Source organism: Acidisoma sp. 7E03 (genome assembly GCF_054665075.1).
Genome location: NZ_BAAFHE010000012.1, coordinates 54,758 through 109,868, shown reverse-complemented (window position 1 = coordinate 109,868; position 55,111 = coordinate 54,758). Strand labels below are relative to the sequence as shown.

Annotated in this window: 53 protein-coding genes (2 of these 53 cut by a window edge); 21 read left to right on the top strand and 32 right to left on the bottom strand. The window is 65.7% G+C overall.

Features of this window, described 5'->3' with window-relative positions:
- From ACYQ6W_RS18235 to ACYQ6W_RS18215, 5 genes are all read right to left on the bottom strand, one after another.
- Nucleotides 1-529: the 5' portion of a succinate dehydrogenase iron-sulfur subunit gene (locus tag ACYQ6W_RS18235; protein WP_459677303.1), read on the bottom strand. Its footprint begins 254 nt before the window's first position; only the first 529 of its 783 coding nucleotides appear in the window; its start codon is at nucleotides 527-529; its stop codon lies beyond the left edge, outside the window.
- A gap of 24 nt (nucleotides 530-553) precedes the next feature.
- Nucleotides 554-2,365: a succinate dehydrogenase flavoprotein subunit gene (gene sdhA / locus ACYQ6W_RS18230; protein ID WP_459677301.1), complete on the bottom strand. Its 1,812-nt coding sequence runs from the start codon at nucleotides 2,363-2,365 to the stop codon at nucleotides 554-556.
- A 12-nt stretch (nucleotides 2,366-2,377) separates the two neighbouring features.
- Nucleotides 2,378-2,779: a succinate dehydrogenase, hydrophobic membrane anchor protein gene (gene sdhD / locus ACYQ6W_RS18225; RefSeq protein WP_459677300.1), complete on the bottom strand. Its 402-nt coding sequence runs from the start codon at nucleotides 2,777-2,779 to the stop codon at nucleotides 2,378-2,380.
- 12 nt (nucleotides 2,780-2,791) lie between these two features.
- A complete protein-coding gene (sdhC, locus tag ACYQ6W_RS18220) occupies nucleotides 2,792-3,226 on the bottom strand; it encodes a succinate dehydrogenase, cytochrome b556 subunit (RefSeq protein ID WP_459677298.1) in 435 nt (144 codons plus the stop codon).
- 224 nt (nucleotides 3,227-3,450) lie between these two features.
- Entirely contained in the window at nucleotides 3,451-3,855 is a 405-nt protein-coding gene (locus ACYQ6W_RS18215; RefSeq protein ID WP_459677296.1) for a ketosteroid isomerase-related protein, read from the bottom strand.
- Nucleotides 3,856-3,950: 95 nt separating this feature from the next.
- Here ACYQ6W_RS18215 and ACYQ6W_RS18210 point away from each other — a divergent pair, with 95 nt between their 5' ends.
- The 5 genes from ACYQ6W_RS18210 (at nucleotide 3,951) to ACYQ6W_RS18190 (ending at nucleotide 11,267) form a co-directional block, all read left to right on the top strand.
- Nucleotides 3,951-4,832 carry a glycine--tRNA ligase subunit alpha gene (locus tag ACYQ6W_RS18210; protein ID WP_459677294.1) on the top strand — a complete coding sequence of 294 codons (882 nt, stop codon included), beginning with the start codon at nucleotides 3,951-3,953 and terminating at the stop codon, nucleotides 4,830-4,832.
- A gap of 5 nt (nucleotides 4,833-4,837) precedes the next feature.
- On the top strand, nucleotides 4,838-6,907 hold the full coding sequence (glyS, locus tag ACYQ6W_RS18205; protein WP_459677292.1) for a glycine--tRNA ligase subunit beta: 2,070 nt from the start codon (nucleotides 4,838-4,840) through the stop codon (nucleotides 6,905-6,907).
- Nucleotides 6,908-9,589, top strand: a complete 2,682-nt coding sequence (gene ppdK, locus ACYQ6W_RS18200; protein WP_459677290.1) for a pyruvate, phosphate dikinase — start codon at nucleotides 6,908-6,910, stop codon at nucleotides 9,587-9,589.
- Between the two features lie 119 nt (nucleotides 9,590-9,708).
- The gene (locus tag ACYQ6W_RS18195; protein ID WP_459677288.1) at nucleotides 9,709-10,578 is read left to right on the top strand and encodes a glycosyltransferase family 2 protein; all 870 of its coding nucleotides are present in this window, start codon (nucleotides 9,709-9,711) and stop codon (nucleotides 10,576-10,578) included.
- Entirely contained in the window at nucleotides 10,575-11,267 is a 693-nt protein-coding gene (locus ACYQ6W_RS18190) for a TVP38/TMEM64 family protein (RefSeq protein ID WP_459677286.1), read from the top strand. Before ACYQ6W_RS18195 ends, ACYQ6W_RS18190 begins: the two co-directional genes overlap by 4 nt.
- On the opposite strand, the gene gluQRS is transcribed toward ACYQ6W_RS18190, so the two are convergent.
- A complete protein-coding gene (gene gluQRS / locus ACYQ6W_RS18185) occupies nucleotides 11,264-12,130 on the bottom strand; it encodes a tRNA glutamyl-Q(34) synthetase GluQRS (protein ID WP_459677284.1) in 867 nt (288 codons plus the stop codon). The genes ACYQ6W_RS18190 and gluQRS overlap by 4 nt on opposite strands.
- Nucleotides 12,131-12,180: 50 nt before the next feature.
- Here gluQRS and ACYQ6W_RS18180 point away from each other — a divergent pair, with 50 nt between their 5' ends.
- Nucleotides 12,181-12,852, top strand: coding sequence for an alpha/beta hydrolase (locus ACYQ6W_RS18180; protein WP_459677283.1), 672 nt, complete (start codon nucleotides 12,181-12,183; stop codon nucleotides 12,850-12,852).
- Nucleotides 12,853-13,146: 294 nt separating this feature from the next.
- On the top strand, nucleotides 13,147-13,659 hold the full coding sequence (locus ACYQ6W_RS18175; protein ID WP_459677344.1) for an HNH endonuclease: 513 nt from the start codon (nucleotides 13,147-13,149) through the stop codon (nucleotides 13,657-13,659).
- An 18-nt stretch (nucleotides 13,660-13,677) separates the two neighbouring features.
- Here ACYQ6W_RS18175 and ACYQ6W_RS18170 read toward each other — a convergent pair whose 3' ends face one another.
- Complete coding sequence (locus ACYQ6W_RS18170) at nucleotides 13,678-15,183, bottom strand: trypsin-like peptidase domain-containing protein (RefSeq protein WP_459677281.1); 1,506 nt, start codon at nucleotides 15,181-15,183, stop codon at nucleotides 13,678-13,680.
- Between the two features lie 162 nt (nucleotides 15,184-15,345).
- Between ACYQ6W_RS18170 and ACYQ6W_RS18165 the strand changes: the two genes are divergently transcribed.
- The 9 genes from ACYQ6W_RS18165 (at nucleotide 15,346) to ACYQ6W_RS18125 (ending at nucleotide 24,380) form a co-directional block, all read left to right on the top strand.
- Nucleotides 15,346-16,440 (top strand): Mrp/NBP35 family ATP-binding protein, encoded by a 1,095-nt coding sequence (locus tag ACYQ6W_RS18165; protein WP_459677279.1) that lies wholly within the window; start codon nucleotides 15,346-15,348, stop codon nucleotides 16,438-16,440.
- A 554-nt stretch (nucleotides 16,441-16,994) separates the two neighbouring features.
- Entirely contained in the window at nucleotides 16,995-17,561 is a 567-nt protein-coding gene (locus ACYQ6W_RS18160; protein WP_459677277.1) for a hypothetical protein, read from the top strand.
- Nucleotides 17,562-17,616: 55 nt separating this feature from the next.
- Nucleotides 17,617-18,147 carry a Fur family transcriptional regulator gene (locus ACYQ6W_RS18155; protein ID WP_459677275.1) on the top strand — a complete coding sequence of 177 codons (531 nt, stop codon included), beginning with the start codon at nucleotides 17,617-17,619 and terminating at the stop codon, nucleotides 18,145-18,147.
- Nucleotides 18,148-18,183: 36 nt separating this feature from the next.
- The gene (gene ileS, locus ACYQ6W_RS18150; RefSeq protein ID WP_459677274.1) at nucleotides 18,184-20,997 is read left to right on the top strand and encodes an isoleucine--tRNA ligase; all 2,814 of its coding nucleotides are present in this window, start codon (nucleotides 18,184-18,186) and stop codon (nucleotides 20,995-20,997) included.
- Between the two features lie 4 nt (nucleotides 20,998-21,001).
- Nucleotides 21,002-21,511, top strand: coding sequence for a signal peptidase II (gene lspA, locus ACYQ6W_RS18145; protein ID WP_459677272.1), 510 nt, complete (start codon nucleotides 21,002-21,004; stop codon nucleotides 21,509-21,511).
- A gap of 24 nt (nucleotides 21,512-21,535) precedes the next feature.
- Nucleotides 21,536-22,093: a DUF3035 domain-containing protein gene (locus tag ACYQ6W_RS18140; protein WP_459677270.1), complete on the top strand. Its 558-nt coding sequence runs from the start codon at nucleotides 21,536-21,538 to the stop codon at nucleotides 22,091-22,093.
- Between the two features lie 32 nt (nucleotides 22,094-22,125).
- On the top strand, nucleotides 22,126-22,893 hold the full coding sequence (locus ACYQ6W_RS18135; RefSeq protein ID WP_459677268.1) for an SDR family NAD(P)-dependent oxidoreductase: 768 nt from the start codon (nucleotides 22,126-22,128) through the stop codon (nucleotides 22,891-22,893).
- Nucleotides 22,894-22,920: 27 nt separating this feature from the next.
- A complete protein-coding gene (locus tag ACYQ6W_RS18130) occupies nucleotides 22,921-23,946 on the top strand; it encodes an aldo/keto reductase (protein WP_459677266.1) in 1,026 nt (341 codons plus the stop codon).
- Complete coding sequence (locus ACYQ6W_RS18125; protein WP_459677264.1) at nucleotides 23,946-24,380, top strand: secondary thiamine-phosphate synthase enzyme YjbQ; 435 nt, start codon at nucleotides 23,946-23,948, stop codon at nucleotides 24,378-24,380. Before ACYQ6W_RS18130 ends, ACYQ6W_RS18125 begins: the two co-directional genes overlap by 1 nt.
- 8 nt (nucleotides 24,381-24,388) lie before the next feature.
- On the opposite strand, the gene ACYQ6W_RS18120 is transcribed toward ACYQ6W_RS18125, so the two are convergent.
- The 5 genes from ACYQ6W_RS18120 to rpsF form a co-directional block, all read right to left on the bottom strand.
- Nucleotides 24,389-24,877 carry a hypothetical protein gene (locus ACYQ6W_RS18120; protein WP_459677263.1) on the bottom strand — a complete coding sequence of 163 codons (489 nt, stop codon included), beginning with the start codon at nucleotides 24,875-24,877 and terminating at the stop codon, nucleotides 24,389-24,391.
- Nucleotides 24,878-24,910: 33 nt separating this feature from the next.
- Nucleotides 24,911-26,209: a class I SAM-dependent methyltransferase gene (locus ACYQ6W_RS18115; RefSeq protein WP_459677261.1), complete on the bottom strand. Its 1,299-nt coding sequence runs from the start codon at nucleotides 26,207-26,209 to the stop codon at nucleotides 24,911-24,913.
- A 189-nt stretch (nucleotides 26,210-26,398) separates the two neighbouring features.
- The gene (rplI, locus tag ACYQ6W_RS18110) at nucleotides 26,399-26,968 is read right to left on the bottom strand and encodes a 50S ribosomal protein L9 (protein WP_459677260.1); all 570 of its coding nucleotides are present in this window, start codon (nucleotides 26,966-26,968) and stop codon (nucleotides 26,399-26,401) included.
- 12 nt (nucleotides 26,969-26,980) lie between these two features.
- Nucleotides 26,981-27,256, bottom strand: a complete 276-nt coding sequence (gene rpsR, locus ACYQ6W_RS18105) for a 30S ribosomal protein S18 (protein ID WP_459677258.1) — start codon at nucleotides 27,254-27,256, stop codon at nucleotides 26,981-26,983.
- A gap of 2 nt (nucleotides 27,257-27,258) precedes the next feature.
- Entirely contained in the window at nucleotides 27,259-27,735 is a 477-nt protein-coding gene (gene rpsF / locus ACYQ6W_RS18100) for a 30S ribosomal protein S6 (protein WP_459677257.1), read from the bottom strand.
- Nucleotides 27,736-28,146: 411 nt separating this feature from the next.
- Between rpsF and ACYQ6W_RS18095 the strand changes: the two genes are divergently transcribed.
- Nucleotides 28,147-30,051: a potassium transporter Kup gene (locus ACYQ6W_RS18095; protein WP_459677255.1), complete on the top strand. Its 1,905-nt coding sequence runs from the start codon at nucleotides 28,147-28,149 to the stop codon at nucleotides 30,049-30,051.
- A 9-nt stretch (nucleotides 30,052-30,060) separates the two neighbouring features.
- On the opposite strand, the gene ACYQ6W_RS18090 is transcribed toward ACYQ6W_RS18095, so the two are convergent.
- The 5 genes from ACYQ6W_RS18090 to ACYQ6W_RS18070 form a co-directional block, all read right to left on the bottom strand.
- Nucleotides 30,061-31,695, bottom strand: a complete 1,635-nt coding sequence (locus tag ACYQ6W_RS18090; RefSeq protein WP_459677254.1) for an ABC transporter ATP-binding protein — start codon at nucleotides 31,693-31,695, stop codon at nucleotides 30,061-30,063.
- Nucleotides 31,692-32,732, bottom strand: a complete 1,041-nt coding sequence (locus ACYQ6W_RS18085; protein ID WP_459677253.1) for an ABC transporter permease — start codon at nucleotides 32,730-32,732, stop codon at nucleotides 31,692-31,694. Before ACYQ6W_RS18085 ends, ACYQ6W_RS18090 begins: the two co-directional genes overlap by 4 nt.
- 7 nt (nucleotides 32,733-32,739) lie before the next feature.
- Entirely contained in the window at nucleotides 32,740-33,801 is a 1,062-nt protein-coding gene (locus tag ACYQ6W_RS18080) for a microcin C ABC transporter permease YejB (RefSeq protein WP_459677252.1), read from the bottom strand.
- A 35-nt stretch (nucleotides 33,802-33,836) separates the two neighbouring features.
- Nucleotides 33,837-35,687: an extracellular solute-binding protein gene (locus ACYQ6W_RS18075; protein ID WP_459677250.1), complete on the bottom strand. Its 1,851-nt coding sequence runs from the start codon at nucleotides 35,685-35,687 to the stop codon at nucleotides 33,837-33,839.
- Nucleotides 35,688-35,785: 98 nt separating this feature from the next.
- Nucleotides 35,786-36,568, bottom strand: coding sequence for an inositol monophosphatase family protein (locus ACYQ6W_RS18070; RefSeq protein ID WP_459677248.1), 783 nt, complete (start codon nucleotides 36,566-36,568; stop codon nucleotides 35,786-35,788).
- 224 nt (nucleotides 36,569-36,792) lie between these two features.
- Between ACYQ6W_RS18070 and ACYQ6W_RS18065 the strand changes: the two genes are divergently transcribed.
- Both ACYQ6W_RS18065 and ACYQ6W_RS18060 read left to right on the top strand, forming a co-directional pair.
- A complete protein-coding gene (locus ACYQ6W_RS18065) occupies nucleotides 36,793-37,521 on the top strand; it encodes a 3-deoxy-manno-octulosonate cytidylyltransferase (RefSeq protein ID WP_459677247.1) in 729 nt (242 codons plus the stop codon).
- A complete protein-coding gene (locus ACYQ6W_RS18060; RefSeq protein WP_459677245.1) occupies nucleotides 37,518-38,375 on the top strand; it encodes a prephenate dehydratase in 858 nt (285 codons plus the stop codon). Before ACYQ6W_RS18065 ends, ACYQ6W_RS18060 begins: the two co-directional genes overlap by 4 nt.
- Here the strand turns inward: ACYQ6W_RS18060 and ACYQ6W_RS18055 are convergent.
- From ACYQ6W_RS18055 to ACYQ6W_RS18020, 8 genes are all read right to left on the bottom strand, one after another.
- Entirely contained in the window at nucleotides 38,372-39,493 is a 1,122-nt protein-coding gene (locus ACYQ6W_RS18055; protein WP_459677243.1) for an acyltransferase family protein, read from the bottom strand. The two genes, ACYQ6W_RS18060 and ACYQ6W_RS18055, sit on opposite strands and share 4 nt — an antisense overlap.
- A gap of 102 nt (nucleotides 39,494-39,595) precedes the next feature.
- A complete protein-coding gene (locus tag ACYQ6W_RS18050; protein WP_459677242.1) occupies nucleotides 39,596-40,891 on the bottom strand; it encodes an amidase in 1,296 nt (431 codons plus the stop codon).
- A gap of 46 nt (nucleotides 40,892-40,937) precedes the next feature.
- Nucleotides 40,938-42,044: an ABC transporter ATP-binding protein gene (locus ACYQ6W_RS18045; protein ID WP_459677240.1), complete on the bottom strand. Its 1,107-nt coding sequence runs from the start codon at nucleotides 42,042-42,044 to the stop codon at nucleotides 40,938-40,940.
- Nucleotides 42,037-43,104: an ABC transporter ATP-binding protein gene (locus ACYQ6W_RS18040; RefSeq protein ID WP_459677238.1), complete on the bottom strand. Its 1,068-nt coding sequence runs from the start codon at nucleotides 43,102-43,104 to the stop codon at nucleotides 42,037-42,039. The genes ACYQ6W_RS18045 and ACYQ6W_RS18040 overlap by 8 nt, the downstream gene beginning before the upstream one ends.
- Nucleotides 43,101-43,388, bottom strand: coding sequence for a hypothetical protein (locus tag ACYQ6W_RS18035; protein ID WP_459677237.1), 288 nt, complete (start codon nucleotides 43,386-43,388; stop codon nucleotides 43,101-43,103). The genes ACYQ6W_RS18040 and ACYQ6W_RS18035 overlap by 4 nt, the downstream gene beginning before the upstream one ends.
- Nucleotides 43,388-44,218 (bottom strand): carbohydrate ABC transporter permease, encoded by an 831-nt coding sequence (locus ACYQ6W_RS18030; RefSeq protein WP_459677235.1) that lies wholly within the window; start codon nucleotides 44,216-44,218, stop codon nucleotides 43,388-43,390. The genes ACYQ6W_RS18035 and ACYQ6W_RS18030 overlap by 1 nt, the downstream gene beginning before the upstream one ends.
- Nucleotides 44,215-45,174 carry a carbohydrate ABC transporter permease gene (locus tag ACYQ6W_RS18025; protein WP_459677233.1) on the bottom strand — a complete coding sequence of 320 codons (960 nt, stop codon included), beginning with the start codon at nucleotides 45,172-45,174 and terminating at the stop codon, nucleotides 44,215-44,217. The genes ACYQ6W_RS18030 and ACYQ6W_RS18025 overlap by 4 nt, the downstream gene beginning before the upstream one ends.
- 14 nt (nucleotides 45,175-45,188) lie before the next feature.
- On the bottom strand, nucleotides 45,189-46,646 hold the full coding sequence (locus tag ACYQ6W_RS18020) for an extracellular solute-binding protein (protein ID WP_459677231.1): 1,458 nt from the start codon (nucleotides 46,644-46,646) through the stop codon (nucleotides 45,189-45,191).
- Nucleotides 46,647-47,609: 963 nt separating this feature from the next.
- Here ACYQ6W_RS18020 and ACYQ6W_RS18015 point away from each other — a divergent pair.
- Both ACYQ6W_RS18015 and ACYQ6W_RS18010 read left to right on the top strand, forming a co-directional pair.
- Nucleotides 47,610-49,397, top strand: coding sequence for a glycosyltransferase family 2 protein (locus ACYQ6W_RS18015; protein WP_459677229.1), 1,788 nt, complete (start codon nucleotides 47,610-47,612; stop codon nucleotides 49,395-49,397).
- A complete protein-coding gene (locus ACYQ6W_RS18010; protein WP_459677228.1) occupies nucleotides 49,394-50,056 on the top strand; it encodes a glycosyltransferase in 663 nt (220 codons plus the stop codon). The genes ACYQ6W_RS18015 and ACYQ6W_RS18010 overlap by 4 nt, the downstream gene beginning before the upstream one ends.
- 98 nt (nucleotides 50,057-50,154) lie before the next feature.
- On the opposite strand, the gene ACYQ6W_RS18005 is transcribed toward ACYQ6W_RS18010, so the two are convergent.
- The 7 genes in view from ACYQ6W_RS18005 to ACYQ6W_RS17975 are tightly spaced (at most 8 nt apart) and all read right to left on the bottom strand, a layout consistent with a single transcriptional unit that may run on beyond the window.
- Nucleotides 50,155-50,574, bottom strand: coding sequence for a hypothetical protein (locus ACYQ6W_RS18005; protein ID WP_459677226.1), 420 nt, complete (start codon nucleotides 50,572-50,574; stop codon nucleotides 50,155-50,157).
- A gap of 8 nt (nucleotides 50,575-50,582) precedes the next feature.
- Nucleotides 50,583-52,154 carry a hypothetical protein gene (locus ACYQ6W_RS18000; RefSeq protein WP_459677225.1) on the bottom strand — a complete coding sequence of 524 codons (1,572 nt, stop codon included), beginning with the start codon at nucleotides 52,152-52,154 and terminating at the stop codon, nucleotides 50,583-50,585.
- 3 nt (nucleotides 52,155-52,157) lie between these two features.
- Entirely contained in the window at nucleotides 52,158-53,483 is a 1,326-nt protein-coding gene (locus ACYQ6W_RS17995) for a hypothetical protein (protein ID WP_459677224.1), read from the bottom strand.
- Nucleotides 53,480-53,983: a hypothetical protein gene (locus tag ACYQ6W_RS17990; RefSeq protein ID WP_459677222.1), complete on the bottom strand. Its 504-nt coding sequence runs from the start codon at nucleotides 53,981-53,983 to the stop codon at nucleotides 53,480-53,482. Before ACYQ6W_RS17990 ends, ACYQ6W_RS17995 begins: the two co-directional genes overlap by 4 nt.
- A 2-nt stretch (nucleotides 53,984-53,985) precedes the next feature.
- Nucleotides 53,986-54,564 carry a hypothetical protein gene (locus ACYQ6W_RS17985; protein ID WP_459677221.1) on the bottom strand — a complete coding sequence of 193 codons (579 nt, stop codon included), beginning with the start codon at nucleotides 54,562-54,564 and terminating at the stop codon, nucleotides 53,986-53,988.
- The gene (locus ACYQ6W_RS17980; protein WP_459677219.1) at nucleotides 54,561-54,884 is read right to left on the bottom strand and encodes a hypothetical protein; all 324 of its coding nucleotides are present in this window, start codon (nucleotides 54,882-54,884) and stop codon (nucleotides 54,561-54,563) included. Before ACYQ6W_RS17980 ends, ACYQ6W_RS17985 begins: the two co-directional genes overlap by 4 nt.
- Nucleotides 54,885-54,889: 5 nt before the next feature.
- A protein-coding gene (locus tag ACYQ6W_RS17975) for a hypothetical protein (RefSeq protein WP_459677217.1) crosses the window boundary here: on the bottom strand, nucleotides 54,890-55,111 show its 3' portion. 27 nt of this gene lie beyond the right edge of the window; 222 of the gene's 249 nt are visible here — the last part of the coding sequence; the start codon falls outside the window, past its right edge; the stop codon is at nucleotides 54,890-54,892.

Here is a 55,111-nt window from a genome sequence, read left to right as displayed (position 1 = left end):
AGCAGAAGCACAGAATGCACTCCCACATGCCGTCGAGCTTCGCACGCTCTTCGACGCTCTGCAGACGCTCGCCATCCGGCGGCGGAGGCGTCTCGGCCTGCAGCCAGGGCTCGATCGAGCGGTACTGCGCATAGGCCTGGGTCAGGTCGGGCACCAGGTCCTTCACCACCGCCATGTGCGGCAGCGGGTTCACCTTCACCGCGCCTTTGACGTCCTCGATCGGCTTGAGGCAGGCGAGCGTATTCGTCCCGTCGATGTTCATGGCGCAGGAGCCGCAAATGCCTTCGCGGCAGGAGCGGCGGAAGGTCAGCGTGCTGTCGATCTCATTCTTGATCTTGATCAGCGCGTCGAGAACCATCGGCCCGCAGGCGTCGAGATCGATTTCGTAGATATCGACGTGGGGATTCTTCTCGTCGTCCGGGTTCCAGCGGTAGATGCGGAATTCGCGGACGCGCTTGGCGCCGGCAGGCGCCGGGAAGCGGCGCCCTTCGACGACCTTGCTGTTCTTGGGAAGCGTAAATTCGGCCATGGGACAGGCTCCGATCCGCGCGACTTAGTAGACGCGCTTCTGAGGCGGGAAGACCGAGACTTCGTTCGTCAGGGTCTGCATTTTCACCGGACGATAGTCGAGCCGCACGGCGCCCTTGTCGTCGCACCAGGCCAGCGTGTGCTTCATCCAGTTGTGATCGTCGCGCTCCGGGTAATCGTCATGCGCCTGGGCGCCACGGCTTTCCTTGCGGGCTTCGGCGCCGACCATCGTGGTCATCGCCGCACCCATCAGGTTCTGCAGTTCCAGCGCCTCCACCAGATCCGAGTTCCAGATCAGGCTGCGGTCGGAGACGGCCATGTCGCCCATGCCGCCCCAGATCTTCTGGATCTTCTCGACGCCCTGCTTGAGGCTCTCGGAGTTGCGGAACACCGCCGCATGGCTCTGCATCGCGCGCTGCAGCTGAACCCGCAGCTCCGAGACGCGGGTCTGGCCGCTCGCATGGCGGGCGGCATCGAAGCGGTCGAGAGACGCTTCGCCGGCGCGGGCCGGCAGCGGCGCCTGGGTCGCACCCGCCTGCAGCGTCTCCGCCGCACGGTGCGCCGCGGCGCGGCCGAAGACCACGAGATCGAGCAGCGAGTTGGTGCCGAGGCGGTTCGCCCCATGCACGGAGACGCTGGCGCATTCGCCGACCGCCATGAGCCCGGGCACCGTCGCATCGGGATTCTCGGGCGTCGGCCGCAGCACTTCGCCGTGATAGTTCGTCGGAATGCCGCCCATGTTGTAGTGCACCGTCGGCAGAACCGGGATCGGCTCCTTCGTCACGTCGACACCTGCGAAGACCTTCGCCGTCTCGGAAATGCCGGGCAGGCGCTGGTGCAGGATCTCGGCACCGAGATGCTCGAGATGCAGCAGGATGTGGTCCTTGTTCGGGCCCACGCCGCGGCCTTCGTTGATCTCGATCGTCATCGAGCGGGAGACGACGTCGCGCGAGGCAAGGTCCTTCGCCGTCGGCGCGTAGCGCTCCATGAAGCGCTCGCCTTCGGAATTGGTGAGGTAGCCGCCCTCGCCGCGCGCCCCTTCGGTGATGAGGCAACCCGCGCCGAAGATGCCGGTGGGGTGGAACTGGACGAACTCCATATCCTGCATGGGTAGGCCGGCGCGGATGACCATGCCGTTGCCGTCACCGGTGCAGGTGTGGGCGGAGGTGCAGCTCTGATAGGCGCGGCCGTAGCCGCCCGTCGCCAGCACAACCGTCTGGGCGCGGAAGCGATGGATCGTGCCGTCGTCGAGGCACCAGGCGGTCACGCCCCGGCAGGCACCTTCTTCGTCCATGATAAGGTCGAGCGCGAAATATTCGACGAAGAACTCGACGTCGTGCTTCAGGCTCTGCTGATAGAGCGTGTGCAGGATGGCATGGCCGGTGCGGTCGGCCGCGGCGCAAGCGCGCATCGCCGGGCGCTTGCCGTAATCCTGCATGTGGCCGCCGAAGGGCCGCTGGTAGATCTTGCCGTCTTCCGTGCGGCTGAAGGGCACGCCGAAGTGTTCGAGCTCGTAAATCGCCGGAATGGCGTTCCGGCACATGTATTCGATCGCGTCCTGGTCACCCAGCCAGTCCGACCCCTTCACGGTGTCGTACATGTGCCAGCGCCAGTCGTCCTCACCCATGTTGCCGAGAGCGGCGCCGATGCCGCCCTGCGCCGCCACGGTGTGACTGCGCGTCGGGAAAACCTTGGTGATGCAGGCGGTCTTGAGGCCCGTCGCTCCCATGCCGAGCGTCGCGCGCAGGCCGGCGCCGCCGGCGCCGACGACGACAACGTCATAGGTATGGTCGATGACGGTGTAGGCGCCGAGGGTCGGCTTCGAGATGGCGTTCATCGGAGCGCCCCTTCAGATCGCAAGTTTCAGAACGGAAAGAACCGCGGCGAGGCCGAGCAGCCAGATGATGGCCTTCATCACCATCATCCAGATCAGCCGCTGGCCCTCATCATGCAGGTAATCCTCGAGCACCATCTGCATGCCGAGTTGGGCATGGTGGAAGGAGGCGATGATGAAGGCGAGCAACAGCACGGCGACGAGCGGCTGCCCCACCCAATGCGCGATCGCCGCCTGAGGATGGCCCGCGAGAGACAGGACCGAGAAGACGAACCAGAGCGTGAGCGGGATGAGGGCGACCGCGGTCACACGCTCCGCCCACCAGTGGTGCAGGCCCGATTTGGCGGCGCCGAGGCCCCGCGCCCGGCCGAGCGCGGACTGCCGCATGGTGACGGTGAGCTTGTCGTTCTGTGCCATGGTTTCCGATCCTCAGAGCCAGACGGCGAGGCCGACGATCCAGCTGATGACCGTCATCACTACCGTGGCGGCGACGACGATCATCGCGGTGCGATGCGAGGTCTGGATCTCGAAGCCCCAGCCGATGTCCCAGAGAAGATGGCGGATGCCGCCAAAGAAGTGGTACCAGAGGGCCAGCGTCCAGCCGAACATCAGGATGAGCCCGATGGGCGAGCCGATGAAGCTCTGCGCTGCCGCGAAGGCCTTCGGCCCCGTCGCCGCGGCGACGAGCCACCACACCATCAGAAGAAGACCCACGGTCAGGGCGATGCCCGTCGCGCGGTTCATGATGGAGGTGACCGAACTCACCTGCGGCTTGTAGACCTGAAGATGCGGGGAGAGAGGGCGACGAACGAGCGAACCGTCGCTACGCTTGCCGATAATTAATGCGTCGCGCACATCTGGCATAAGCGGTTCCACTTAAAGTGTTATATGGCGACCAAACCGCGTGCGCGGGCACAAAAGTTCCGCGATGACGGCGCCGGAGGCCGGAATTCTCTGGCGTCTTCTGTAGTCGCGGCTGCCTGCTGGGTCAACGCAGGTGCAGCATGCCGCAAGGCAGAGCTGCCACCCCGCTTTGCGCGGGGTTGCACGCATCCAACCGGCAGGCCGGGACGTATTGAAGTTCCGGCTCAGGCGCCGACCTGCGCCAGCCAGTCCTGCAGATTGTAGTAGTTGCTGATTCGGGCCACCTTGCCGTCGCGCAGGGTGAAGAAGGCACCCGCCGGCAGAACGTAGGTCTGGCCGCGCGCTTCCGGCAGGCCCTCGTCGGTTGCGAGGTAGGTGCCGTGCACCACGAACTCGGCCGCGGCCCGGTTCGGCACGCTACCGGTCATGATCACCATGTCGGTCAGCGTCTCTTTATAGCAGCGCGTCATGTGGTCGACGAAGCGGCCGAAGGCTTCGCGACCCACCTGGCGCTCCCCCTGATTGATGTCGTGCACCACGTCCTCCGTCAGCACCGCGAGGAAGGCCTCCTTATCCCCCGCGTTGAAGGCCGCATAATAGGCCTCGATCACCGCCACCACGTCGCTCATCCCCGATCCCTCATCTGATCCGTTCAGTCCTCGCCTTGCCGCGGGGCCATGGGGGCCGTAATGGAAAGCCCCCTTCCCGAGCCTTGGGCGACGCCATGAACACGAGTTCCGAGAAACCGCACAAGCCCCTGAGCTTCCAGGGCATCATCCTGAAGCTGCACGAATACTGGTCCGACAAAGGCTGCGTGATCCTGCAGCCCTACGACATGGAGGTCGGCGCCGGCACCTTCCATCCCGCCACCACGCTGCGCGCCCTCGGCACCCGGCCCTGGAAGGCGGCCTATGTGCAGCCCAGCCGCCGCCCGACCGATGGGCGCTATGGCGAGAACCCGAACCGACTCCAGCATTATTATCAGTACCAGGTGCTGATGAAGCCGAGCCCGGCCGATGCGCAGGCCCTCCTCCTTGGCTCCTATGAAGCGATCGGCATCGACCTTGCCCGCCACGACATCCGCTTCGTCGAAGACGACTGGGAAAGCCCGACGCTCGGCGCCTGGGGTCTCGGCTGGGAAGTCTGGTGCGATGGCATGGAAGTGACCCAGTTCACCTATTTCCAGCAGGTCGGGGGCATCCCCTGCGCCCTGCCCAGCATGGAACTGACCTACGGGCTGGAACGTCTGGCCATGTATGTGCAGGGGATCGAGAACGTCTACGACCTCGATTTCAACGGCCAGGGCGTGACCTATGGCGATGTCTTCAAGCGGGCGGAGGTCGATTACAGCCGCCACAACTTCGAAGTCGCCAATACAGAGATGCTGGCGCGCCACTTCGTCGATGCGGAGAAGGAGTGCCAGTCGCTGCTGGACGCGCGCCTCGCGCAGCCGGCCTATGATCAGTGCATCAAGGCGAGCCACCTCTTCAATCTGCTGGATGCCCGCGGCGTCATCAGCGTGACGGAACGCGCCGCCTATATCGGCCGCGTCCGCACCCTCGCCCGCGGCTGCTGTGAAGCCTGGCTTGCCGGAGAGCAGGAGTAACACCCATGGCCGAACTTCTGCTCGAACTCTTCTCGGAAGAAATCCCCGCCCGCATGCAGGCGCAGGCCGCGGAGACGCTGGCCCGGTTGATGGGCGAGGCCCTGGCCTCCCTCAAACCCACGGCAGTGCGCAGCTTCTACGGACCCCGCCGCATCAGCTGGACGGCGGAGATGGCCGCGGAAGTGCCCGCCTCCACCCTCAGCGAACGCGGCCCGAAGCTCGGCGCGCCGGAGCAGGCGCTTGCCGGCTTCCTGCGCAAGCACGCTGCCGATCGCGCCGATCTGCGCGAGGAAGGCGGCTATTATCTTCTGGAAAAGACCATTCCGGGTCGCCCGGCGGCGGCCTTGGTGGCCGAGGCGATGCCCGGCCTCCTGCGCCGCTTCCCCTGGCCAAAATCCCAGCGCTGGGGCGGCACGAGCCAGTTCACTTGGGTCCGACCCCTGCGCCGCATTCTCTGCCTGCTCGACGGCACCGTCGTGCCCTTCGACCTCGCGCAGGGTGAGGATGACGGCCATGGTCTGTGCAGCGGCGATCAGACCGAAGGCCATCGCTTCCTGTCGCCCGGCACCATTCGCGTGAGCGGTGCGGCCGACTACCTCGCCAAGCTGGAAACCGCCCATGTGCTGGCGGATGCGCAAACCCGTCGCGCGCGCGTCGCCGAAGGCATCGCGGCCCGCGCCGCAGAGGCCGGCTACCAGGTGGTGCCGGACGAGGGGCTGCTGGACGAGGTCGCAGGCCTCGTCGAATGGCCGGTCGCTCTGCTCGGCCGCATCGATGATGATTTCATGAGCCTGCCGCCGGAAGTCCGCCAAGTTTCCATGCGGGTGAACCAGCGCTATTTCGCCCTGACGGATGCGGCAGGTGCCCCTGCCCCGGCCTTCGTCTTCGCCGCCAATATCGTGGCGCCCGATGGCGGAGAGGCGATCATCCACGGCAATGAGCGCGTGCTGCGCGCGCGCCTGTCCGACGCGCGCCATTTCTGGGATCTGGACCGGGCGCACAGCCTCGCCTCCCGCGTACCGGCGCTCGAGAAGGTCACCTTCCACGCCAAGCTCGGCACGCAGCTCGAACGCGTGGCGCGTCTCCAGGCGCTCGCCCCCGTCATCGCGCAAGCGATTGGCGCCAATCCGGCAGAGGCAGCCCGTGCCGCAGAACTGGCGAAAGCCGATCTCACCACTGGGATGGTCGGCGAGTTCCCCGAGTTGCAGGGCATCATGGGCGGCTATTACGCGGCCCATGATGGCGAAAGCCCCGCCGTCGCCGCGGCGATCCGCGAGCATTACCAGCCGAAAGGCCCCTCGGACGCGGTGCCGACCGCGCCGGTCTCCATCGCCGTCGCGCTGGCCGAAAAGATCGAAATCCTGGTCGGCTTCTTCGGCATCGGCGAAAAGCCCAGCGGCTCGGGTGACCCCTATGCCCTGCGTCGCGCTGCCCTCGGCATCATCCGGATCATCCGCGAGAACGGGCTGCGCCTGCCACTGCGTCCGCTGCTCGCCGAAGCCCGCGCCGCCTTCAGCGGCTTCTTCCAGGATGACCCAAACGAGGAGGTTCTCTCCTTCATCGTCGAGCGGCTGCGCGTCCAGCTCCGCGCAGAGGGCCGGCGGCATGACGTGCTGGCGGCCGCCTTCGCTGCTGCCAATGACGATGATTTGACCCGCCTCCTCGCCCGCGCCGATGCGGTCGAATCGCTACTCGGCACGCAGGAGGGCGCGGACCTCCTCGCCGCCTACCGGCGTGCGGCCAACATCCTGCGGATCGAGGAGAAGAAGTCCCCGCTTCCGGAAGCGCAGATCGACCCCGCTCTTCTGGTCGAGGAAGCAGAACGCGCTCTCGTGCAAGCACTGAACGAGACAGAAACAAACGTCACAAAAGCTCTCGCTGAAGAGAATTTCTCCGAAGCCATGACACAATTGTCTGGAATGCGATCTATTGTGGATCTCTTCTTTGAGACAGTCACGGTTAATGCAGACGAGCCCGGCTTAAGAAATAATCGCCTCCAGCTTCTGAAGCGGCTACGGTCGCTCACGGATCGAGCCGCCGACTTCTCCAGGCTGGAAACTACGGGAGCCGTCTGAATGAATGCCGTGACGACGAAGTGGGTTTATAATTTCGGAGCCGGGTCGAACGAGGGGCGCGCAGACATGCGCAACCTGCTCGGCGGCAAAGGTGCCAACTTGGCAGAGATGGCCAGCATCGGCCTGCCGGTGCCGCCGGGCTTTACCATCACCACCGACGTCTGCACGGCCTTCTACGCGAACGGCCGTCAGTATCCGGCAGACCTCGAAAACCAGGTGGCCGAGGCCCTCGCCCGGGTCGAGCAGGCGGTGGGCCTCACCTTCGGCGATGCGACGAAACCCCTTCTGGTCTCCGTCCGCTCCGGCGCGCGTGTCTCCATGCCGGGCATGATGGATACCGTGCTCAACCTCGGCCTGAACGACGAGACGGTGCGCGGTCTCGCCACCGCCTCCGGCGACGCCCGCTTCGCCTGGGACAGCTACCGCCGCTTCATCCAGATGTTCGGTAGCGTCGTCCTCGGTGTCGACCATCACCGTTTCGAAGAGATCATCGACCAGGCAAAGATCGACGCCGGCGTGGTCGAAGACACGGGTCTGACCGCTGAGCAGTGGCAAACGGTCGTCGAGGAATACAAGACTCTCGTGGAAACTGAGACGGGCAAGCCCTTCCCGCAGGCGCCGCAGGAACAGCTGTGGAGCGCTATCGGCGCCGTCTTCGGCAGCTGGATGAACCAACGCGCCATCACCTATCGCCGTCTGCATGAAATCCCGGCCGATTGGGGTACCGCGGTCAACGTTCAGGCCATGGTCTTCGGCAACATGGGCAGCGATTGCGCCACCGGCGTCTGCTTCACGCGTGATCCGTCCACCGGCGAAAACCTCTTCTACGGCGAATACCTGATCAACGCCCAGGGCGAGGATGTCGTCGCTGGCATCCGCACGCCTCAGCCGCTGCGGCGCGACCGCGCCAAGCCCGGCGAAGTGAGCATGGAAGAGGCGCTGCCAGAGGCCTTCGCCGAACTCCTGCGTGTCCGCGAGACCTTGGAAAACCACTACAAGGATATGCAGGACATCGAGTTCACCGTGCAGAGCAACAAGCTCTACATGCTGCAGACTCGCAACGGCAAACGGACGGCGACGGCCGCCATGCGCATCGCCGTGGAGATGGCGGAAGCCGGTCTCATCACGCGTGAGCAAGCGCTGATGCGCATCAATCCGGCCGCCCTCGACCAGCTACTGCATCCGATGCTCGATCCGCATGCGAAGCGCGATCTCGTGTCGCGCGGTCTTCCCGCCTCTCCGGGCGCCGCCTCCGGCCTCGTCGTCTTCTCTGCCGACGAAGCCGAAATGCGGGCTCAGAAGGGTGAGGCAGTCATCCTCGTGCGCATCGAGACCTCGCCCGAAGACATTCACGGCATGCACGCGGCCCGCGGCATTCTGACGACGCGCGGCGGCATGACGAGCCATGCAGCGGTCGTCGCTCGTGGCATGGGCCGGCCCTGCGTGTCCGGGGCCGGCGGCATCGCCGTCGACTACGGCGCGCAGACGCTCTCGGCGGGTGGCAAGCTGGTGCGCGCCGGCGAAGCCATCACCATCGACGGCGCCACCGGCGAGGTTTTCCTCGGCTATGTGCCGATGATCGAGCCGAAGGTCTCCGGCCATTTCAGCACTATGATGGAATGGGCGGACGCGATCCGCAGCCTCAAGGTCCGCTGCAATGCCGAGACCCCGCTCGATGCGGAGACGGCCCGCAAGTTCGGCGCCGAAGGCATCGGCCTCTGCCGCACCGAACACATGTTCTTCGACCCGGCGCGCATCGGCGCCGTGCGCCAGATGATCATGGCGTCCGACGAGGAAGGCCGCCGGGCGGCAGTCGAAAAGCTGCTACCCTTCCAGCGCGAGGATTTCGTCGCCCTCTTCCGCATCATGGCCGGCCAGCCGGTCACCATCCGCCTGCTCGATCCCCCGCTGCACGAATTCCTGCCGCATGGTGACCAGGAGTTGATGGAGATCGCCTCCGTTCTCGGTGTCGATCTGGCCACCATGCAGCGCCGGGTCTCCGATCTCGCGGAAGCCAACCCGATGCTCGGTCATCGCGGCGTGCGCCTCGGCATCAGCTACCCCGAGATCTACGAGATGCAGGCGCAGGCGATCTTCGAAGCCGCCATCACGGTGGCCAAGGAGACCGGTGCAGCGCCGGTGCCCGAGATCATGGTGCCGCTCGTCGGGGCGCCGCGCGAACTCGAACTGGCCCGCCAGCTGATCGACCGCACGGCCCAGGCGGTCTTCGCCGCCCGCGGCCGCACGCTCGACTATCAGGTCGGCACCATGATCGAACTGCCGCGCGCGGCGTTGCTCGCCGACCGGATAGCGGAAACCGCCGATTTCTTCAGCTTCGGGACCAATGACCTGACGCAGACGGTCTACGGCCTGTCGCGTGACGATGCCGGCAAGTTCCTGCCGAAATACGTCGAGAGCGGCATCTACGAGAAGGACCCGTTCGTGACTCTGGACCGCGAAGGCGTCGGCCTGCTGATCGAGATTGCGGCCGAGAAGGGCCGCAAGACCAAGGCGGGTCTGAAACTCGGCATCTGCGGCGAGCATGGCGGCGATCCGGCCTCGATCACCTTCTGTCAGGAAGCCGGTCTCGATTATGTGTCCTGCTCACCCTACCGCGTGCCGGTCGCCCGTCTCGCGGCCGCGCAGGCTGCCGTCGCCGGAAAGAAAGGCCGCACTGCCTGAATGATGGCGAAGACGGCCATTTTCTGACCATTTCTTAGGTGCTTGCTGATGACATCGGACGGGTGGGTCGTCAAAACGAAGACCCACCCGATATCCGAGGCATTCGCAAGGAGCCGTTCATGAGCGAGGCGCTGTCCTTGGCTTCTCCGTCGCCGCAGCACGGAGGCCATCCGTTGATCTCGGTCGTCGTGCCGGTGCGCAACGAGGCGCCCAATATCCTGCCGCTGATCGGCGAGATTCGCGCCGCCCTCACCGGCATTCCGCACGAAATCGTCTATGTCGATGACGGCAGCACGGACGAGACGCCGCAGCGTCTGCGCCAGGCCCTGGCCGAAGGCGCGCCGCTCCGCATCATCCGCCACAAGGCGAGCTGCGGCCAGAGTGCTGGCGTCATCACCGGCGTCAAGCATGCGCGCGGCACCTGGATCGCGACTCTGGATGGCGACGGACAGAACGACCCGGCGAGCATCCCCGAAATGCTGGCACGCGCCCAGACCGAAGAGCGCCAGGGCGGCGGCCCCATCCTCATCGCGGGATGGCGGCAGAAGCGACGGGATACCTCGGCCAAGCGCTATGGCTCGCGGATCGCGAACAAGGTGCGCGCCGCCGTGCTGAAGGATGCGACGCCGGACACGGGCTGCGGCCTCAAGGTCTTCCGCCGAGATGCTTTCCTCGAAATTCCGCATTTCGACCACATGCACCGCTTCCTACCGGCGCTCTTCATTCGTCAGGGCGGCCGGGTCATCTCGGTTGCCGTCAATCACCGTCCGCGCCTCGAAGGCCAGTCCAACTACAACAACTGGCAGCGTCTGAAGGTCGGCATCGTCGACCTCATCGGCATGTATTGGCTGCAGCGCCGCTGGCGCGGCCCGCAGATCGACGGCCCGATCATCGAGCCGCCGCTGGCCGCGATCGAGCGCCGCTCGGCCGATGCCTCGCTCGATGCGCGGAGCGGCGCGGTCGAACTGCCCGGGGGCCTCAGCCCATGAGCGCGCTGTCCTCGGACACCAGCCTGCGCCGGCCGCAGGAAAGCTGGCGGCTGTTCGTCAAACCGCTTGGCCTGGCACTCGGCCTGCTGCTGGCCGGGGTCGTGCTGAAGACCCTTGCGGGCGGGGTGAAGGGGGGCATTTTCGCCCATTATGTGATGGGTCATGGCTTCGAGGGGGAGATCATCCTAGCCCTCGGTGGCGCGCTGCTGACGGCCGCGGGCCTGCCGCGCCAGGCGGTGGCCTTCGCCGCCGGCTATGCCTTCGGCCTCAAGGTCGGGCTCATCGTCGCTATGGTGGCCCAGATCCTCGGCTGCGTGTTGGACTTCTTCTGGGCACGTGCCATTGCCCGGGACTGGGTTCAGGCCCGGCTCGGCCAGCGGCTGGCCCGGCTGGATGCGCGGCTCTCCGCCCATCCCTTCACCGCTTCTCTGACCCTGCGGCTGCTGCCGGTGGGCAATAACGTGGCCCTCAGCCTCCTGGCGGGCCTGTCCTCCGTTAGCGCGCCGGCCTTCCTCACCGCCTCTGCCCTCGGCTATGTGCCGCAGACCCTGGTCTTCGCGCTGCTCGGCAGCGGCGTCCAGGTCTCGCATGGCGTGCAGATCGGCCTCGCCATCGTTCTCTTCCTGCTCTCGGCCGGGCTCGGCCTGCTGCTCATGCGGCGCTGGAAGAGCGTGGCACAGCCCGCCTAGAAGACGATCCCCGCCCGGCGGAAGGCCTCCGCCGGGCTCATCCCCGCCTCGCGCATCACCTTCAGAGACAGCGCCCCCTCCCGCTTGGAGAGCTTCCGCCCCGCCGAATCCGTGAGCAGGGCGTGATGTGCATACGAGGGCGCCGGCCAGCCCATCAGCGTTTGGATGAGGCGATGCAGGTCGGTTGCCCTGCGCAATTCCTCGCCCCGCGTCACCACCGTCACTCCTTGCCGCGCATCGTCGTGGCAGACACAGAGGTGATAGCTGCCCGGGCAGTCCTTCCGCGCCAGAACCACATCGCCGAAGGCGCATGGGTCGCAGGAGACGCGCCCGTGCCCTTCTTCATCGTAGCTCAGCGGTCCCACCTCCGCCGTGGCACGGGCGGTGCGCAAGCGCCAGGCATGGGCTTCGCCCGTCGCGATCCGCGCTGCTGCCACCTCTGCCGGGAGATAGGCACAGGTGCCGGGGTACAAGAGGCCGTCCGGCCCGTGCGGTGCCTGGCCCGAGGCCGCGACTTCCCGGGCGATATCGGCCCGGGTGCAGAAGCAGGGGTAGAGCAAGCCGCGCGCCCGCAGCGCATCCAGCACCGCCGCGTACTCCGTCAGATGCTCCTGCTGGCGGCGCACCGGCTCGTCCCAGTCGAGGCCGAGCCAACGCAGATCCTCCAGGATCGCCGCCTCGTATTCCGGCCGCGCCCGCGTCGCGTCGATGTTCTCGATGCGCAGCAGAAAGCGGCCACCCGCCTCCCGAGCGCGCTGCCAGGCGATCCGTGCGGCATGGGCATGGCCAAGATGAAGATAGCCCGTCGGGCTGGGCGCGAAGCGGGTCACGACGGCGGCGGGCGGGGCGGGATTCGGGTTCACGGCGCCTCTGCTGTAGCATCCGCCTGCCTCGACGCACACGGGAGACGATCATGGCTCATCTGACAGCTCGCCGTTTCGGCCCGGCCGCAGGCGGTGCGCCGCAGCAACTCGTGATCATCGTCCATGGACTCGGGGCCAGTGGCGCGGACCTCATCCCGATCGCGCAGAGCTTCGCTGAGGCGCTGCCTCATGCGCTCTTCCTCGCCCCAGACGCGCCGGAGCCCTGCGATCTCGTCTCGCCCGAGGAAGGCCGCCATGCCCGGCAGTGGTTCAGCCTGGGCGACTGGCGGCCGACTACCATGGAAGCCGGGCTGCGGCAGGGCGCGCCCGCCCTCGACCGCTTCATCGACGAAAGCCTCGTCGAGCATAAGATTGCGCCGCAGGATTATGCCCTCCTCGGCTTCAGCCAAGGCGCCATGATGTCTCTCTTCACGGGCCTGCGGCGCCTGACGCCGCCACGGGCGATCCTGGCTTATGCCGGAATCCTTCTGGGACCCGAGCGCTTGGCGGAGGAAATCGCCAATACCGCCCCGGTTCTGCTCGTGCATGGGGAGCGGGACGATGTCGTTCCCGCCGAATTTTCACGGATGGCAGAGAAGCAACTGCGGAGCCTGGCGGTGCCGGTGGAATTCCTGCCGATCCCGGGGCTCGGTCATGCGATCGACGAGGCAGGCCTTGCCGCTGGCGCCCGGATGCTCGAGCGCGTCTTTTCCGGCACCTGATACGCGGAGCTTCATGAATCCGGCATGACAGAATGCGAGCTACGCTTGCCGAGCCGATGATGCTTTGCAATAGTCGTACTAGGAATTCAGCGGCGCACCAGATTTGGTTAGGCTCCCTCCGGTTTCCTAACCAGATCTGGTTGCTCCGAAGAAGGAGCGGCGATCGGCTATGGCTTACTGCCTGACCTTGCGCTGGCTCCGGGGCATTGCCCCGGACCGACCCGAACACTGTCGGCGAGGCGTCCGGTGAGCCAGAATCCTGCCGGTCTCCAGACCCTCGTGCTGAATGCGGATATGCAACCGCTCAGCTGGGGCCCCCTCTCCGTCTGGCCGTGGCAGGATGCCTTGGTCGCCGTGCTTCAAGACCGGGTGAGCCCGGTCATCAACTACGAGGCCGAAGTTCATTCGGCCAACCAATCCTTCCCCATCCCCTCGGTCGTCGCGCTCAAGCGCTATCACAAGCGCAAGCACGTGGCGTTCACCCGCTACCACGTCTTCCTGCGCGACGGTTTCCGCTGCCAGTATTGCGGCGAAACCCTCTCGGCCAAGGAATTAACCTTCGACCACGTCATTCCGCGCTGCCGCGGCGGCACCACCGTCTGGCACAATGTCGTGACCTGCTGCCAGCGGGACAATCTTTTCAAAGGCAGCAAGTCCTTGCGGGAAAGCGGGCTTCGTCTGTTGCGCGAGCCTTACGAACCCTCGCCGCACCAGATCGACGATTTTGCCAAGCGCCACGCGACCCGTGAAAACCTGCACAAGACCTGGCTCGATTTCCTCTACTGGGATTCGGACCTGGAAGCCTAGCGACCTGGCTTCCTGGCCTCAGCCCGTGGCAAGGCTCACCCAAGCACTTGCATCCGCGCCTTGCACCAAGAGCAGAACCACGCCTCGTCGTGCATGGCGCGCGGCGGCGATCTGCCCGGTCACGTCCTGCACATGCGCCACCGGCGTCCCATCCATCTGCAGGATCACGTCCCCCGCCGTCAGCCCCTGGCGCGCCGCAGCACTGCCAGGCGCGACGGCGGTGATGACGACGCCGGCACTGCTCGACAGGCTGAACTTGCTGCGGAGCGCCGGCGTCACCTCGGAGAGCGTGAGGCCGAGCGCTGCGACGGGCTGCGATTCAGCCGGGGGCTTGGGTGGTGCGGCGGCCGGCCCGGGCTGCGCCGGCTCGTCCGCGACCTCGAGATCCGCCGTCACCGCGGCACCGTTCCGCCAGTAATCCACGGTCACGGCGTCGCCGACCGGGCTTTCCTGGACGAGCCGCGGCAGGCTCTTCATGCTCGCCACGGGGTGGCCATCGAAATCGAGAATAACGTCTCCCGGCGCGAGATGCGCCGAGGCCGCGGGGCTCCCTGGGGCGACCGTCGCCACCACCGCTCCCGCCGTGTCCGGCAGTTTGAGGGCGCGCGCGATGTCGGGCGTCACCCCCATCACCTGCACCCCAATCCAGCCGCGCCGCGGCTTGCCGAAGCGGCGAAGCTGTTCCACGACCGCCGCCACCTCGTCGGAGGGAATGGCGAAGCCGATCCCGACCGAACCGCCCGAGGGGGAATAAATTGCCGTGTTGATGCCGATGACGTCGCCCTGCATGTCGAAGAGCGGTCCGCCGGAATTGCCGCGATTGATGGCCGCATCCGTCTGGATGTAATCGGTTGATCCATCCTCCTGCAGGTCCCGCCCGCGGGCCGAGATGATGCCGGCCGTCACCGTGCCGCCGAGGCCATAGGGATTGCCGATGGCAATCACCCAGTCGCCGATCCGCGCATGGCGGGAAGAGCCGAAATGCACCGCGGGCAGCGGATGCGAGGCATGGACGCGCAGCAGCGCAATGTCGTCCTGCGTGTCGCGACCCACCAGGGTCGCGGCGAGGGAGGTGCCATCCGACAGGATCACGCTGATGCTGTGAGCACCGTCGATCACATGGTTGTTGGTGACGATGAGGCCGGACGGATCGACGATGAATCCTGAACCAAGACTCTGCATCTGGTCGCCGCCAGTCGTCACATCCGGGCTGCCTGGCCCCTCGGAGCTGTGCAGGAACTGCTGGAAGCTCTTGTCGATGGGCGGCCCGGAGAGATCGGCGTGCGGCGGCTGGGTAAGGCCGCCTTCGGCCTGTGGGGAGACAGCGCCGCCGTTGCCATCCCCCTCCGCCTGATCGCCGCCACCCGAGTCGGACGAAGCGGGCTGCGTGCTGGCGACATTGACGACGGAGGGCAGCAGCGTGGCCGCGAGATCGGCGAAACCGGACGGCGTTTCATGCCCCAGCGCGAGCGCCGGCACAGTGCAGAGAAGGCTCATGACAGAGGCAAGCAGCAGGGCACGCATGGGGGATCGTCACTCATCCGATGGACAGGGACCGTCTGAGGAAGGATTGTGCGCGTGCGAGCGCGCCACGACAAGCGCGGCGAAGGCTGGCCTCGGCAGGCGCCGCACCGCTCCTCGGAGCGCTCGCCGGAACCGAAGGCCCAGAACGCAGGAACGAGCGAGATGGCAGACAAAGACGAGGCCCTGGCCGAAGCGGTGCGCCGCTTGGTGCAGGACTTTCAGAGCGAGGATCGTACGGGCGAGGTCTTGGGTGGCGCGCAACTCGATGGCGTGCTGGCGCGCGACGGTCTGGTGCAGGTCTCCCTTCTCGTCGAACGGGAACGGGCCTCGGCGATCGAGCCGGCACGCCGGGCCGTGGAAGCGGCGATCGGCCGGCTGCCCGGCGTGCGAAATGCGAAGGTTGTGCTGACTGCGCACCGCCCGACGGCGCCGAGCGAGCCTCCTGCCCCCGCCGCACGGCCGCCGGCGCCGCGCCCCGAACCCCTGCCTGGCGTCGCCCATGTCATCGCCGTCGCCTCAGGAAAAGGTGGCGTCGGCAAATCCACGGTCTCGGTCAATCTCGCGGTGGCCCTCGCCCGCCGAGGCCTGCGCGTCGGCTTGATGGATGCCGATATCTATGGCCCCAGCCTACCGCGCATGCTGGGGAAGAGCGGCAGGCCGGAGGTGCGGGAGAACCGGCTGATCCCGGTGCAGGCCTGGGGTCTCGCAGCCATGTCCATGGGCTTCCTGGTGGAAGAGGACAATGCCGTCATCTGGCGTGGCCCGATGATCATGGGCGCCGTCCAGCAGTTCCTCAATCAAGTGGAATGGGGCACGCTCGACGTCTTGGTGGTCGACCTGCCCCCGGGCACGGGTGACATCCAGCTCACCCTCGCCCAGCGGGTGAAGGTCACGGGTGCGGTCGTGGTCTCGACGCCGCAGGACATTGCCCTCATCGACGCGCGTCGCGCCGTCCGCATGTTCGACAAGGTCGAGATCCCGGTTCTCGGCGTCGTCGAGAACATGAGCTACTTCTGCTGCCCGAATTGCGGCCACCGCAGCGAGATTTTCGGCCATGGCGGCGCGCGGGCGGAAGCGGCCAAGCTGGGCCAGGCTTTTCTCGGCGAAGTTCCCTTGCTCGCGGATATCCGCAGCTTGTCGGATGCGGGTACGCCGGTGGTCGCGGCCGCACCGGAGAGTGCGGCAGGGCAAGCCTTCACCGCCATTGCCGCGACGCTCGCCTCCCACCTCGCTGCCGAAGGCCACGCATCCGTTTAAGTTTCATTACGATTTTACTTTGCGGGCCGGCCGAGTAGAGGTTCAGGAAAAATCAGGGACGGCCGGCACTATTTTTAAAAAAGACTTGGGACGAGGACACCGAGGCTGCATTCCTGTCTGCGCTTCTCCTGTCCTCGCCCGTCGTCATCTTGACGATTTGGATCTTTTTCAAAGAGCGCCCTTGCATTCCAGCGCAATTCGCTACAAGTAAAGAGTCAAGGAATCGATGACATCGCGCAAAGCCAAATCGCTGAGACATTACAAATCTGTCACGCGATCCAGCCGATTGCGGCGATTTTCGTCGTCGTGGTTCATACATCGACAGAGTAATAATGCGCTCCCAGAAGCTTAATATCGACAAGCTGTCTCTCGAACGACCCAATGAGGCCATCGACGCGACAGAGGCGCGGATGCGCGCAGCCCTTGGCCTCGGCAACCGGCCAGCGAGCGGCGGCCCGGCCCATGGCGGGAGCGCCCCATCGCCTCTACCCGTCTCGCATGACCAGCCGCGCCCGCGGAGGCGCTTTGCGCAGGACGGGGACGTGCAGGTCGTCATGCTCGGCCGCACGCGCGAGGCCGATGCCGGCGGAGAAAGCCGCGTCGCCAGCCTGACTGCCGAGCTACGCGAAGAGAAAACCGCCCGTGCGCGCGCCGAGCGCGCGCTGGAAGAAGCGAACCTTTCCATCCAGTCCCTCAAGACGAAGCTCGCGCATCTGGAAATCGCCTGCGAAGAGAAGCTGAACGAGGAACGTGCGCAGCGCGCCCAGGGCGAAACGATGCGCGTAGCCGAAGTGGAGGCCCGCAAGCGTGCCGAAACCCGGGCCGCGGAAACCGCACTCGCGCTGTCGATGGCCGAGCGCCGCATCGCGGAACTGGAAGCGGCCACGGCCGCACCGGCGAAGCCGGTCGTCGACCTCTTCGGTGAAGCTGAAACCATCTCGCCGCGCCGCCCGGGGCGCCGCAAGGCGCGGACCATCATGGTGGAGCCTGAGCTGGCGGTCGCGGAAGCCGAGCACGAAGAGCCGGCGGACCAGGAAGAGGACAAGCCCATCGAGTGGTGGCTGCCGAGCTTCCGCGCCCAGCGCACCGCGGCTGCCACCCGGAAGCGGAAGGCGCGCTGACGGGCCGCGGACGCCGCCGGTTGACGGCGGCGCCGGCGCCCGCGCAAACACACCCATGGCCGCGCCCGCCTTCACGCCGGAAACCGAACTGCTCTTGGACGAGGCGGCGGGGCTTTGCCTGCGCCGCGGCCAGAAGCTGACCGAGCAGCGCCGCACGATCCTCGGCCTCATTCTCGAGAATCCGCATCCCACCGGTGCCTACGACCTGCTGGATCGGATGCGGCAAGACGGGAAGCCGGCCGCACCGCCCACCGTGTACCGGGCGCTCGATTTCCTCACGGCCCAGGGGCTGGTGCATCGCATCGAACGGCTCTCGGCCTTCGTCGGCTGCTCCCATCTGCTGGAAAGCCATGGTCACGACGGCGCTGACCACGCCCATCATGGGCTGGAGGCGCTGCAGTTCCTCATCTGCACCCAATGCCGCCGCGCCTTCGAAATCACCGACGACAGCACCCGGGGAGCCATCGAAGCGGCCGCAGCTGCGGCCGGCTTCCGCCCCGCGAGTGCGACCGTCGAGATCGAAGGCATCTGCGCGGATTGCGCGGCAGCCACGGCCGAAAATCAAAGCCGGCCGGACGTTTCCTGATTCGCCTTCGCCCCCGATTTCGGCCATACCGGCGCCATGAACGACACTGTGACCCAGGCCGAAGCCGCCTCCGCCTCGAAGGACGCGGCCCCCGACTACCGCAAGACGGTCTTCCTGCCGCGCACGCCCTTCCTGATGAAGGGCGACCTGCCGAAGCGCGAGCCGGGCATGTTGGCCGCTTGGGAACGGGATAAGCTCTGGGAAAGCATTCGCGCAGAGTCAAAAGGCCGCACACCCTTCATCCTGCATGACGGGCCGCCTTATGCGAACGGCAACCTCCATCTCGGTCATGCGCTGAACAAGGTGCTGAAGGACGCGATCAACCGCGCCCATCAGATGGCCGGCTTCGACGCCAATTACATCCCCGGCTGGGACTGCCATGGCCTGCCGATCGAATGGAAGGTCGAGGAAGCGCATCGCAAGGCCGGCCGCAACAAGGACGAGATCCCGGTCCTGCAGTTCCGCGCCGAATGCCGCGCCTATGCTGAGAAATGGCTCGCCGTGCAGCGGGAGGAGTTCAAGCGTCTCGGGGTGATGGGTGATTGGGCCGACCGTTACGCGACGATGGACTTCGCCTCGGAAGCGGCGATTGCTCAGGAGATCGGGCGCTTCCTACTCAACGGTGCGCTCTACCGGGGCTTGCGCCCGGTCATGTGGAGCCCGGTCGAGAAGACGGCGCTGGCCGAAGCCGAGATTGAATACCATGACCATAAGAGCGTCACGATCTGGGTGCGGTTCCCGGTGGTCTCCGGCGGCCCGGCCGCCATCGCCGGCGCCTCGGTCGTCATCTGGACGACGACGCCCTGGACCATGCCGGGTAATCGCGCCATCGCCTATGGGCCGGAGATCGACTACGCGCTGATCGAAGTGACGGAGACGGCGGAAGGCGCACGCGCGAAGGCGGGCGAGCATCTGCTGGTCGCGGAGGCCTTGCTCGAGGGCTTTACCAAGGAAACCGGGATCCTCGGCCATGCGCGCCTCGCCACCTTCAAGGGCGAGGCACTGGCCGGTACCATCACCGCCCATCCCTGGCGCGGCCAAGGCTATGACTACGACGTCCCGATGCTGCCCGCCGAATACGTGACGACGGAGGCCGGCACCGGCTTCGTCCACACGGCGCCGACCCATGGCGAGGACGATTTCATCCTCGGCCGCGCCCATGGGCTCGAGGTGCCGGACACGGTCGGTGACGATGGCACCTACAACCAATGGGTGCCGCTCTTCGCCGGGCTGCACGTCTTCAAGGCGGCCGATCCGGTCTGCAGCGCTCTCGAGACGGCGGGAGCGCTGCTGCACCGGAATACCCTCGTCCATTCCTATCCGCATTCCTGGCGGTCCAAGGCGCCGGTGATCTATCGCGCGACGCCGCAATGGTTCATCCGCATGGACGGGCCGGAAGACATCCGGGGCAAAGCGCTGGCCGCCATCGCCGAGACGAAGTTCATCCCGGATCAAGGCCGCAATCGAATCGGCAGCATGGTCGCCGGGCGGCCGGACTGGTGCGTCAGCCGCCAGCGCGCCTGGGGCGTCCCGATCGCAATCTTCGTCGATCGCCGCACGGGCGAGCCGCTGCGCGATCCGAAGGTCATGGCGCGCGTCGTGGACATCTTCCAGAGCGAGGGTGCGGACGCCTGGTACGCCCGCCCCGCCGCCGATTTCCTGGGCAACGAATACGATGCCAACCAATACGAGCAGGTGCGCGACATCGTCGACGTCTGGTTCGAGAGCGGGTCCACCCATGCCTTCGTGCTGGAAGCCCGCGGCCTTCCCTGGCCGGCCGACCTCTACCTCGAAGGCTCGGACCAGCATCGCGGCTGGTTCCATTCCTCTCTGCTCGAAGCCGTCGGCACGCGCGGCCGCGCCCCCTTCAAGGCGGTGCTGACGCACGGCTTCATCGTCGACGAGCAGGGCCGCAAGATGTCGAAGTCGCTCGGCAACGGCGTGGAGCCCCAGGACGTCATCGACAAATACGGCGCCGACATCCTGCGTCTCTGGGTCATGTCCTCGGACGCGCGCGACGATCTCAGCATCGGTCCGGAAATCCTGAAGCAGCAGGGCGAACTCTATCGTCGCCTGCGCAACACGTTGCGCTGGCTGCTGGGCAGTCTCGACGGCTTCGAGGACACGGAAACACTACCCCACACCGAATTGCCGGAACTCGAACGCTGGGTTCTGCACCGGTTGACGGAGCTGGACGCCGAGCTGCGCCGCGCGGTCGAAAGCCACGACTGGACCGGCGTCTATCCCGCCATCCACCACTTCTGCGCAACCGACCTTTCCGCTTATTACTTCGACATCCGCAAGGACGCGCTCTACTGCGACCGGCCCGACAGCATCCGCCGTCGTGCGGTGCGGACGGTGCTCGATCAACTGCATCGCTGCCTCAGCACCTGGCTGGCGCCTGTGCTGGTCTTCACGGCCGAGGAGGCCTGGCAGACTCGCTTCGGCACGGAGACGAGCGTGCACAGGCAGCTGTTCCCCACCCTGCCCGCCGCTTGGCATGACACCGCGCTCGCCGAGAAGTGGGCGCGGGTGCGTGAGGTTCGCCGCCTCGGCACGACGAAGCTCGAAGCCATGCGCCAGGCCGGGCAGATCGGCGCGTCGCTGCAGGCGGACGTGACGCTCGGCTTCCCGGAGGGTGAGGATCGCCTGCTGAGCGAGGCTGACTGGGCGGATGCACTGATCGTCTCCTCGGTGCGTTTCGCCGCGGCCGAAGCGGTCTCAGCGGAGGCCTCGGTCGCTGCCGGCGAGAAATGCGCCCGCTGCTGGCGCGTGCTGCCGGAGGTGGATGCGGAGACGAAGCTCTGCCTGCGCTGCACCGACGCCGTGCACGCCTGCGAGCCCGCCTGATCCCATGCGCAAAGGCATCGCGCTCGCCGGGCTCTTCGCGGCCATTCTCGTCTTCCTCGCCGATCAGGCAAGCAAGTGGTGGATCCTGCACGGGCTGAACCTGCCGGAAATCGGCCAGGTGGTGATCCTGCCCGTGCTGAACTTCACCATGGTTTGGAACCGCGGCGTGACCTTCGGTCTGCTCACCGGCAACTCGACCCTCGCTCACCTCGGCCTCGCGGTCTTCGCGGTCGCCGTCGTCGTCGTGCTCGGGCTTTGGGTTTTGCGCACCAATCGCCTGGCCATCGCCATCCCCGTCGGTGCCATCGCAGGCGGAGCTCTTGGCAACGTGGCCGACAGGCTGCATTACGGCGCGGTGGTCGATTTCATCCAGGCGCACGCCTTCGGCTATTCGTGGTATGTCTTCAACCTGGCCGATGCGGCGATCGTCTGTGGCGTCGCGGCGCTGGTCATCGATAACCTGTTGCCGGAGCGGCCGGAATCGGCTGCCGCCCGGGCGAAACATCGCGGCTGAGGGACGATGCCTAGGATTATGACGATGCGCTGGGCGCTGCTTGTGGCCCCCCTGATGATCGCCGGCTGCTCGAGCAGTACCATGCAGACGCTCGGTCTCCAGCGCGACCCGCCGGACGAATTCAAGGTCACGACGCAGCCGCAGCTTGCCATGCCGCCCGACCTGAACCAGGCCGCAGAGGCGCTGCCCGCCCCGACGCCGGGTGTCGCGCGGCCGCAGGACGTGGCGATCTCGCAGCAGGCCGCCACGGCCATGATGGGCGCGGCCGCCCTCCCGAGCGGGCCGGCATCCACCACCGGCGACCAGAACTTCCTGCAGCAGGCAGGGCCACCGGCATCGCCGGGCATCCGCAATGAAGTCGATGCTCTGGGCGAGAAGGATCAGCAGAGCCGCACGCTCGGCAACCGTATGAATCCCTTCGGCAGCGCGGTCCAGAAGCCGGCCGTCGTCAATGCCAAGGAGGAAAGCCAGCGGCTGCAGAAAAATGCCGCGCTGGGCCAGAGCCCGGCCGTTGGCAGCACGCCGCTCGTGAAGCAGAAGGACCACGGGCCGCTCGGCAACTGGCTCGAGAGCATCTTCTGAGCCACGGCATCCTCTGAGACTGGGACTTTCCAATGAGCGACAAATTCGCGCGTTACCCGAGCCTTGCCGGCCGGCGGGTGCTCGTCACCGGTGGTGCGTCCGGCATCGGGGCCGCCATCGTGGAGCATTTCCTCGATCAGGGGGCCCATGTCGACTTTCTCGACCTCGATGAGGCGGCCGCGACGGAACTCGTCGCCCGTCAGCCCGCCGGTGCCCCCGTCGCGTTTCGCAAGGTCGATCTGCGCGACATCCCGGCTGTGCGCGAAGCGATTGCCGGGCTCCGCCACGAACTCGATGGCGGCTTCACCGTGCTCGTCAACAATGCCGCGCGCGATGACCGGCACAGCATCGACGAGGTGACGCCGGAATATTGGGACGACCGGATGGCGACCAATCTGCGCCACCAGTTCTTCTGCGCCCAGGCGGTGAAGGACGACATGATCGCGGCCGGCGGCGGCTCGATCATCAACATGAGCTCGAACAGCTTCCTGTTGGGCCAGGGCGGCATGGCCGCCTACACTGCCGCCAAATCAGCAGTGATCGGCCTCACGCTGAGCCTCGCGCGCGACCTCGGGCCGCATCACATCCGGGCGAACATGGTGTTTCCCGGCTGGATCATGACCGAGCGACAGCTCAAGCTATGGATGAATCCGGAGGCGGACGCCAAGCGCGCGGCCGGCCAATGCATTCCGGATCGTCTTTATCCGGCCGACGTCGCCCGCATGGTGCTGTGGCTCGCGGCGGATGACAGCCAGCTCGTCACAGGGCGGGATTTCATCGTGGACGGGGGATGGCGCTAACCTCCTGTCCCTCACAGGAGGTTGGTGATGGAACAGCGACGGCTCGGACGTTCGGGCCTGATGGTGCCCGTTCTAAGCTTCGGCACGGGCACCTTCGGCGGCAAAGGGGAATTCTTCCAGGCCTGGGGCGCCACCGACGTGGCGGAGGCCAGCCGCCTCATCGACATCTGCCTCGACGCCGGCCTCAACATGTTCGACAGCGCCGACATCTATTCGGCTGGCGCGGCAGAAGAGGTTCTAGGACAGGCTCTGCGCGGCCGGCGTGACAAGGTTCTCATCTCGACCAAGGCGACCTTCCGGGCCGGTGACGGCGCGAACGACGTTGGCTCCTCCCGCATCCACCTCACGCGTTCGGTGGAGGCAGCGCTCAAGCGCCTCGACACGGACTGCATCGACCTTTTCCAGTTGCACGGCTTCGATGCGCTGACACCCGTCGAGGAGACGCTCTCGACCCTCGACGACCTCGTGCGGGCCGGCAAGATCCGCTACGTCGGCTGCTCCAACTTCTCGGGCTGGCACCTGATGAAGTCTCTCGCCGTCGCCGAGAAATACAACCTGCCGCGCTACGTCGCGCACCAGGCCTACTACTCCCTGATCGGCCGCGACTACGAGTGGGAGCTGATGCCGCTCGGTCTCGACCAGGGCGTGGGTGCCGTGGTCTGGAGCCCGCTCGGCTGGGGCCGTCTCACCGGCAAGATTCGCCGCGGGCATCGGCTGCCAGCGGGCTCACGCCTGCACAAGACGGCGGACATGGGGCCGCCGGTGCCGGACGAGCAGGTGTATCGCGTGGTCGAGGCGATGGACGCGATCGCCGAGGAGACCGGCAAGACGATCCCGCAGATTGCCCTCAACTGGCTGCTGCAGCGCCCGACGGTCGCCAATGTCATCGTTGGCGCGCGCAACGAGGAGCAGCTGCGCCAGAATCTCGGCGCCGTCGGCTGGAACCTGACGCCCGACCAAGTCGCCCGTCTGGATGCCGCGAGCGCGGTCACGCTGCCCTATCCCTACTGGCACCAGTGCGGTTTCACCGAGCGGAACCCGGCGCCCGTCTGATGCAGCAGGCGACCCATCGTCTCTCGCTGCAAACACGCGGCAAAGGACTGACGGAGATGACCGGTGCCGTGGAGAGCTGGGTCGCCGCCCAGGGCATGGAGACCGGCCTGTTGACGCTCTGGTGTGCCCACACCTCGGCGTCGCTCGCCGTCACCGAGAATGCGAGCCCCGAGGTGCTGGAGGATATCGCCGAAGCCTTCGAGCGGCTGGTTCCGGAAGACCGGGGCCAGCCAGGGGGGCCGCGCTACATCCACGCGCTGGAAGGGCCGGACGACATGCCTTCCCACATCCGCACTTTGTTGACCGGCCCTCAGCTCACCATTCCTTTGGTCGAAAGCCACCTCGCGCTCGGCACCTGGCAAGGCATCTTCCTCTTCGAGCATCGCAGCCGGCCGCATCGACGGACCGTGGTGCTGCATCTGATGGGTGAATAGCGCGGGCTTCACCGCGCGTCGCGCTGCTCGTATGCCGCTTCCGGAATGAGCAGCTTCTGCCAGATGCGCGCCATGACGGTGAACAGAAAGGCCGTACTGACGCCAAAGAGCAGCATGCCGTTGGCAGCTTCGAGCGGGCCGAGCAGCGACCACTCCTTCCGCACGGCGACGCCCGTGTTGCCCAGGGTCGCCATGCAGTCCACGGAATAGAGTACTGCCGCATGGAAGGAGGTGATGGCGCCGAGGAGGCGATAGGCCATCGCCCAGATCCCCGCATCGATTCCATGAAGAACGGCCAGAAGCCAACCGGCGACGCCGATAAGCAGCGTCGCGTGCAGAATCGAGCGGCGCTGCCGACCGCCGCGATCACGGGTCATGCGGCCAATGCACCCCTCCAGCCGTAGCCCAATCAGCACGAGGCCAAGCGCATGGACCATGATCGTGCTGACGATCAGGAGCAGGCCGGCCAGCCAGTCCAGCAGCCAGCCGTCGTTCACGCGACGAGGTCCAAAGCCCGGGGCGCCGACCCGTCAGGCCGGAACGCTGTCGCTCGGCGCAATCGCCGCCGCCGGGACGAAGCTCTCCGCCTTCGCGTCCGGCGGCACGGAGCTCATCATCCGATGCTCGGTCTCCGTGATGTAGTCCCGCGCCAGCGGCACGGCCTCGAGCTGCCGGGTCAGCTGGATCTGGAAGTTCACGTGCTCCTGGTAGTGGAAGGCGAGTTCCGAGCCCGCGAGGTAGAACTCGAACATGCGGCAGAAACGCTCGTCATACAGCGCCTGGATCGCATCGCGATTGGCGGCGAAGCGGCGGCGCCACTCACGCAGCGTCTTGGCGTAGTGCAGGCGCAGGATCTCGACGTCGGTGGTGATCAGGCCGGTGCGCTCGATCGCCGCCATGGTCTCCGACAGGGCGGGCGAGTAGCCGCCCGGGAAGATGTATTTCTCGATCCAGGGATTGGTGGTGCCCGGCCCGTCCAGGCGGCCGATGGTGTGGATCAGCGCGACGCCGTCATCCTTCAGGCTGCGCTTCACCATGTTGAAATACGTACCATAGTGGTTCACGCCGACATGCTCGAACATGCCGACGGAGACGATACGGTCGAACCGCTCCTGCACCGCGCGATAGTCGATGAGCTCGAACTTCACGCGGTCGGACAGTCCCTCCGCCTCGGCCCGCGCCCGGGCTTCGGCCAATTGCTCGGTCGACAAGGTGATGCCGGTCACGCGCGCCCCGTAGTCGCGGGCCAGAGTCAGGGCCATGCCACCCCAGCCGCAGCCGATGTCGAGCACCGAGAGCCCCGGCCGGTCGAGCTTCAGCTTGGCGGCGATGTGATGCTTCTTGGCGAGCTGCGCTTCCTCCAGCGTCTCGTCGCCACGGGCGAAATAGGCGCAGGAATACTGCCGGTCGCGATCGAGGAAGAGGCTGTAGAGGCGGCCGTTGAGATCGTAATGATGTGCGACGTTGCGGCGGGAGCGGACGGCGTTGTTGAGCTGCTTGAAGCGACGGAAGATGGTGCCGAGCACCATGCGGGCCTTCATCATGGGCACGGAGCCCATGCCGGCTATCTGGAGGTTGGACAGCAGCGTCTCGAGCACTTGGTAGATCGAGCAATCGACCGGCACCAGCGTGCCGTCCATGTAACATTCGCCGATGGCGAGACCGGGGTTGAGGACGATGGCGCGGATCGCACGCTCCTCGGTCACCTTGATGGTGGTGGCAGCGGTCACGTCCGGCCCGTAACTGGTCTTTTCCCCGTTTGGCCAGATGACGACCAAGCCGCCCTTTCTGATCAGCCGTTTCAGAAGGCGGTCCAGGATCTGTCGCATTGCCAATCTCTCGTCTCACGACGCCGGCCGGGCGGAAGCCAGACCCGCTGCACATTACCAATCGGATAATGCGCCCAAGGTTCGGACGCAAGCAAGCCACGCATAATCCGGATCGCAGGACCATGAACAAAAAGAGCCCGGCAGGGGTGCCTGCCGGGCTCTTTTCGTTGGGACATCGTCCTCCGCAGCTTAGGCGGCGGGGGCTTCTTCCGCTTCGTCGGTGCCAAAAATGTCGGCGGCGACGTCGTTTGCTTCTTCGGCCTCGCGGCCGACCGCCTCACCACGAAGCTGCTTCTCAGCCTCTTCAACGGAGCGGGCGACGTTGACGGTGATCTCGATCACAACCTCGGGATGCAGGACGACGCGCACGCGGCGCACGCCCAGCGTCTTGATCGGATGATCGAGTTCGACCTGATTGCGATCGATGGAGAGACCGCCCTCGGTCGCACCTTCCGCGATGTCGCGGCTGGAGACGGAGCCGTAGAGGCTGCCGCTGTCGCCGGCCTGGCGGATCAGCGTCACGGTCAGGCCCTGGATGCGCTCGGCGACCTGCTGAGCTTCCTCACGACGCTTCAGGTTCTGCGCCTCGAGATGCACGCGCTCGTTTTCGAAACGGGCCGCGTTCTCCTTGGTGGCGCGGAGCGCCTTCTTCTGCGGGAGCAGGAAGTTGCGGGCATAGCCCGGCTTCACGCGCACGCGGTCGCCCATCTGGCCCAGCTTGGGAACGCGCTGGAGCAGGATGACTTCGATGGCTGCCATGGGTCGCTCTCCTTACTGCAGAACGTAGGGCAGCAGCGCCAGGAAGCGCGCGCGCTTGATGGCCCGGGCCAGTTCACGCTGCTTGCGCGCGGAGACCGCCGTGATGCGGGACGGCACGATCTTGCCGCGCTCGCTCAGGAAGCGGGACAGGAGGCGCACGTCCTTGTAGTCGATCTTCGGCGCGTTCGGGCCGGAGAAGGGGCAGGACTTCTTGCGGCGGTAGAAGGGGCGGCGGGCGCCCACGGCCGCGCGGCGGGCAGCCGGATTGATTTCGGTCGAATCAGACATGATCAGCCCTCCTCCTGACCGCGGCTGCGGTCCTCATCCTCGTCACGGCCACCACGGAATTCCTCGCGAGCGCGGAATTCTTCGCGGTCGTCATAGCGGCGGCGGCCGCTGTCGAACCGGCCGGCCGGCTTCGGGCCGCGGAAACCGCGGTCGTCGGACTTGCGGGCGAGAACGGCGGACGGAGCTTCGTCGATCTCGTCGACGCGGATCGTCATGAAGCGCAGCACGTCTTCGTTGAGGCGCAGCTGGCGCTCGACCTCGGCGAGGGCCGTCGGGTCGATCGCGAGACCGAGGAGCACGTAATGGCCCTTACGGTTCTTCTTGATGCGATAGGCCAGGCTGCGCAGGCCCCAGTATTCGCGCTTGCGGACTTCGCCCGCTGCGGTTTCGACCTGGGCAACGACGCCATCAGTCAGGGTATCGACCTGCTGCTGCGTGATTTCGCTGCGTCCGATAATGACGCATTCATACAAAGGCATAAGGGTCCCTCCGGATGTATCGGCCTGGGAAAAACCGTGATTCCGGAACTCCGGACACGGCCAGGCACAGCCGGGGCGATGCCTTCACCCCGGCAGGGCGCGGGCAAAAGCGCAGACTTCGTCGAATTCTGCAAGGCAAACCTGATCTGCAAGGGCTTTCTGGCGCCGATTTCCCCCCGCATCCGCAATACGGTCATGCTTGCACTATGCGGTAATCCCGGCGTAAGGCTCGGGCCACACGTGCCGCAGAGACCAACCCGCCAGGCCGACCGGGCCTGAACCGCCCGGAACCCGCCGCGCATTGGGATGCCATGGACGACGCTTCCGCCGTATCCGCCTCCCGCACCGCTGCTGCAATTCCTGAACCCTCGCGCCCGGTATCGGCCTCAGAGCTTCCAGAAACCTGACCCCATGACCAGTTCGACGACCACCACCGCCGACGCGCCGCATCCCCTGCGCAACGCCGTGACGCCTGCGCTCCTGCTGGGCGTGCTCGGCGTCGTCTATGGCGACATCGGCACGAGCCCGCTCTACGCCCTGTCCACCTGCCTGACCTTCTTCGGCCCGGCCGGCATGACACCGGTGACCGTGCTCGGCACGCTCTCCATGATCTTCTGGGCGCTCATCATCACCGTCACCATCAAATACGTGACCTTCGTGATGCGGGCCGATAACAACGGCGAAGGCGGCATCCTGACGATGATGGTGCTGGCGCAGCGTGTCTGCCGCCGGCCACAGGTCGCCACCGGCGTCATGCTCATCGCCATCATCGGCGCCTGCCTCTTCTTCGGCGACGGCATGATCACGCCCGCGATCTCCGTTCTCTCGGCGATCGAGGGTCTGGAAGTCACCTCGCCGCTTCTCGGGCCCGCGGTCTTGCCGCTCTCCGTGTTGGTGATCGGCCTGCTCTTCGCCCTCCAATATCGCGGCACGGCGACGATCGGCCGGGTCTTCGGCCCGATCATGGCGCTGTGGTTCCTATCGATCGGCCTGCTCGGCCTCGTCGAAATCCTCCAGAACCCCGCGGTGCTGCGGGCCATCCTCCCGATCTATGTGGTGATCTTCGCGGTCCACCACGGCTTCATCACCTTCATCACTCTCGGCTCGGTCGTGCTGGCGGTGACGGGCGCCGAAGCGCTCTACGCCGATATGGGCCATTTCGGCCGCAAGCCGATCCAGCGCGCCTGGACCTTCTTCGTCCTGCCCTGCCTGGCGCTGAACTATTTCGGCCAAGGCGCGCTGATCCTGCGCGATCCCGGCACGCTGCATAATCCCTTCTTCCTGCTCTGTCCGGATTGGGCACGCCTGCCGATGGTCTTCCTTGCGACGGCCGCCACAGTGATCGCGAGCCAGGCGATGATTTCCGGCGCCTTCTCGGTCGCCCGGCAATGCGTCCAGCTCGGCTTCATCCCGCGCATGATCGTGCGGCACACGAGCGAGACGGAGGAAGGGCAGATCTACCTGCCCCAGATCAACACGCTGCTGCTCGTCGGCGTCCTCATCCTCGTGCTCTCCTTCCGCAGCAGCGCCTCGCTGGCCTCGGCCTATGGCGTGGCGGTGACGGGCACCTTCACCTGCACCACGATTCTCGCGGCCCTCGTCTACCGGCGGCAGTTCAAATGGTCCCGCGGCGCGGTGCTCGGCGTCTTCGGCATCTTCCTCTTCCTCGACGTGACCTTCTTCACCTCGAACCTGCTCAAGCTGCCGGATGGCGGCTGGGTGCCCATCGCGGTCGGGCTCGTCCTGATGGCGGTCATGACCTCCTGGAAGCGGGGGCGCGAGCTGATGCTGCAGCGCTGGAAGCAGGACAGCCTGCCACTCAACTCCTTCCTCGCGCGGCTGCCCTCCTCGCGCATCATCCGGGTGCCGGGCACCGCAGTCTTCCTCACCGGCAACGGCGCCTACGTTCCCAACGCCTTGCTGCACAACCTCAAGCACAACAAGGTTCTGCATGAGCGCGTCTTCCTGGTGACGGTGCAGACCGCGGACGTGCCAATGTTGGGCGACCACGAACGGCTCGAGGTCGAGGAACTGGCGCCGCAGATCAACCGAGTGACCGTCCGCTACGGCTTCCAGGAGAGCCCGAACATTCCCCGCGCCCTCGAGGAACTGCGCAACCAGGGCGTGCCCTTCGACCCGATGCAGACGAGCTACTTCCTCGGGCGCGAGGTCATCGTGCCGGCGCTGGTGCCGAAGCTGCCCTTCTGGCGCCTCTGGCTCTTCCTCGTGCTGTCCCGCAATGCCGTGCCGGCGACGGAGTTCTTCCGCATCCCAAGCGACCGTGTGGTCGAACTCGGCGTGCGCATCGCAATCTGAGGTGCGGCCTCAGTCCACCAGGGTGGGCGCCTCCGGCTCTTCGAAATCCGTCTCGATCGCGCGGCCCTCGAAGGCCGCGGCGATCAGCGCGCGGGTGTAGTCCTGCCGAGGCGCGGCGAAGATCTGCGCGGCCTCGCCCTCCTCCACCACGCGGCCGCGCCTGAGCACGATGATGCGATGGGCCAGCGCACGGACGATGCGCAGATCATGGCTGATGAAGAGATAGGCGAGCCCATGGTCGGCCTGCAGGCGCCGCAGCAGGTCGACGATCTGCGTCTGCACAGACCGGTCCAGCGCACTCGTCGGTTCGTCCAGCACGACGAAACGGGGCTCCAGCACCATGGCGCGGGCGATCGAGATGCGCTGCCGCTGCCCGCCCGAGAATTCATGCGGATAGCGCTCCAACGCCGTCTGCGGCAGGCCGACCTCCTCCAGCACCGCCGAGACACGATCATGCCGCTCGGCACGGGTCAGCTTCGGAAAATGGACCTTCAGGCCCTCCGCCACGATCTCCGCCACCGTCATGCGCGGCGACAGGCTGCCATAGGGATCCTGAAAGACGATCTGCATATCCGCCCGCAGGCTGCGTCGCCGCCGCTCAGGAAGTTCGGCGATATTCTGCCCTTCGAACATGATCCGGCCGGAGGCCGGTTCCAGGCCCAGCATCGCGAAGCCCGTCGTCGTCTTGCCTGACCCGCTCTCGCCCACCAGCCCCACGGTTTCGCCGGCGTGGACGGTCAGAGACAGGCCGTCAACGGCCGCTACCGTATCCACCGCCCGCCGCATCACGCCGCGCCGGATAGCGAAGCGGACGGCGATATTCTCGGCGGTGATAATCGGCGGCGCCGCGGGCGCGAGCGGCATCGGGCCACCTTTCGGCTCGGCTGCCAGCAGCATCCGCGTATAGGGGTGCTGCGGGCGGCCGAAAATCTCCGCAACCGTGCCGGTCTCCACGATCCGCCCCGCCTTCATCACCGCGACTCGGTCCGCATGCTGGCGCACCACGCCGAGATCATGGGTGATGAGCAGCAGGCCCAGGCCGCGGGCCGCCTTTTGCGCATCGAGCAGCGCCAGGATCTGCGCCTCGATCGTCACGTCCAGCGCGGTCGTCGGCTCGTCGGCGATGAGCAGGGCCGGATCGTTCGCCAGCGCAATCGCGATCATCACGCGCTGGCGCTGGCCGCCCGAAAGCTGATGCGGGAAGGCATCCAGCCGATGCTCGGCATCAGCGAAGCCCGCCTGTTCCAACAAGCTGATCGTGCGGCGGCGCAGGGCCTCGCGGCCCAATCCCGCCTTGGCATGCAGCCGCACGGCTTCCGCCACCTGCCGTCCCACCCTATGCAGCGGATTGAGGCTGGTCATCGGTTCCTGAAAGATCATGCCGACCCTGCCGCCACGGATGCGGCGCAGTTCCGGTTCGCGCATCGCCGCGACCTCTTCGCCTTCGATCGCGATGCGACGCGCCGCGACCGACGCACCAGCCGGCAGAAGGCGCAGCAGGGAGAGCGCGGTGAGCGACTTGCCGGAACCGCTTTCGCCTACGAGGGCCAGGGTCTCCCCCGCGGCCACGGTGAAGGACACGTCCTGCACCACGGCGCGGTCTCCAAACGAGACCGAAAGGCCATCGACAACGACGAGACTCATCGGAATCCTGTCTTTCTAGGGTTGAAGGCGTCCCGCACCGCCTCGCCGATGAAGATAAGCAGGATGAGCAGGCCGCCCAGCACGGCGAAGGCGGTAATGCCGAGCCAGGGCGCCTGCAGATTGTCCCGCCCCTGCGAGACCAACTCGCCCAGCGAAGGCGAGCCGGGCGGCAGGCCGAAGCCGAGGAAATCAAGACTGGCCAGGATGGTGACCGACCCGGAGAGGGTGAAGGGCAGGAAGGTCAGCGTCGCCGTCATCGCGTTGGGCAGGATATGCCGCCGCATCACCGCGAAATCCGACACGCCGAGGGCCCGCGCCGCCCGCACGTAATCCAGCGTCCGCCCGCGCAGGAACTCCGCACGCACCACGCCCGTCAGGTTCACCCAGTTGAACAGCAGAAGGAAGAGCAGCAGCACCCAGAAGGACGGCGCGATGATCGATGAGAGGATGATGAGCATGAAGAGGTCCGGCAGGCCGGACCAGATCTCGATGAAGCGCTGAAACAGCAGGTCCGTCAGCCCGCCGTAATAGCCCTGAATCGCGCCCGCCAGGATGCCGATGACGGAGGCGAGCGCCGTCAGCGTGAAGCCGAAGAGCACCGAGACCCGGAAGCCATAGATCACCCGAGCCAGCACGTCCCGCGCCTGATCGTCGGTCCCCAGCCAGTTGCGCCAGGAGGGTGGCGAGGGCGCCGCCCGGCCAAGATCCGTCACCGTCGTATCGTAGCGGAAGGGGATGAGGGGCCAGACCATCCAGCCATGGGCGCGGATCGCCGCCTGTACGGTCGGGTCTGAATAGTCCGCATCCGTCGGCATGAAGTCCGGCCCGAAGCGGTCCTCGCTGTAATCCTGCAGCACCGGGCAGAGGAGATGCCCCTGGAACATGATGAGCAGCGGCCGGTCATTGGCGACGACGTTGGCGCAAAGGCTGACGCCGAAGAGGACGAGGAAGATCCAGAAGGCCCACCAGCCCCGGCGGTTGGCGCGAAAAGCCGCAAACCGTCGGCGGTTCAGAGGCGAGAGGGTGATGCCCGCCATCCGCCCCTCAGCGCCGCGCCGAAAAGTCGATCCTGGGATCGACGACGGTATAGAGCAGGTCGCCCACGATCTGCATGACGAGGCCGAGCAGCGAAAAGACGTAGAGCGTGCCGAACATCACCGGATAGTCGCGCTGCAGCGCCGCCTGATAGCCGAGCTGGCCCATCCCGTTGAGCGAGAAAATGATCTCGATGAGCAAGGCCGAGGTGAAGAGGATGCTGATGAAGGCGGCCGGAAAGCCTGCGACGATCAGCAGCATGGCGTTTCGGAAGATGTGGCCATAGAGAACGCGGGTATTGCTCGCGCCCTTGGCCCGGGCCGTCAGCACGTATTGCTTGCCGATCTCCTCCAGGAAGCAGTTCTTTGTCAGCATGGTCAGGCTCGCGAAGCCCCCCACCACCATCGCGAGCGTCGGCAGCACCATGTGCCAGGCATAGTCCAGGATGCGCGCGGGCCAGCTCCAGGAAGCGGAGCCCATGCTCACCAGCCCGCGCAGCGGAAACCATTGGAACAGCGTACCGCCGGCGAAGAGCACGATCAGGAAGATCGCGAACAGGAAGCCGGGAATCGCATAGCCGACCATGACCATCAGCGTCGTCACCAGGTCGAAGCGGGTGCCGTCGCGCGTCGCCTTGGCGATGCCCAGCGGAATGGAGACCAGATAGATCAGCAGCGTCGACCAGAGGCCGAGCGAGATGCTGACCGGAATGCGCTGCAGGATGAGACTCCAGACGGATTGGCCGAGGAAGAAGCTCTGGCCGAGATCAAGGGTGAGATAGCCCTTCAGCATGATCCAGAACCGGGTGAGCGGCGGCTTGTCGAAGCCGAACATGTGACGCAGCTGGGCGACCATGTGCGGGTCCACCCCTTGGCCGCCGCGGTAGAGGCCACCCGCCGATGGCCCGGCCTCACCTGCGCCTGCCACCAGACCGGCATGGCTCTTCAGCTGCGCGATCTCCTGCTCCACCGGGCCGCCTGGCGCAAATTGCACCACGACGAAATTGATCGCGATGATGCCGAAGAGCGTGGGCACGATGAGGGCGATGCGGCGCAGGAGATAGGCGAGCATCGTGCTAGCCCGCCTCCCGCAACGGATGGCGCGGCTCAGTTAGCATTCGAATGATGCCGCTGCTGGTCCGTCTTCGCCGCCTTCGCCTGATCGATCCACCAGCTGTCGATGTCGAAGCCGGCCCGGAAGGGCTGCGCCGGGAAGCCGAACACATCCCAGTAGGCCAGCCGATAGGCACTGAGATGCCATTGCGGCACGATATACCACCCCCAGAGGAGGACGCGGTCCAGGGCATGGGTTGCGGCATACAGGGAGTCGCGATCGCGGGCATTGATCACGCGGTCGACCAGCGCATCCACGACCGGGCTGGAGACGCCCATCAGATTGTTGCTGCCCTGGATCTTGGCGGCTTGCGATCCCCAATAGCCGCGCTGCTCGTTGCCCGGCACGTCCGACTCCGGAAAGAGCACGACAGACATGTCGTAATCGAAATCATTCATGCGCGTTTGGTATTGGGACGGATCGATGACCCGGACCGACACGTCGATCCCGAGGCGCTTGAGGTCCTGCACGTAGGGCAGCGTGACGCGCTCGAAGGAGCTGTCGTTCAGCAGGATCTCGAAGCGCATCTGCTCGCCCGCGGCGTTGCGCAGCGCTCGCTCCTTCACCGTCCATCCTGCCTGTTCGAGCAGCTTGAGCGCCGCAAGCAAGGCCGGACGGTTGTTCCCCGAACCGTCGTTCACCGGCAGGGTGAAGGGCTTGGTGAAGAGATCGGGCGGCAGTTGGCTGCGGAAGGGCTCCAGCAGCGCCAGCTCCGCGCCTTGCGGCAGGCCGGAACAGGCGAGGTCGCTATTGCTGAAATAGCTCAGTGTCCGCTCGTAGCCGCCATAGAAGAGAACCTTGTTCGCCCATTCGAAGTCATAGGCCCAGGCAATGGCTTGCCGGACGCGCGGATCGGCGAAAACCGCCCGACGGGTGTTCATACCGAAGCCCTGCATGCCGGTCGGCAGCCGGTTGGGAACGACCCGCTTCTGCACCAAGCCGCTCTGGGCCGCCGGAAAGTCGTAGGCGGTTGCCCAAATCTTGGCGATGTTCTCGTTGCGGAAATCGATGTCGCCTGCCTTGAAGGCCTGCAGCGCGACCGCGGGGTCGCCGAAATATTCGTAGGTGATCGCATCGAAATTAAAGAACCCGCGGCAGACCGGCAGATCCTTGGCCCAATAATCGGGACGTCGGCGATAGGTGATGGAACGGTTGAAGGCCGACTGCGCCACCGTATAGGGGCCGGAGCCCAGCGGCACCTCGGTCAGCGGGGCGGTGAAATCCCGCCCCTTCCACCAGGCGGCGGGCAGCACGGTCAGTTGCCCGAGGATCAGCGCCATTTCCCGCGGCGCGTCGGGCTTCAGCGTGAAGACGACGGTATGATCGTCCGGTGCCGCGGCGGAGGCGACCGCCGCGTAATACTGCTGGTAGAACGGCTGGCCCTTGCTCAGCAGTGTCTCGTAGCTCCAGACCACGTCGCTCGCGCGCACCGGCGAACCATCCGCAAACTTGGCCTCGGGACGCAGGGTGAAGGTGACGCTGCCATGATCCGGCGCGATCACGACCGTCTCTGCCAGCAAACCATAGGCGACCGCAGCCTCATCGAGCGCCGGGCGGAGCAGCGTGTCCCACAGGTAGCTGGCGCCAGCGGCGGGATTGCCCCGGATGATGAAGGGGTTGAAGCTGTCGAATCCGCCGATCTCACTGAAGGTCGCGGACCCACCCTTGGGCGCATCGGGATTGGCGTAGGTGAAGTGTTTGAAATCGGGCGGGAGGGCCGGCGCACCCGCCACACCGACGCCATAGCCGCCTGGGGCAACCGCCTGAGCCGCCGCCGGGCGCGGGGCCCAGAGCGGTGCCGTCATCATGCCGGCGGTGGCGCCGAGGAAAGTCCGTCGCTTCATCATGCTCCCTAGCCGCTGAGGGTGAGGAATCCCTGCATTATTGGTGGCTGCGTCCGGCTTCGGAAGACCGGAGGAATGGCCGCAGCCTGACGGTTTGGTCAGGTAAGATGGGCGATTACCTCCGGCAGCAGGGCCGGATTGCCGAGGGCGATGACGCGGCCAGAGGTTCCGAGCCGCAGCGGCTGACCCGCCCAGTCCGTGATGCTGCCACCGGCGCCGATGATGATCGGCGCCAGAGCTGCCCAGTCCCACGGCTTCAGATCCTCCTCGACGATGAGATCGATCTGACCGAGAGCCAGCAGCCCATAAGCGTAACAGTCGCCACCCCAGCTGGTCCGCAGCACGGCGCGCCGCAGCGCGTCGAAGCGGGGAAGGTTGGCGGGCGCGAACATGTCGGGGCTCGTGCAGGAAAGCTCGGCCGCGCCGAGGTTCGGGCAGGGCCGGCAGCCTGCCCGCCCGCCGAAGGGGCCCGTGAACTGGGTCGCCTCGCCCTCCATGCCGATCCAGCGCTCTCCCGTAATCGGCTGGTCGATGATGCCAAGCACCGGCCGGTCACCGTCGAGCAGGGCGATGAGCGTGCCGAAGGTGGTGCGGCCGGTGATGAAGGCGCGCGTCCCGTCGATCGGGTCCAGCACCCAGGACAGCCCGTCCTGACCTGGCGCGCTCTCGCCGAATTCCTCGCCGATGATCCCATGACCCGGATGGGCTTTGGCGAGCACCGCCCGCATCGCCTGTTCGGCCGCACGGTCAGCCAGTGTCACCGGGCTGTCGTCGGCCTTGGCATCCGCTTCCAGACCCATGCGGAAATAAGGCCGCACCGCTTCGGCCGCGGCATCGGCGGCGGCCAGGGCAACCGCGAGGTAGTCCTTCGGAGCAGGCATCAGGAAGTCCGCTTCACTCTGGTCTCGGAAAAGCCGGGATGGTGTCGCCAGAGACCACGACCACGGCGGATCGGCAAGCGCCGCAGGGGAATTATCCGCGGCCATGCGGTCACCCGATGGTTGGTCCTATGCCGGATACCGGCTTGCCCCTGTCCTTTGGAATGATTACCAGCGGAGCGACCCGCATCGGCCATGATCCGGTCGGAGACTGTGCAGGATTTGCCGTGACGCCGATCATCCTCATTCCCGCCCGCATGGGCTCCACCCGCCTGCCGGGGAAGCCGCTCGCCATGATCGGCGACGCCCCGATGATCGTGCAGGTGATGCGGGTCGCCCGCCGCGCCGGCATCGGGCCGGTCGCTGTGGCCTGCGCCGAGGAGGCCATTGCCGAAGCCGTGCGCGCCGATGGCGGCACCGCAGTGCTCACGCCCGCCGATCTGCCAAGCGGTTCGGACCGCGTCCATGCCGCCCTGCAGGCGCTGGATCCCGAGGCACGGCACGACGTGATCATCAATCTGCAGGGTGATTTCCCGACCCTCGATCCGATCCTGCTCGAGCGTGTACTGGCGCCGCTCGAAGATCCTGCCTTCGATGTCGGCAGCCTGGTCGTCCCCGTCGAAAGCCCGGAAGAAGGGGCCAAGAGCAGCGTGGTAAAGGCCGTTTGCGCCTTCCGTGAAGGTCAGCACGTCGCGCCTGCGCTCTATTTCTCGCGCCAGCCGGTGCCTTGGGGGGCCGGGCCGCTATGGCACCATATCGGTGTCTATGCCTATCGCCGCGCGGCGCTGGACCACTTCGTCCGTCTCCCCGAATCACCGCTCGAACAGCGGGAGAGCCTGGAGCAGCTGCGGCTGCTCGAGGCTGGGCTCCGCATCGGTGTGGCCCGGGCGCCGGCTGCGCCCTTTGGGGTGGACACGCCCGAAGATCTGGAGCGGGCACGGAGGATTCTTGCATGAGCGAACGCGCGATCGCCTTCCAGGGCGTGCCCGGCGCCTATTCCGACCTGGCCTGCCGCAAGGCCCATCCCGAACTGACCCCGCTGCCCTGCGAGACCTTCGAGGCGACGATCGACGCCGTGCGCGAAGGCCGCGCCGAACTCGCCATGCTGCCCTGCGAGAACACGCTGGCCGGCCGCGTGCCCGACATTCATTCTCTGCTCCCCGATAGTGGGCTCGCCATCATCGGCGAGCATTTCGAGCGGGTCGAGCACTGCCTGCTCGGCGTGAAGGGTTCCAGCCTCGGCTCTATCCGGCGCGTGCACAGCCATGCCGTGGCCCTCGGCCAGGTGCGGCGCCTGCTGCGTGAGCACGGCATGCAGCCCGTGGTCGAAGCGGATACAGCGGGCTCCGCGGCGCTCATTGCGCGCTGGGGCAAGGTGGAGGACGGCGCCATCGCCTCCGCCCTCGCCGCCGAGCTCTACGGGCTCGACATCCTTCTGCGCAACGTGGAGGACGCCGCGCACAACACCACGCGCTTCTACGTCGCCGCGCGCGAGCCGCGCCTGCCACCGCCGGACGCGCCGGGCCTGATGACCAGCTTCATCTTCCGCGTGCGCAACGTGCCGGCAGCGCTCTACAAGGCCCTGGGTGGCTTCGCGACCAACGGCATCAACATGACCAAGCTTGAAAGCTACATGGTGGGCGGCCAGTTCACCGCAACGCAGTTCCTCTGCGACGTCGAAGGCCATCCGGAACAGCCGGCCTTGCGCCTCGCGCTCGAGGAACTCGCTTTCTTCTCGCGTGAAATTCGCGTCCTTGGCGTCTATCCCCGCGCCGCCTTCCGCATGACCCAGAAAGCCGCGTCGGACTAATCCGCGGCTGCGGCCACGGGCCGCAGAGCGGCGGGCCGGGGCGCGCGCTCGGCCCGTTCGGGGTGGTTGCGTTCCATCCAGCGCGCGAGCCTGCCGCCCAAGCGGCGGAACGGCTCCTCGATCAGCTGCCATGTCACCGTGGACAGAGCGAGGCACAGGGCTAGCACACCGAGCGTCCAGATCACCCCGTTCCAGTAGTGATCGAAGGGCAGCCGGGAGGCGGGGAAGCGCGTCCAGGCGACGCCGATGACGTTCTCATGCATGAGGTAGAGCGAGAAGGAAATCTTGCCGAGCCACAGGCACCCGCGCGCGTGCAAAGCGCGCGCGACGATCCCCCGATCGTAGGACAGGCAGAGGATGAGCAGGGCCGCGCAATGCGGGATGTAGTGCCCGAAATCGCTTTGCAGACTTTGCGTGGCACAGAGGACGAGGCCGCCGAGGCCGACAAGTTCTCCGGCCGAGGTTAGGAGCAGACCCGGCACCGGCAGCCGCTCGCTGGCCAGCCGCAGGGCCATGCCGAGACCGAAGCCCACGAGGCCGCGGGCCACCGCGCCATCGCCCCAGACATAGAGATCATAGATCTGCAGATGATGCTCGATCATCCCGAGCAGCACGATGATGGGCACGAGCACCACAAGCCGCGCGTGCCGCAAGGCCATGATGGCGATCGGAAACAGCAGGTAGCAGACCAGTTCGACCGAAATCGACCAGGCAACGGCATTCCACATCAGCCGGTGATAGACGAAGGGCTGCAGCAGGAGCGCGAAGATGGGCAGCCAACGAAGCTGCTGCGCCTCGTTATGGACGCCGAACCTGAGATAGGCGTCGAACCACAGTAGGACCATGCCGGCCAGCACGGCGAGATGCATGGGATAGACGCGGAAGGCCCGGCGGGTCAGGAAGGCGCCGACATTGCGCCATTCGATGCCCCGGTAAACCGCGCCGAGGATGAAGCCGCTGAGGATGAAAAAGATGTCAACGCCGGTATAGCCATAGCGGGCCAGGCCCGGCCACAGACTATAGCCAACGTCCGCCATACCGAGCTGAAAATGCAGCGCTGCGACCCACAGCGCGGCAAACCCCCGGATGGAGGTGAGGGGAACGCTTTCCTGCCGCATCGGCCCATCTGGGCCACGCCCCCCATCACGGTCAATGAAAGAGTCTTGCTGCCGTATGAGGAAACGATTGGCGGCCCAGATAAAATCGCCGTGATCGCAATCTCAGGGCTGCAGCAGCGCCTCGACGGCGAGGCCAAGCGAAAGCAGCGCAGCGTCGCTGCCATGGGCACCGAGCAGCATGAGCCCAGCCGGCATCCCATCCTTGGCCATGGGCAGGGACAAGCCGCAGAGGTCGAAGAAATTGCCAAACGCGGTGTTGCGGAGCATCAGCGCGTTGACGCGGTGGAAGACGGCCGGCTCCGACACTTCGGCGATGGTCGGCGCCGTGATCGCGGTGGTGGGCATCACAAGGATGGTGCCGTCTGCCAGGCGGTGGTCCAGCGCGGAGACCAAGCCCAGACGGCGGCGGAGGGTCGCAACATAGCGCGGCGCGGGCACGTCCACCCCTTGGAGGATGCGCTCCAGCACCCGAGGATCGAATTCGGTGCGGTGGTGCGCCAGATGCTCCGCATGGATGGCGGCCGCTTCCACGGGAACGATCGGAGCCTCCGCCAGGGCTGCACGCATCCCCTCAATCAGGTCCCCGAGCCGCGCCTGGGCGACGGTGGCGCCCGCTGCTGCGAGACGCTGAAGACCATCCTCGAAGGCCATCATCACGTCGGCCGCCGTGTCGGTCAGGAACTCCTCGACAATCGCGAAGCGGCGCCCGGCCAGGGGCGCCGGCTTGAGCCCATGCCAAGAGTCTCCAGCCATCACGGCATCGGCCATGGCGCAGAGCGTGACGGATGGCGCCAGGGGCCCGATCGAATCGAGCGTATAGGACAAGGGGAACGCCCCTTCACGCGGCACGCGCGGCGTGCTCGGCTTGAAGCCGACGACGCCGTTGAGCGACGCCGGTATCCGCACCGAACCGCCGGTATCCGTGCCGATCGCGATCTCACCAATACCGAGGGCTGCCGCGACCCCAGCGCCCGAGGAAGACCCACCCGGCACACACTCCGCGTTGCGGGCATTGCCCGGCGTTCCCCAATGGGGATTCAGGCCGAGGCCGGAGTAAGCGAATTCGCTCATATTGGTCTTGCCGATGATCACGGCGCCCGCGGCTTCCAGGCGGGTAACGATCGGTGCGTCGGCCTCCGCAGGCGTTGCGCCCCGGCGGATGGACGATCCCGCAGTGGTCGGCTCACCTGCGACGTCGAAAAGGTCTTTGATCGAGACGACCAGACCGTCGAGAGGGCCGAGGCTGGCGCCCGCGGAGGCACGTGCGTCTGCCGCTTCCGCTGCGGCCTCCGCGCTCTCGCCATAGAGGCGGGTGAAGATCGCTCCGTCTCCCCGCGCTTCCAGGCGGCTCAGCGCTGCCTCCAGCCGCGCCCGGCTCTGCCCCGCCTCTACCGCCATCACTCTCTCCTCTCGCGCCCGCTCGGTCGGGCGTGAGCCTGCCTGCTCAGTGCGTCTCTGGCAACGCGCCGACCGGCTGCCGCACCGGCGCGGGCGCCCAATCGATGCGGCGCCCCTCGCGGAAGAAGGCGAGATGAGCGACGGGACAACGAATGCCTGCCGCCTCGCCCAGCGTCTGCCCGAGCGCCGCGTCGCAGCGCGCCCGGATCACCGTCTCGCCCACCCTCAGGGTCAGCAGATACTGGCCGCCGATCGTGATGAAGCGCCGCTCGATCCGCGCCGGAAGGCTACCCGGCGCACCCGGCGGCAATACCTCCACGCGTTCGGGGCGAATCCCCAGGCGCAAGCCCTCGGCGCCGCCTGGTACGGGCAGAGCCTCCGCCAGAACATCGAAGCGCACGCCCTCCGGACTCTCCGTGCCGGAGAGGAAGTTCATGCCCGGATTGCCGAGGAACCAGCCGCCGAATTCGCTTTCCGGCCGCTCGTAGAGCGCGCGCGGCGGTGCGCATTGCGAGATCACGCCGGCCTGCATCAGCGCGATCTGATCGGCGAGCGTCATCGCCTCCGTCTGGTCATGCGTGACGTAGATGATGGTCTGGCGCAGCTGGCGACGGAATTCCTTGAAGGCCCGGATCAGCTGCAGCTTGGCATGCACCTCGACATTGGTCGTCGGCTCGTCGAAGAGAATGACGTCGCAGCGCCGCGCGATGGAACGGCCGACCGCAACGCGCTGGCGCGTGCCGACGTCCAGCTCATCCATCCGGCCGCGCCGCAAGGCGCGCAGCTGCAGCACGTCCAGCACCTCTTCCACGCGGCGGCTGCGTTCGGCGGCGGTGAGCCCACGATCCCGGCCCAAGGGAAGCGCGATGTTCTCCTCGACCGTGAGCGTGCGGTACATCACCGGATACTGGAAGACCATCGCGACGTTGCGCCGGCGCGGGCTGAGCGCCGTCACGTCCCGGCCGCCGAAGAGGATCTGCCCCGCGCTCGGCGTCTCGAGCCCCGCGATCATCCGCATCAGCGTCGTCTTGCCGCAGCCCGACGGCCCGAGAAGGCAGGTGACGCTGCCTTCCGGAAAGGTTTCGTTGATGTCCTTGACGGCAGCGACACCACCGAACAAGCGCGAGAGGCCCCGCAGCGTGATGTCAGCCATGGTTCGCCGCCTCCAGCCGCGTGCCTGTCGCGCCGTCGAAGGCGGCGACATGCCGGGCCTCGATGACGAAGGGATAGGGGCTGCCGACGTCGAGCCCGGCGACCGCGTCGGAGGCCGGGATGCTGACGAGGGACAGACCCTGACAGGTCAGATAGACGACGCATTCCGCGCCGAGATTTTCCATGAGCGTGATTTCACCACGGAAGGCGCCGGGATGATCGGGGGCGTGCACCACGTGCTCGGGTCGCACCGCGAAGGTCGCCTCGCTACCCACGCCCGACAGAGGAAGGGAGAGAAGCGCGTTCCGGTATCCGCCAGTCTCACGGGCTGCAGGCAGCAGGTTGCAGCGTGGGAAGCCGATCAGTTCCGCCGAACGCACCCGCGCGGGCCGATGATAGAGGTCGGCGACCGGCCCGGCCTCCACCACCCGCCCACCGTCCATGACGACGAGATCCTCCGCCATGGTCAGCGCCTCCAGCGAATCCGAGGTGGCGTAGAGGAAGGTCGCGCGGAGCGTGGCCCGCATGTCCTTCAGATCCTCCATCAGGCTCTCGCGCAGCTTGAAGTCGAGCCCGACGAGCGGATCGTCGAGAATGAAGATGCGGGCGTCCTTCAACATGCCACGGGCAATGGCCGCGCGCTGCTTCTCGCCACCGGAAAGCTGGCTCGGCTTCTTCTGCAGCAGGCGGGTGATGCGCAGGATCTCGGCCGCCTCCCCCACACGCCGCTCGATATCGGCGGGCTTGGCCCCCTGCTGCCGCAGCGGATAGGCGATGTTGGCGTAGACGCTCATGTGGGGGAACAGCGCGAAGGACTGCGGCACGTAGCCAATGAGCCGGTCCGCCGCCGCCAGACGCGTGACGTCCGTGCCGTCGATCAGGATCCGGCCGCGGTCAGGCTGCTCTAGCCCCACGAGAAGACGGAAGAGGACAGATTTGCCGGCAGCTGGCGGACCGCAGAACACAGTGAGCGTCTGATCGGCGATGGCCAGGTCGAGATCCGCAAGGGCGGGCCGGCCGCGATAGGATTTCGAGATCCCTTCGAAGACGATGGCGCTCATTCGCCCTGCCCCATCTGCGCGAGGGTCGGCACCAGCAGGATGCCGATGGCGAAGACCGCCGCGACCACTGCGAGCAGCACCAGAGTGAGCACGAGTGCCCGCGCCGGGCTCGCGTTGCGCGGCAAGTTGCCCACCGCGATGTTGAGCAGGGTAGCGGCAATCACCAAAAGCAGCCCGTAGTGATAGAGGGGAAAGAACCAGGTCTGCAGGACCATCAGAAAGCCGAGTCCGAGGAGGCAGAGCAGGCCTACTTCCAGCTTCGGCACGATCGGGCGGCGCGCCATCACACTTCTCCCCGAACGGTGCCGAAGGTCATGCCCACCAGCAGATACCGCTGGAAGATGTAGACGATGAATATGGGCGGCAGGATGTAGAGCGTCGTTACGCAGGAGACGAAGGTCCAATCCACGCCGCCGCCGGAATAGAGGCCGGTCGAAAGGGTCGTCGGCACGTTCGTCGTGTGCGGGCCGCCGATGATGTAGTCGAACAGGAATTCGTTCCAGACGAAGATGAAATTGAAGATGAGGGCGGCGATGACGCCCGGCAGTACCTGCGGAAAGATGAGCTTGGTGATGATGCTGAGCCAGCTCGCACCATTCACGCGGCCAGTCTCATCGAAGCGAGGCGATACGCCGTCGATGAAGCCTTTCAGGATCCAGACTGAGAAGGGGATGGAGAACATGGCGTAGAACAGGATCATGCCCCAGTAGCTGTCCTTCCAGCCGAAGCCCACGTACATGAGGTAGACCGGCAGGATGGCGGCCGAGCCCGGCAGCATGCGGATCGACAGCAGCAGGAACATCAGAAAGTTCGTGCCCGGCGGCTTGAAGCGGGAGAAGGAGAAGGCGGCGAGGAAGGCGACGGCGACCGCGATGAGCACGGAACAGACGGACAGCAGGATGCTGTTGAAGAAGCTGTGCAACATGCCGGGATCGGACAGTACGCGGGTATAGTTGGCGAGCGTCGGGCGGAACACCCAGACCGGCGGGACCGCGAGGATCTGATCCGAGGTCTTGAAGCTCGACAGGATGATCCAGGCCACGGGTGCGAAAAAGGCCAGCGCGATCAGCCAGAGCAGCGCGTGATAGAGGTGCGTGCGCCAGGGCGTTTTCATGCGCCTTCCTCCGCGAGCTGCGCCTGTTTCCGATCCCGCGAATGCAGGACGAAGATGAAGGTGGCAGTGAAGGCGATGGAAATCAGCAATAGGACCACCGCGAGCGCGGACGACCAGCCCATGTTGAAATCCTCGAAGGCGCGGCGATAGAGCGTGATTGCGATCAGTTCCGTCGTCGAACCAGGCCCGCCGAAGGTCATGTCGTAGATCAGGTCCATGGTCTTGAAGGCATCGATGGTGCGCAGCAGGATGCCGAGCATCAGGATGAACTTACCGTGGTAGAGGATAACGAGACGCAGCCGCTGCCACCACGAAAGCTGGTCGATCTCGGCGGCTTCCAGCTCCGCCTTGGGCACGCTGGCCAGCGCCGCCAGCGTCATCAGCACCATGAAGGGCGTCCACATCCAGACATCGACGAGCAGGACGGCGCCGTAGGCAAGGTTCGCATCGCCGAGGAAGTTCGGTGCAGGCAGGCCGAGGCCGCGGAAGATACTGGCGAGGATGCCAAAAGTGGGATTGTAGATCAGCCGCCAGAAGGTGCCGGAGGCGACCGGCGTCAGCACCATGGGGGTGAACAGCATGGTGAGCGCGATTCGACGCCCCGGCAGCTTTTGGCTACCCCAGAAGAGCATGCCGAGCAGAAGCCCGAGCACCGTCTCGATGCCGACGGCCAGAATGACGAAGAGGAAGGTGCGGCTGAGCCCGAGCCACACCGCCGAATCGTTGAGGATCGAGCCGAAGTTGTAGAGGCCGGCGAAGATGGGCGGCCGGCCGCTCGTCAGCGAGAAGCGATAGAAGCTGAGGCCGAGCAGCCACAGCGTCGGAATCGTGTTCCAGATGATGAAGAAGACGAGGACCGGCACGAGCAGGAGGAAGGGCATCACCTCCTTCCTGCCGAGGAACTCCGCAAGGCTCTGCCGCTTGCGGGCAGAGGCGGCGGTCGACGACAGGCTCATGCCGGCCCCCGCACTCAGAGCCGCATGCCGGCGCAGGCGCCGCCAGGCTGCTTTTCCGCCACGCCCTCGTCGAAGAGAATCTTCTGCTGGCGGCAGGCCGCATAATCCAGTGCGTGCTGGGCGCTCTTCACCTGGCCGGTGGCATAGGCCGTCATCGCCTCCTGCTGGACGGAGAGCATCGCCGCATAGGCCGGGTCGTGCCAGAAATCACTGCTGTAGTTCAGCATGTATTTGTAGGTGCGATACCACGGATGCATGGCGTCGAAGTCCGCGCGCGACAGCGTGGCCTTGTCGCAGGGATTGCCGCCATGCTGGGCGTAGCTGAGCGCCGTCTCCGGCGTATACCACCACTTCATGAAGTCGATCGCGACCTGCATGTGCTCGGGATCGTTGAAGGCGTTGATCACCCAGGGCTGGCCGCCGATGATGTAGTTCCGCACCAGCTTCCCGCTCTTGTCCGGGAAGGCCGGCGGCGGCACCACGAGGACCTTGTCCTTCATGCTGTCCGGGATCATCGCCGGGCCCACGGCGCACCATTGCTGCGCAGCGAAGACCTTGCCTTGGGCGAAAGCATCGATCAGCTCGGCGATGCCGTAGTTGATCGCGCTCGGCGGCTGGTATTTGAGAAGGTCGACGTAGGTCGCGAGCGCCTTGGCATTGCCCGGGCTATTGAGGATGCCCTCGACTTGTCCGGTCTTCGGGTTCCACACGTCGCCGCCGGTGCTGCGCATCACGGACAAGGCCGGGCAGCTGATGAAATCGTATTCGCGTGAATACTGGGCGCCGAAGCCGTTGTATCCCTTCTCCGGCCGATTGAAGAAGGCGATCAGCTTGACGAAATCGTCGAAGGACAGCTGCTCGAAATCTTCCCACGTCATCGGCAGTTTGCGGCCGTATTTCGCCTGGAAAGCCTCCGCTTCTCCTGGCGCCTCGAGCAGATCCTTCCGCACGAAGAGGCCCATGGTGTCGCCTTCCTGAGGAAAGCCCCAGCGCTTCTTGGTGCCGTCGGGGTAGATCTGATAGGCGGCCTCGACGACCGGCGCATACCACTCGATATTGAGTTCGGGATTCTGCTTGATCACCGGGTCGAGCGGCAGGATCCATTTCGGCTGGGCCAAGGCACCGAGCCACTGGCTGTCGGAAATGATGATGTTGTATTCCTGGCTGCGCGTGGCCAGCGAGGTGGCTGCCTTCTGGAACAGCTGGCTGAACGGCGCCTCAGCGTAGGAAAAGCTGACGTCGTAGCCGTACCGGTCCTTCGCCATCTTGACGAAATCGCTCGCCAAGTCGACGCCGAGGCGGCTTGGCAGCCAACCGGCGATGCCGAGGATGGACATGTGGATCGACTTGCCGCGCAGCGGGCTGTCCTCAGCGCGGGCGATATAGGGGGTGGACAAGGCCGTCGCCGTGCCGAGGGCACCGACGCCCTTCAGCACGCCACGGCGGCCGATGACACTCAACCTCTGGTCCATTTTCGCTTCCTCTTTCTTGTTCGTTGTAGCGAAGCTTCAGGTCGTAGCGGCGTATCGTTTCAGGCGGTAGCGAGCCTCAGAACGAAGCTCGAAACGCACGGCCATCGTCGGATGGGTAAGCTCGTCCTCCCGAAGCCGTTCTCCGGCTCTTGTTCACGAATAGGATACTAAGCGGCCCGGAAAACAGATGTCAAAGGGTTGTGTCAAACGTTCACGAGGCCGCGTATGCCGCGCTCTGCTCTCGCCGCCGGAACGACGGTAGCGGCCGTCTCCAAAAGCTGGGGCTTCAGGCGGCCCCCGCCCTAACCGGCCGAAAGGGCTGCTTTCCCGGCGTCCAGGTCGAGAGTCTGGCGCGGCATGCAACCGGCCGATGCGTTGCGCGCTATGGTTGCATTGACAATGCCCCGCCCTGAGGCTCGCAGATTTGTCAAGACCAAGAGTCCAGCAAAAAAGCAGCGGAAATTGGCCAATTCCGAAAAATCGAGACCAAACCTATCCGGAACGTGAACGATGAGCCCGTTGCCAAACCGGCTCTCGATAGGCGAGAGGACAATTGTAACTAGCAACCGACGGATACGCGGCATCTTCACTCGATGTTGACCGTCTGCCGTGCTGCTCCCCCTAGTCGCGCTTGAGGACCCCACCATCACCACCCCTATGCTGATATCGCAGAAGGTGCCTTCGGATTCGCGAATCAAGCGCGCAGGACCAATCGATTCCCTTCTCTCCGCGGCTGCGGAACGTGCAGAGCTGCGAGAGATCGTGCAGCGGCTCGCCCGTGACCTTGCCGAAACGGAGGCGGACCGCTCCGCGATCGCCGCGGAGCGCGACGCACTCCTCGGCTCCTCGTCCTGGCGACTAACGCGGCCGCTGCGCGCGCTCAGGGATCGCCTCATGGGAATCCGCCGTCGTCTCGGGACATTTCAAACACGCGCGCTACCAGAGGACCTATCCGCAACGCCGATGCCGTTGGCGAGCACCAGCCTGCGCCGGTTCGATGATGGGATTCCAGAGACCGATTACGACCGCTGGGTCGCGGCTTATGACACGTTGCGCGAGACGGAGCTCGAGACGATAAAAGCCGCGGCGGCCGCACTTCCCACTCGGCCTCTGTTCTCTGTGATCGTCGTGACGGAGGGTGGAGACCGCGCACAGCCCCTCCTGCGCTCGCTCGAAGCCCAATGCTACGGTGAATGGGAGGTTCTGGTGCTCGGCGATGAAGAGCCGGAGACACCACTTCTGGACAGCGAGCTTTCAGAGCGGTTGCGCTGGATCAACCTCCGTCATGTCCGGCCGGCAGATCCTCTTGCTTGGGCTTTGACGATGGCGCGCGGTGATTTCGCCATCCTCGCCGAACCGTCGGGCGCTCTCGCACCAGACGCCCTCTACGAGATGGCGGTCGCGATCGGGGCTCGACCGCACACCGATCTCATTTATACAGACGAGGATTGCGTCGACGGCAAGGGCCGTCGCCAATGGCCGTTTTTCAAGCCGGACTGGAACGTCGAGCTCGCGCTCACCCACCATCTGGTCGGGCCCTCAGCAGCCTATCGGCGCAGCGTCGCGCTCGATCTCTGCGATCCGGAGGCACCGATTGCCGATGGGCATGATCTCGCCCTCCGCTTCGCGGCGCGCCATGGTGCGGCCGCCATTCGGCATATCCCCGCCGTCCTCTATCACCATCTCCTGGATGGCAACAGCGACGGCGAGTCATCAAATCAGCGCTGGCGCGGGCAGGCACCGAGCCCCGCTGCCGTTCGGCGCTATCTCGATCACACCGGCCAGACAGAGGTGCAACTGACAGGTCCCGAGCACGAGAGTGGATTCTCCAGGCTGAGCTGGCCCGTGCCTGTGCCGGCGCCGCGTGTGTCCGTCGTGCTGCCGACGCGCGATCACGCGGATCTCGTCAGCCGCTGCATCGCCGGCCTGCTCTACCGCACCGGCTACGCAAACTTCGAAGTCCTCATCGTCGACAATGACAGCCGCGAGGGAGAGACCTTCGGCTTGTTCGAGCGGCTGACGGGCAGTGACCCGCGGGTGCGCATCCTCCACTATCCTGGTCCCTTCAACTACGCGGCCATGAACAATCGGGCGGTGGCGGCGGCAACGGGCGAAATCGTCCTGCTGCTCAACAACGATGTCGAGGTCATCGAGAGCGGCTGGCTTCGGGAACTCGTCTCCCACGCCCTCCGGCCGGACGTCGGCGCAGTAGGTGCGCGCCTTCTCTACGGCGACGGCCGCGTTCAGCATGCAGGCGTCGTCCTTGGCGTCGGCACGCATGCAGGCGGCCCCGGCGTGGCTGGACATTTCGGCCATGGCGCAGAACGAGACGACACGGGCTACTTCGGCCAGCTGATGCTGACGCGGGAGGTGTCGGCGGTGACCGGGGCTTGCCTCGCGCTCCGGCGCGACGTCTATCTCCAGGCTGGCGGACTCGACGAGATCAACCTGCCGATCTCCTTCAATGACGTTGACCTCTGCCTGCGCATTCGGACGCTCGGCTTACGCATCATCTGGACGCCCTTTGCTGAACTCTACCATCTGGAATCCGTCTCCCGCGGACCGGATGCCTCACCCGAACAGATCGACCGCGCTGCGCGCGAAGCCGATTACATGCGCGAACGCTGGAGCGACGTGTTGGACCACGACCCTTTCTACAATCCGAACTTCGACCGGCAGGACCATCGGTTTCGTCTGCGACAGGGCACCGCTGCGCCGCGATCCTGGGCTCAGGCGAGGGCAGCACGATGAGCGACCAGGTAATCGACGTGCGACCCGTGCCGCCCTCGCCGCTTCCGTCGCCGCTTCTGATCCATGGGCTGGACGAAGCACTTCCGCAGGATCTCTATGTCGGCAAGGGATTGGTGTTGCGCCTGCAGGGGTGGTGCTACGCGCCATCCTCGATCGTGCGCGACCTCGCCGTACTGGTGGACGACACCGCCCAGCCGATCGCCCAACACTCCTGGGCGAGACCCGATATCTTCGCCGTCGAATGCCCTACCTCCGACGAAAGCGGCGCAAGCCTGATGAGCGGTTTCGACGGCTTCGTGTCCTTCTCGCCGGTCGTCACTGAACGCGATGTGACGCTGACTCTGCGCGTCACTTTGGAGAGCGGCCAGACGATCGACAAGCAGCTCGGTCAACTGCGTCTCCGCCCGGGCTATGGGGCATCCCCCCTTTCTGTCACCTGGCCCGAGTCCGGTCCGCGTGTCGCCATTTGCATGGCGACCTACAATCCGCCCCCCAAGCTGTTTACCGCCCAGATCGAGTCACTGTTGGCCCAGACGCATGGGAACTGGATTTGCATCATCAGTGACGACGGAACGCCGAACGAGGAATATGACCGGATTCGCTATCGCCTGAGCAGCGATCCGCGCTTCCACGTCTTTCAGAACCCGCGCCGTCTGTAGCGGCGCACTTGATTTGCGAAATTTCTCACTTGAAATGCGAACCAAAAAGGGGAGCTTCGGCTCCCCTTAAGCGTCTCTGATATGCCTCTTAGAGGCTTCTAGGGCGGGTCTCGGGAGTGGGTCTCGGATGGTTTTGAGGTGGCGCTCCAACCCGGCTGAGGCAGCGCCGGGAAGTCGGTTAGAGTTATGCCGGCAGAGCGCTGAAGATCATGGACCATAGCGCGTGCGGCGATCGCGGCGCTGTGCAATTCGAGCAGGACGTCTTCGACTGACCAGCGAGCAGATCTCAGCAGCTCGATCTCTCGTATGTAGCGGTCGAGCTCGGCACGCAAGGCGGCGTTTAGCTGGACAAGGCCGCCCACAGCTTCCGCCGAGGCCGCCGCTTTTTGCTGGTCGCGCTGCAGGTTCTGACTTCGGCGCGTGAGATAGAGAGTCACGACCAGGGGCAAACTGATGCCCGATCCGCCGAAAAGCCATTTCAGAAAGACGTCCCAGGGGAGAGCGGCAATCTCGGGCATCACTGAGCTCAAACCGCTATCGCCACTTCCGAAAAGGCGAGCAGCCAGTTGGCCATGGGATAAGGCTTGCCGACCATCGCGGGGTCATTCTCCGAAGGGTCCATGCCGGCGGCATAGGTCCAGCTCAACGGAGCAACCCAGGGATCGGAGTCAGTGATGAAGGTGTTGCCGCCGGCAGCTGCACGGCCGCCGCAGTTGACGGTCGGAGGGCCTGACGGAGTCGAGGCCAACCTGATGACGATCGTCCCTGAGCCAAAGAGGCTCACGGAGGAAATCTCGATCGCCTGACCGCTGGGATCGACGGCTTCGAAGCCTTGGTTTGGAAAGGCACCGGCGGCGACCCTCGTGTAGCCGGCATATGGCAGCGTGAACCGAAGGGGGCCGACCTTCGGATTGACCCCGATCATGATCGTCTGCCCGCGCCACCAGATGAACAGGGGGCGCATATAGTCCCAGTTCCTGCCGAGGATCAGGACCTCATAGAGGACCTGCGCCAGTTTGCACCCCATCCAGCGGTAGGCGTTCGTCGTGGGGTGGCCATTCAGCGTGCCGCCCGCGCCGTCCTGGTGGCTCGGATAGTTGAAGTCAGGTTGAGCGAGGACGACATCCGGCCGCCCCTGCGCCAGCATGATCGCGCCGTTCGCGATGCCGAGCTTCTGGTAGATGTCCACCGCCCAAGCGCCGCCTGGCTGCTGCACCACCCACAGGGGCGGCAGTGCTTGGCTGAAGATGGCCTGGGTCGCATAGGTGTTGGTATCATCGATGTATTGACCGACGAGGGCAGCCCAGGTCGCTGCGTCATGCGTCCCGCTCGCCTGGTTGTAGTTATATTGCCCCTGATCGAAGAGAATGGCGGTCAGATTGGGCGTCTTGCCCGCCGCCACCGCCAGATCGTGCTGAGACTGAAGCACATCGAGCTTGCCGCCAAACAGGTTCTTGGTTGCCGGCGCGACCGGTGCCGCCGAATACGACAACTGCTCGATGGTCTTGCCCCCAGTCCCGAGATAGTTCGAGACGATCGCTCGATCACCGTTCGACGGCGGCTGACCTTGAGCACCGAAGTCCAGCATCTTGAAAGCGTAGGTGGCCGCGACCGAGAACCCCTCGTCACTACCAGTCGCAATCAAGGGGTTAAGCGCTGCCGACCCAGCCGGGACCCGGCTACCATTGCCGAGCACCGTGAACTGTTGGTTCGTGCCGACCATGAGCACGCCGGCGGTCAGTGCCGTAGTGGTCAGAAGCGGGTCGCCGCCCACGCCCACCGTAAAGCTCTGACCATCCGGGTCGAAGATATTGTAGCTCGTGTCGATGATCGGCTGCGTCTGCATCTTCCGGGATACACAAAGAGCGCGGCCGGTCGAGAGGGTCATGGCATCGAAGGCGGTCATCTCGGCGAGCGAGAAGCCACTGGTGGACGTGCCGAGGAGCTGAGCGAGGATGGCCGGGGTGATAAGGCCGACATACGGATAAGGCGTCCCAAGACGGCCTACCCCAAAAATGCCAAGCCCAGTTTCCGCGTCGGCTTGCGAGATCCTCGGCAACTGTGAGGCTGGCGGCCCAAATATGGGCATGTTTACCATGGGTTACGACCCACCCAGAACGACACCTGAATTTGCGAGCAAAACTCCCACGGTCAGGTTCATCTGGCTCATGTAGAGCATCGTGTTTTCGTCGAGGACGACGCCCTTTGCGATCATGATCTCGGCGATCTGGCCATTGGCGTGTCGCGCGCTCTCCTCGATCGCTCGGCCGGCGTTGAGGCTGCTGCGCCCGACCAGGGCGCGCGTAAAGGTCGGCACCGAAGCAACCGCAGGCGCACCGGCCGCCCGGTTGCCGCCGCTGACGATGCCCGCGGTGACGCCGCTGCCCACGGTCAACGAGTAGCCCGCGATTACCCGGAACGGGGATCCCGGCACCATCGCCCCCAGCGTCAAATCTGAAACCAGCGTGCCGCCTAGCGTCAGCTGGGCATGGATGGACGTGCCGCCTGCCACGTTGACTAGGACGAACTTGTTGGCATCGGTGCCGTCGTCGAGGCGGAAGAGCCCCTGGTCCTGACCGGACGGCGCCGCCTGAGGCAGCGTCGCCTCGACGAGGATGGTGTCGGCCACTCCGTCAAGCCAGGCCGATTGCAGGCTGAGGCGGATGTCATCGCCGCCGCGCACGGCGGTGGCGATCGTGCCGGCCGGCGGCCGGATCGTGGTCGAGCGGAATGTCCCAACCTCGCAGCTTGGGTCATAGATACGGATCGTAGCATTGACGACCCCGCCGATGACCGTTCCCGCGACCCCGATCGACGGGCGGATATAGGCGGCAGTGGAATTCGTCAGAAGCGTGAAGGTCTGCCAGGCCAGGGTTCCTGTCGCGCCGAAATTCGAGCTCGTGACGACTTGGTCGTTGGCACCGGCGGACGTCAGTGTCGTCAAGCCGAGCGTCAGGTTGAAATTCGACATCGAACCCGACAGCAGCTTGAAGCCTGCGCTATAGGTATAGTTCGTGTTCGCAGCGATCGGCGCGCCCGTCGTGGTTTCGAGATAGGTGATGCCGATACCAGCCGCGGTGATCGTTCCAGCGAAATTGACGTCGATGAAATCGCGGCCGTTCTCCACTCCCACGTTGACGATGGAAGCAATGATGCCTTGTGTGCCGGGCTCAAGCGTCCAGTTCGTGGGCGCAGTTCCCGGTGAGCCGGCCGCGGCTCCGACCATCCTCGGATTCCGGATGAGGTTCGTGCGGCTCTCCCGCGCGACGTAGCCCCGCAGGATGAGCGTCGTCGGGTCGTAGTCGAGCAGGAGGCTGTTGATCGGCGCATCCTGCAGCGTGCCGGAGCTGTCGACGTAGGTCGCGGGCGTTGCCCGATAGTCGTTCATCACCTGGGCGACGGGATAGGCCTGCAGCGTGGTCGTCATTGCGGGATGCTCCCAGGAGTGGCGAACGAGCCGATGTCAGCCCCCACCACGACGGTGGCGGTGCCGACAGCAGCGGGCTCAGGGGTGATTGCGGAGAAGGCGTGCCCGGATGGGGCGTCGGCCAGAACAGACGTCGTGGAGAGGTTCGCCGGCTCGGGAACGACACCTGACGGGGCGTAGAAATGCCCTGAGGCCGCGTCGAGGAAGCCCGCCGTGGAGGACATGTCTGCGCTTTGGGGCGTTTCACCCGGCGGCCCGTAGAGCGTGTGGGTCGGCGCATCCATGAAAACGGTGGTGGACGTCATGTCCGGTCCGCTCGGCGTGAACGGCAGCGTGGCGCAGTAGCCAGGCAGGTTGGATGCGCTCCCGAGTATCTGTGTGCTGCTTAGGAGATCGAGCGCAAAGGCGTTTGCCTTAAGGACGAGCGACCAGGGGATCTCGTTGCCGCTGGTGTCGCTGCCGGGGATTCCAAGCGCTGCAGGATTAACAATCTGCGCCATGGTCAGCCGGTAACCGCACCGGTGAGCCAGCACTCAGACGTCGCGCCGCCATCCAGTCCAATGCATAAGACTGACGCCACGCCCGGAGCAGCAATCGCAACCCCCGCACCATTCTGTGGAACGGGCATTGAGAAGTTACTCAGCATTGGGAAGATCGAGACACCGGAGCGATTGATCACGACGCAGCCAAAGCCATCGCCGGTGTCGTTCCAATCGATTGCGATCTGCGCGCCTGGCTGAAGGACGAGCGTCTTTCCACCGTGGATGTCGGACGTCAGGGAGGTCGGTCCGTCGATGATAATGGAGGGTTGCCGCACAACCTGCTTGAGCAAGAGCGGTACCGCGAGGGCAGCGGCATCTTCGCTCGCCGCGCCGATCAGCGTCATGCCAGTATTGGTCCAGACGTCCGAGGACTTCGCCCAAATATCTCCTGTGTTGGCATCGATGTAGCTGTCGCCATTATTGCCCAGGGCGGCCGCAGGCGCGCCGGCGCCGATATAGGCCGAAACGCCAGGCGCACCTGGCAGCCCACCAGCGATCACGACGGAAGCGGGACCTGAGGGCGATGGCTGCAGGCTCATTGGGTCACCCGCTCGACGACTTGAATCGTGATCGTCTCCGTCGCCCAATTCGTGCCGTCCGGATTGGTGACGCGCACGTCGCAGCTGAGCATGCCGAGCGGCCAGGCGCTCGTGTCGCCAGCGAAGGACAAGCGGACCCAGGTCTGAAACTGTGTGTCTGGCGCGGCCGTCAGCTCGGCCACCAGCTCACCCAGGCTGTTGCGCAGCTGCGAGGCGATCGTCGAGCCCGTCAGGTCGTGCGGATCGCCCGACGCGTCATCCTGAGCCTGAAGCATCAGGACGAAGGTCGTGCCGCGCTTGAAGATGAAAGACGGGCTCATGCGTCTCAGCTCGCCACCGAAGCGGCAGAGGCCGTTAATCCGGCTGCGCCCTGCGGATAGTTGGCGTTGCTGAAGACCCAGACCAGATCAGCTTCCGTGTCGATCTTCGTTGGGGTTCCGCCGTCCGATAGGAACTGCTGGTAAGCCGCGTCAGTTAGCCCAACAAAGGACGCGCTCGCGCTCGAATAAACCTGGGTCGCCGGGTTCACCGCTGCGACCGACCAATA

Coding starts and splice junctions, on each gene's coding strand:
- sdhA (WP_459677301.1), bottom strand. CDS start 2,365: ATGAACGCCATCTCGAAGCCGACCCTCGGCGCCTACACCGTCATCGAC.
- sdhD (WP_459677300.1), bottom strand. CDS start 2,779: ATGGCACAGAACGACAAGCTCACCGTCACCATGCGGCAGTCCGCGCTC.
- sdhC (WP_459677298.1), bottom strand. CDS start 3,226: ATGCCAGATGTGCGCGACGCATTAATTATCGGCAAGCGTAGCGACGGT.
- ACYQ6W_RS18215 (WP_459677296.1), bottom strand. CDS start 3,855: ATGAGCGACGTGGTGGCGGTGATCGAGGCCTATTATGCGGCCTTCAAC.
- ACYQ6W_RS18210 (WP_459677294.1), top strand. CDS start 3,951: ATGAACACGAGTTCCGAGAAACCGCACAAGCCCCTGAGCTTCCAGGGC.
- glyS (WP_459677292.1), top strand. CDS start 4,838: ATGGCCGAACTTCTGCTCGAACTCTTCTCGGAAGAAATCCCCGCCCGC.
- ppdK (WP_459677290.1), top strand. CDS start 6,908: ATGAATGCCGTGACGACGAAGTGGGTTTATAATTTCGGAGCCGGGTCG.
- ACYQ6W_RS18195 (WP_459677288.1), top strand. CDS start 9,709: ATGAGCGAGGCGCTGTCCTTGGCTTCTCCGTCGCCGCAGCACGGAGGC.
- ACYQ6W_RS18190 (WP_459677286.1), top strand. CDS start 10,575: ATGAGCGCGCTGTCCTCGGACACCAGCCTGCGCCGGCCGCAGGAAAGC.
- ACYQ6W_RS18180 (WP_459677283.1), top strand. CDS start 12,181: ATGGCTCATCTGACAGCTCGCCGTTTCGGCCCGGCCGCAGGCGGTGCG.
- ACYQ6W_RS18175 (WP_459677344.1), top strand. CDS start 13,147: ATGCAACCGCTCAGCTGGGGCCCCCTCTCCGTCTGGCCGTGGCAGGAT.
- ACYQ6W_RS18170 (WP_459677281.1), bottom strand. CDS start 15,183: ATGCGTGCCCTGCTGCTTGCCTCTGTCATGAGCCTTCTCTGCACTGTG.
- ACYQ6W_RS18165 (WP_459677279.1), top strand. CDS start 15,346: ATGGCAGACAAAGACGAGGCCCTGGCCGAAGCGGTGCGCCGCTTGGTG.
- ACYQ6W_RS18160 (WP_459677277.1), top strand. CDS start 16,995: ATGCTCGGCCGCACGCGCGAGGCCGATGCCGGCGGAGAAAGCCGCGTC.
- ACYQ6W_RS18155 (WP_459677275.1), top strand. CDS start 17,617: ATGGCCGCGCCCGCCTTCACGCCGGAAACCGAACTGCTCTTGGACGAG.
- ileS (WP_459677274.1), top strand. CDS start 18,184: ATGAACGACACTGTGACCCAGGCCGAAGCCGCCTCCGCCTCGAAGGAC.
- lspA (WP_459677272.1), top strand. CDS start 21,002: ATGCGCAAAGGCATCGCGCTCGCCGGGCTCTTCGCGGCCATTCTCGTC.
- ACYQ6W_RS18140 (WP_459677270.1), top strand. CDS start 21,536: ATGCGCTGGGCGCTGCTTGTGGCCCCCCTGATGATCGCCGGCTGCTCG.
- ACYQ6W_RS18135 (WP_459677268.1), top strand. CDS start 22,126: ATGAGCGACAAATTCGCGCGTTACCCGAGCCTTGCCGGCCGGCGGGTG.
- ACYQ6W_RS18130 (WP_459677266.1), top strand. CDS start 22,921: ATGGAACAGCGACGGCTCGGACGTTCGGGCCTGATGGTGCCCGTTCTA.
- ACYQ6W_RS18125 (WP_459677264.1), top strand. CDS start 23,946: ATGCAGCAGGCGACCCATCGTCTCTCGCTGCAAACACGCGGCAAAGGA.
- ACYQ6W_RS18115 (WP_459677261.1), bottom strand. CDS start 26,209: ATGCGACAGATCCTGGACCGCCTTCTGAAACGGCTGATCAGAAAGGGC.
- rplI (WP_459677260.1), bottom strand. CDS start 26,968: ATGGCAGCCATCGAAGTCATCCTGCTCCAGCGCGTTCCCAAGCTGGGC.
- rpsR (WP_459677258.1), bottom strand. CDS start 27,256: ATGTCTGATTCGACCGAAATCAATCCGGCTGCCCGCCGCGCGGCCGTG.
- rpsF (WP_459677257.1), bottom strand. CDS start 27,735: ATGCCTTTGTATGAATGCGTCATTATCGGACGCAGCGAAATCACGCAG.
- ACYQ6W_RS18095 (WP_459677255.1), top strand. CDS start 28,147: ATGACCAGTTCGACGACCACCACCGCCGACGCGCCGCATCCCCTGCGC.
- ACYQ6W_RS18090 (WP_459677254.1), bottom strand. CDS start 31,695: ATGAGTCTCGTCGTTGTCGATGGCCTTTCGGTCTCGTTTGGAGACCGC.
- ACYQ6W_RS18085 (WP_459677253.1), bottom strand. CDS start 32,732: ATGGCGGGCATCACCCTCTCGCCTCTGAACCGCCGACGGTTTGCGGCT.
- ACYQ6W_RS18080 (WP_459677252.1), bottom strand. CDS start 33,801: ATGCTCGCCTATCTCCTGCGCCGCATCGCCCTCATCGTGCCCACGCTC.
- ACYQ6W_RS18075 (WP_459677250.1), bottom strand. CDS start 35,687: ATGAAGCGACGGACTTTCCTCGGCGCCACCGCCGGCATGATGACGGCA.
- ACYQ6W_RS18070 (WP_459677248.1), bottom strand. CDS start 36,568: ATGCCTGCTCCGAAGGACTACCTCGCGGTTGCCCTGGCCGCCGCCGAT.
- ACYQ6W_RS18060 (WP_459677245.1), top strand. CDS start 37,518: ATGAGCGAACGCGCGATCGCCTTCCAGGGCGTGCCCGGCGCCTATTCC.
- ACYQ6W_RS18055 (WP_459677243.1), bottom strand. CDS start 39,493: ATGCGGCAGGAAAGCGTTCCCCTCACCTCCATCCGGGGGTTTGCCGCG.
- ACYQ6W_RS18050 (WP_459677242.1), bottom strand. CDS start 40,891: ATGGCGGTAGAGGCGGGGCAGAGCCGGGCGCGGCTGGAGGCAGCGCTG.
- ACYQ6W_RS18045 (WP_459677240.1), bottom strand. CDS start 42,044: ATGGCTGACATCACGCTGCGGGGCCTCTCGCGCTTGTTCGGTGGTGTC.
- ACYQ6W_RS18040 (WP_459677238.1), bottom strand. CDS start 43,104: ATGAGCGCCATCGTCTTCGAAGGGATCTCGAAATCCTATCGCGGCCGG.
- ACYQ6W_RS18035 (WP_459677237.1), bottom strand. CDS start 43,388: ATGGCGCGCCGCCCGATCGTGCCGAAGCTGGAAGTAGGCCTGCTCTGC.
- ACYQ6W_RS18030 (WP_459677235.1), bottom strand. CDS start 44,218: ATGAAAACGCCCTGGCGCACGCACCTCTATCACGCGCTGCTCTGGCTG.
- ACYQ6W_RS18025 (WP_459677233.1), bottom strand. CDS start 45,174: ATGAGCCTGTCGTCGACCGCCGCCTCTGCCCGCAAGCGGCAGAGCCTT.
- ACYQ6W_RS18020 (WP_459677231.1), bottom strand. CDS start 46,646: ATGGACCAGAGGTTGAGTGTCATCGGCCGCCGTGGCGTGCTGAAGGGC.
- ACYQ6W_RS18015 (WP_459677229.1), top strand. CDS start 47,610: ATGCCGTTGGCGAGCACCAGCCTGCGCCGGTTCGATGATGGGATTCCA.
- ACYQ6W_RS18010 (WP_459677228.1), top strand. CDS start 49,394: ATGAGCGACCAGGTAATCGACGTGCGACCCGTGCCGCCCTCGCCGCTT.
- ACYQ6W_RS18005 (WP_459677226.1), bottom strand. CDS start 50,574: ATGCCCGAGATTGCCGCTCTCCCCTGGGACGTCTTTCTGAAATGGCTT.
- ACYQ6W_RS18000 (WP_459677225.1), bottom strand. CDS start 52,154: ATGGTAAACATGCCCATATTTGGGCCGCCAGCCTCACAGTTGCCGAGG.
- ACYQ6W_RS17995 (WP_459677224.1), bottom strand. CDS start 53,483: ATGACGACCACGCTGCAGGCCTATCCCGTCGCCCAGGTGATGAACGAC.
- ACYQ6W_RS17990 (WP_459677222.1), bottom strand. CDS start 53,983: ATGGCGCAGATTGTTAATCCTGCAGCGCTTGGAATCCCCGGCAGCGAC.
- ACYQ6W_RS17985 (WP_459677221.1), bottom strand. CDS start 54,564: ATGAGCCTGCAGCCATCGCCCTCAGGTCCCGCTTCCGTCGTGATCGCT.
- ACYQ6W_RS17980 (WP_459677219.1), bottom strand. CDS start 54,884: ATGAGCCCGTCTTTCATCTTCAAGCGCGGCACGACCTTCGTCCTGATG.